Annotated in this window: 44 protein-coding genes, 4 pseudogenes and 2 riboswitches (1 of these 50 running past the window's edge); of the genes and pseudogenes, 22 read left to right on the top strand and 26 right to left on the bottom strand. The window is 63.5% G+C overall.

Annotation, left to right across the window (positions count from 1 at the left end; translation table 11 throughout):
- Positions 1 to 1,097, top strand: the 3' portion of a protein-coding gene (locus tag U5S82_13725; GenBank protein ID MDZ7752688.1) for an integrase arm-type DNA-binding domain-containing protein. Its footprint begins 97 nt before the window's first position; only the last 1,097 of its 1,194 coding nucleotides appear in the window; its start codon lies beyond the left edge, outside the window; its stop codon occupies positions 1,095 to 1,097.
- A gap of 308 nt (positions 1,098 to 1,405) precedes the next feature.
- Here U5S82_13725 and U5S82_13720 read toward each other — a convergent pair whose 3' ends face one another.
- The 3 genes and pseudogenes from U5S82_13720 to U5S82_13710 all read right to left on the bottom strand — a co-directional run bounded on the left by U5S82_13720 (position 1,406) and on the right by U5S82_13710 (position 4,102).
- Complete coding sequence (locus U5S82_13720; protein ID MDZ7752687.1) at positions 1,406 to 1,801, bottom strand: hypothetical protein; 396 nt, start codon at positions 1,799 to 1,801, stop codon at positions 1,406 to 1,408.
- Between the two features lie 155 nt (positions 1,802 to 1,956).
- Positions 1,957 to 3,356, bottom strand: a pseudogene (locus tag U5S82_13715) (transposase).
- Between the two features lie 56 nt (positions 3,357 to 3,412).
- A complete protein-coding gene (locus U5S82_13710) occupies positions 3,413 to 4,102 on the bottom strand; it encodes a DNA methylase (protein ID MDZ7752686.1) in 690 nt (229 codons plus the stop codon).
- Positions 4,103 to 4,234: 132 nt separating this feature from the next.
- Here U5S82_13710 and U5S82_13705 point away from each other — a divergent pair, with 132 nt between their 5' ends.
- The 8 genes from U5S82_13705 (at position 4,235) to U5S82_13670 (ending at position 13,764) form a co-directional block, all read left to right on the top strand.
- Positions 4,235 to 4,588, top strand: a complete 354-nt coding sequence (locus U5S82_13705; GenBank protein ID MDZ7752685.1) for a hypothetical protein — start codon at positions 4,235 to 4,237, stop codon at positions 4,586 to 4,588.
- Positions 4,589 to 5,125: 537 nt separating this feature from the next.
- A complete protein-coding gene (locus tag U5S82_13700) occupies positions 5,126 to 7,198 on the top strand; it encodes a 3'-5' exonuclease (GenBank protein MDZ7752684.1) in 2,073 nt (690 codons plus the stop codon).
- A gap of 49 nt (positions 7,199 to 7,247) precedes the next feature.
- Positions 7,248 to 9,128, top strand: a complete 1,881-nt coding sequence (locus U5S82_13695) for a 3'-5' exonuclease (protein ID MDZ7752683.1) — start codon at positions 7,248 to 7,250, stop codon at positions 9,126 to 9,128.
- 294 nt (positions 9,129 to 9,422) lie between these two features.
- Positions 9,423 to 9,501: riboswitch (SAM riboswitch) on the top strand.
- A 150-nt stretch (positions 9,502 to 9,651) separates the two neighbouring features.
- Positions 9,652 to 9,876 carry a hypothetical protein gene (locus U5S82_13690; GenBank protein MDZ7752682.1) on the top strand — a complete coding sequence of 75 codons (225 nt, stop codon included), beginning with the start codon at positions 9,652 to 9,654 and terminating at the stop codon, positions 9,874 to 9,876.
- Positions 9,877 to 9,887: 11 nt separating this feature from the next.
- Complete coding sequence (locus U5S82_13685; protein MDZ7752681.1) at positions 9,888 to 10,940, top strand: hypothetical protein; 1,053 nt, start codon at positions 9,888 to 9,890, stop codon at positions 10,938 to 10,940.
- A 111-nt stretch (positions 10,941 to 11,051) separates the two neighbouring features.
- Positions 11,052 to 11,795: a hypothetical protein gene (locus tag U5S82_13680; GenBank protein MDZ7752680.1), complete on the top strand. Its 744-nt coding sequence runs from the start codon at positions 11,052 to 11,054 to the stop codon at positions 11,793 to 11,795.
- A 343-nt stretch (positions 11,796 to 12,138) separates the two neighbouring features.
- Complete coding sequence (locus U5S82_13675) at positions 12,139 to 12,576, top strand: hypothetical protein (GenBank protein MDZ7752679.1); 438 nt, start codon at positions 12,139 to 12,141, stop codon at positions 12,574 to 12,576.
- A 9-nt stretch (positions 12,577 to 12,585) separates the two neighbouring features.
- Positions 12,586 to 13,764, top strand: coding sequence for a hypothetical protein (locus tag U5S82_13670; protein MDZ7752678.1), 1,179 nt, complete (start codon positions 12,586 to 12,588; stop codon positions 13,762 to 13,764).
- 651 nt (positions 13,765 to 14,415) lie between these two features.
- Here U5S82_13670 and U5S82_13665 read toward each other — a convergent pair.
- Positions 14,416 to 14,916, bottom strand: a complete 501-nt coding sequence (locus U5S82_13665; GenBank protein MDZ7752677.1) for a heme-binding protein — start codon at positions 14,914 to 14,916, stop codon at positions 14,416 to 14,418.
- A 694-nt stretch (positions 14,917 to 15,610) separates the two neighbouring features.
- On the opposite strand from U5S82_13665, the gene U5S82_13660 reads away from it, so the two are divergent.
- The 3 genes and pseudogenes from U5S82_13660 to U5S82_13650 all read left to right on the top strand — a co-directional run bounded on the left by U5S82_13660 (position 15,611) and on the right by U5S82_13650 (position 18,319).
- Positions 15,611 to 16,300: an SOS response-associated peptidase gene (locus tag U5S82_13660; protein ID MDZ7752676.1), complete on the top strand. Its 690-nt coding sequence runs from the start codon at positions 15,611 to 15,613 to the stop codon at positions 16,298 to 16,300.
- Positions 16,301 to 16,418: 118 nt separating this feature from the next.
- Positions 16,419 to 17,193 (top strand): annotated as a pseudogene (locus U5S82_13655) (tyrosine-type recombinase/integrase).
- A complete protein-coding gene (locus tag U5S82_13650; GenBank protein MDZ7752675.1) occupies positions 17,186 to 18,319 on the top strand; it encodes an IS91 family transposase in 1,134 nt (377 codons plus the stop codon). The pseudogene U5S82_13655 and the gene U5S82_13650 overlap by 8 nt, the downstream one beginning before the upstream one ends.
- 379 nt (positions 18,320 to 18,698) lie before the next feature.
- On the opposite strand, the gene U5S82_13645 is transcribed toward U5S82_13650, so the two are convergent.
- Positions 18,699 to 19,052, bottom strand: coding sequence for a hypothetical protein (locus U5S82_13645; GenBank protein ID MDZ7752674.1), 354 nt, complete (start codon positions 19,050 to 19,052; stop codon positions 18,699 to 18,701).
- A 131-nt stretch (positions 19,053 to 19,183) separates the two neighbouring features.
- Between U5S82_13645 and U5S82_13640 the strand changes: the two genes are divergently transcribed.
- From U5S82_13640 to U5S82_13625, 4 genes are read left to right on the top strand one after another with little or no spacing between them, the layout of a single operon-like run.
- A complete protein-coding gene (locus U5S82_13640) occupies positions 19,184 to 19,873 on the top strand; it encodes a DNA methylase (GenBank protein MDZ7752673.1) in 690 nt (229 codons plus the stop codon).
- Between the two features lie 56 nt (positions 19,874 to 19,929).
- Positions 19,930 to 21,330: a transposase gene (locus tag U5S82_13635; protein MDZ7752672.1), complete on the top strand. Its 1,401-nt coding sequence runs from the start codon at positions 19,930 to 19,932 to the stop codon at positions 21,328 to 21,330.
- 16 nt (positions 21,331 to 21,346) lie between these two features.
- Positions 21,347 to 24,019 carry a Zn-binding domain-containing protein gene (locus U5S82_13630; protein ID MDZ7752671.1) on the top strand — a complete coding sequence of 891 codons (2,673 nt, stop codon included), beginning with the start codon at positions 21,347 to 21,349 and terminating at the stop codon, positions 24,017 to 24,019.
- A 42-nt stretch (positions 24,020 to 24,061) separates the two neighbouring features.
- Positions 24,062 to 25,222, top strand: coding sequence for an IS4 family transposase (locus tag U5S82_13625; GenBank protein MDZ7752670.1), 1,161 nt, complete (start codon positions 24,062 to 24,064; stop codon positions 25,220 to 25,222).
- A 212-nt stretch (positions 25,223 to 25,434) separates the two neighbouring features.
- Here the strand turns inward: U5S82_13625 and U5S82_13620 are convergent, their stop codons facing one another.
- Entirely contained in the window at positions 25,435 to 26,835 is a 1,401-nt protein-coding gene (locus U5S82_13620; protein ID MDZ7752669.1) for a transposase, read from the bottom strand.
- Positions 26,836 to 26,891: 56 nt separating this feature from the next.
- Positions 26,892 to 27,581, bottom strand: a complete 690-nt coding sequence (locus tag U5S82_13615; GenBank protein MDZ7752668.1) for a DNA methylase — start codon at positions 27,579 to 27,581, stop codon at positions 26,892 to 26,894.
- Between the two features lie 132 nt (positions 27,582 to 27,713).
- Here U5S82_13615 and U5S82_13610 point away from each other — a divergent pair, with 132 nt between their 5' ends.
- On the top strand, positions 27,714 to 28,067 hold the full coding sequence (locus tag U5S82_13610; GenBank protein ID MDZ7752667.1) for a hypothetical protein: 354 nt from the start codon (positions 27,714 to 27,716) through the stop codon (positions 28,065 to 28,067).
- Here the strand turns inward: U5S82_13610 and U5S82_13605 are convergent.
- The 5 genes from U5S82_13605 to U5S82_13585 all read right to left on the bottom strand — a co-directional run bounded on the left by U5S82_13605 (position 28,018) and on the right by U5S82_13585 (position 34,179).
- The gene (locus U5S82_13605) at positions 28,018 to 31,158 is read right to left on the bottom strand and encodes an STY4851/ECs_5259 family protein (protein ID MDZ7752666.1); all 3,141 of its coding nucleotides are present in this window, start codon (positions 31,156 to 31,158) and stop codon (positions 28,018 to 28,020) included. The genes U5S82_13610 and U5S82_13605 overlap by 50 nt on opposite strands.
- Before the next feature lie 77 nt (positions 31,159 to 31,235).
- Positions 31,236 to 31,424, bottom strand: coding sequence for a hypothetical protein (locus tag U5S82_13600; protein MDZ7752665.1), 189 nt, complete (start codon positions 31,422 to 31,424; stop codon positions 31,236 to 31,238).
- A 1-nt stretch (position 31,425) separates the two neighbouring features.
- Complete coding sequence (locus U5S82_13595; GenBank protein MDZ7752664.1) at positions 31,426 to 32,274, bottom strand: ATP-binding protein; 849 nt, start codon at positions 32,272 to 32,274, stop codon at positions 31,426 to 31,428.
- 6 nt (positions 32,275 to 32,280) lie between these two features.
- The gene (locus U5S82_13590; protein MDZ7752663.1) at positions 32,281 to 33,711 is read right to left on the bottom strand and encodes a DDE-type integrase/transposase/recombinase; all 1,431 of its coding nucleotides are present in this window, start codon (positions 33,709 to 33,711) and stop codon (positions 32,281 to 32,283) included.
- A 99-nt stretch (positions 33,712 to 33,810) separates the two neighbouring features.
- Positions 33,811 to 34,179 (bottom strand): hypothetical protein, encoded by a 369-nt coding sequence (locus tag U5S82_13585; GenBank protein ID MDZ7752662.1) that lies wholly within the window; start codon positions 34,177 to 34,179, stop codon positions 33,811 to 33,813.
- A 1,083-nt stretch (positions 34,180 to 35,262) separates the two neighbouring features.
- Here U5S82_13585 and istA point away from each other — a divergent pair.
- From istA to U5S82_13570, 3 genes and pseudogenes are all read left to right on the top strand, one after another.
- Positions 35,263 to 36,790, top strand: a pseudogene (gene istA / locus U5S82_13580) (IS21 family transposase).
- Complete coding sequence (istB, locus tag U5S82_13575) at positions 36,787 to 37,554, top strand: IS21-like element helper ATPase IstB (GenBank protein MDZ7752661.1); 768 nt, start codon at positions 36,787 to 36,789, stop codon at positions 37,552 to 37,554. Before istA ends, istB begins: the two are co-directional and overlap by 4 nt.
- A gap of 2 nt (positions 37,555 to 37,556) precedes the next feature.
- Entirely contained in the window at positions 37,557 to 37,733 is a 177-nt protein-coding gene (locus U5S82_13570) for a hypothetical protein (protein MDZ7752660.1), read from the top strand.
- A gap of 311 nt (positions 37,734 to 38,044) precedes the next feature.
- On the opposite strand, the pseudogene U5S82_13565 reads toward U5S82_13570, so the two are convergent.
- The 14 genes and pseudogenes from U5S82_13565 to U5S82_13500 all read right to left on the bottom strand — a co-directional run bounded on the left by U5S82_13565 (position 38,045) and on the right by U5S82_13500 (position 56,312).
- A pseudogene (locus tag U5S82_13565) lies at positions 38,045 to 41,019 on the bottom strand (site-specific DNA-methyltransferase).
- A gap of 30 nt (positions 41,020 to 41,049) precedes the next feature.
- Entirely contained in the window at positions 41,050 to 41,409 is a 360-nt protein-coding gene (locus tag U5S82_13560) for a DUF86 domain-containing protein (protein MDZ7752659.1), read from the bottom strand.
- Complete coding sequence (locus U5S82_13555; GenBank protein MDZ7752658.1) at positions 41,402 to 41,692, bottom strand: nucleotidyltransferase family protein; 291 nt, start codon at positions 41,690 to 41,692, stop codon at positions 41,402 to 41,404. The genes U5S82_13560 and U5S82_13555 overlap by 8 nt, the downstream gene beginning before the upstream one ends.
- Positions 41,689 to 44,772 carry a DEAD/DEAH box helicase family protein gene (locus U5S82_13550; protein ID MDZ7752657.1) on the bottom strand — a complete coding sequence of 1,028 codons (3,084 nt, stop codon included), beginning with the start codon at positions 44,770 to 44,772 and terminating at the stop codon, positions 41,689 to 41,691. Before U5S82_13550 ends, U5S82_13555 begins: the two co-directional genes overlap by 4 nt.
- A 323-nt stretch (positions 44,773 to 45,095) precedes the next feature.
- Entirely contained in the window at positions 45,096 to 46,403 is a 1,308-nt protein-coding gene (locus tag U5S82_13545) for a helicase-related protein (GenBank protein MDZ7752656.1), read from the bottom strand.
- A gap of 31 nt (positions 46,404 to 46,434) precedes the next feature.
- Complete coding sequence (locus U5S82_13540) at positions 46,435 to 48,258, bottom strand: hypothetical protein (protein MDZ7752655.1); 1,824 nt, start codon at positions 48,256 to 48,258, stop codon at positions 46,435 to 46,437.
- Positions 48,255 to 50,045, bottom strand: coding sequence for a phospholipase D family protein (locus U5S82_13535; protein ID MDZ7752654.1), 1,791 nt, complete (start codon positions 50,043 to 50,045; stop codon positions 48,255 to 48,257). Before U5S82_13535 ends, U5S82_13540 begins: the two co-directional genes overlap by 4 nt.
- Complete coding sequence (locus U5S82_13530) at positions 50,045 to 51,259, bottom strand: DUF6361 family protein (GenBank protein MDZ7752653.1); 1,215 nt, start codon at positions 51,257 to 51,259, stop codon at positions 50,045 to 50,047. The genes U5S82_13535 and U5S82_13530 overlap by 1 nt, the downstream gene beginning before the upstream one ends.
- A 29-nt stretch (positions 51,260 to 51,288) precedes the next feature.
- The gene (locus U5S82_13525) at positions 51,289 to 51,843 is read right to left on the bottom strand and encodes a cyclin-dependent kinase inhibitor 3 family protein (GenBank protein ID MDZ7752652.1); all 555 of its coding nucleotides are present in this window, start codon (positions 51,841 to 51,843) and stop codon (positions 51,289 to 51,291) included.
- A gap of 10 nt (positions 51,844 to 51,853) precedes the next feature.
- Entirely contained in the window at positions 51,854 to 52,504 is a 651-nt protein-coding gene (locus U5S82_13520; GenBank protein ID MDZ7752651.1) for a tetratricopeptide repeat protein, read from the bottom strand.
- Positions 52,501 to 53,499, bottom strand: coding sequence for an ADP-ribosylglycohydrolase family protein (locus U5S82_13515; protein MDZ7752650.1), 999 nt, complete (start codon positions 53,497 to 53,499; stop codon positions 52,501 to 52,503). The genes U5S82_13520 and U5S82_13515 overlap by 4 nt, the downstream gene beginning before the upstream one ends.
- Entirely contained in the window at positions 53,486 to 54,265 is a 780-nt protein-coding gene (locus U5S82_13510) for a hypothetical protein (GenBank protein MDZ7752649.1), read from the bottom strand. Before U5S82_13510 ends, U5S82_13515 begins: the two co-directional genes overlap by 14 nt.
- Entirely contained in the window at positions 54,262 to 55,257 is a 996-nt protein-coding gene (locus U5S82_13505) for a DUF6569 family protein (protein MDZ7752648.1), read from the bottom strand. Before U5S82_13505 ends, U5S82_13510 begins: the two co-directional genes overlap by 4 nt.
- Before the next feature lie 80 nt (positions 55,258 to 55,337).
- Positions 55,338 to 56,312, bottom strand: coding sequence for a WYL domain-containing protein (locus U5S82_13500; GenBank protein ID MDZ7752647.1), 975 nt, complete (start codon positions 56,310 to 56,312; stop codon positions 55,338 to 55,340).
- 46 nt (positions 56,313 to 56,358) lie between these two features.
- A riboswitch (SAM riboswitch) is annotated at positions 56,359 to 56,437 on the top strand.
- A 154-nt stretch (positions 56,438 to 56,591) separates the two neighbouring features.
- On the opposite strand from U5S82_13500, the gene U5S82_13495 reads away from it, so the two are divergent.
- Entirely contained in the window at positions 56,592 to 56,888 is a 297-nt protein-coding gene (locus tag U5S82_13495; GenBank protein ID MDZ7752646.1) for a hypothetical protein, read from the top strand.
- Between the two features lie 79 nt (positions 56,889 to 56,967).
- On the top strand, positions 56,968 to 57,498 hold the full coding sequence (locus U5S82_13490; protein ID MDZ7752645.1) for an HD domain-containing protein: 531 nt from the start codon (positions 56,968 to 56,970) through the stop codon (positions 57,496 to 57,498).
- Positions 57,499 to 57,671: the final 173 nt, after the last annotated feature.

Raw genomic sequence — 57,671 nt, 5'->3', positions numbered from 1 at the left:
GGCTCTATCTGGTGGTCCAGCCCTCCGGCACCAAGAGTTGGACCCTGCGCTACATGTTGAACGGCAGGCGCCGGGACATGGGGCTCGGCCCCTACCCCACCATCGACCTCGCCACGGCCCGCAAGAAGGCCGAAGAGCAGCGGGCCCTCCTGGTGGATCAGGTTGACCCCCTGGAGGCCAGAGGAAAGCACAGGGCACGGAAGCGGGCCACCGTCCTCGCCGCAGCAACCGCGCTCATCGAATCAAAGCAGCACGGCTGGCGCAACGCCAAGCACGCCGCCCAGTGGACCTCGACCCTGGAGCGCTACGCCTTTCCCACCCTCGGTGACCTGGACGTCTCCCAGGTGGACACGGACGCCGTCGTCAATGTCCTGAATCCCATCTGGACAGAGAAGCCGGAGACGGCCTCACGGGTCCGACAGCGCATCGAGGCGGTGCTGGACTATGCCATCGCCCTGGAGCAGCGCACGGGCCCCAATCCGGCCCGCTGGCGGGGCCACCTGGACCATCTGCTCCCCAAGGTAAGCAAGGTGAAACGGGTGAAACACTTCCCCGCCCTGCCCTGGGCCGAGATGGCCGACTTCATGGCCCTGCTCCGCACCCAGGACGGCCTCGGAACCCAGGCCCTGGAGTTCACCATCCTGACCGCTTGCCGCTCAGGCGAGGTACTTGGCGCCCGGTGGGACGAGGTCGACCTCGTCCAGAAAGTCTGGACCATCCCGGCCGAGCGCATGAAGGCCAACCGCCCTCACCGGGTGCCACTGCCCGAGGATGCCGTGACGCTCCTGGAGGGCCTGCCCCGTATTGAAGAGGAGCCCTACGTCTTCCCCGGCCAGAAGCGCGGCAGGCCGCTCAGCAACATGACCCTGACGAGCGTCCTGCGCCGCCTGGGACGCACCGACATCACCGTCCACGGCTTCCGGTCCACCTTCCGCGACTGGGCCGCCGAGCACACCAACTACCCCCGGGAACTCGCCGAGGCGGCGCTGGCCCACGTGCTGGACAGCAAGACCGAGGCGGCCTACCAGCGCGGGGACCTCTTGGAGCGCCGCCGGGAGTTGATGAAGGCGTGGGCGGGATGGTGCACGGCCGCTTGAAAGCGTCCCCGTCCACTGTACTTGGGTAACTCCGTAGCCAGCGCGTTGAGAGAATACTTTCATTCCCAAACGCTTTCGCTTTTGGGAAAAGCGAAACACGGAAACGCTGCCCGCCATCGGTCTTCAGCAGCTACTCCGACGGTGAGCAAATATCGTGTCTGACCCTGTGGGATCCCGCACACGGCTTTCCGATACTTTTCATGCCGAGGCATGCACCGAGCGCCAGCCCCGCTACAGGAGCCTGGTATAACCCTTAGCGCCCATAAAGGTCTGCAGTCCGGAAACGTATGCGTACCCAGCCGCTTCGTCTATCCTTCATCTCGTGGCGCTTCCTTTACAAAAGCAGGCAGCTGTTCACCTTCAATTCCACACTGTTTATCACCGGCAATTATAAGAAGATGATTGTATCGTTGCCGGTAGGCGTTAACCTCCATTTGTTCCGCTTGGCTTAGGTCCATAAAGAAAAGAGGCACGATAAACAAAGCCCCGGTCACGCCCAAAGCGACGTTTTTCCCTGTTTTATCAGTCTGCGGTATTAGCCGTTGCATCTCGCCCTGTATAAAAGCCATTTCCCATTCAAGAGCCTGACAAGACTTTTTGTCATCACCATACTGATGAACCATCACGGGATTCGCTGCTCGTCCAGCGCAGCCAGCCAGGAATGACGCCACGACAACACCTGCCACTATTACTCTAAGATCCAAGCTCTCTCTCCTTGCTAAGTTGTGTCGATAAAGCTCTATTTTAACAGTCCCGTAAATAATGGAGGCTGCGTGAACCGTAAGCCGCGCCGGGAGTCGGATTAGCTTCCTTACCTTTGGCGGCACGTACCCTCCAACTCGTGAGTCCCGACTTCTCGTCAGGACGCGAGTCGGAACATGCTGATTCTTTCAGTGTCCTGCCGTTCGGTGATGAATTTTGCCAGGGAATGGGTTTTGGCGGAACTCAAGAGAAATTCCGGCAGCGTGTTGCGTAGCGCATGAGTGACGACGAGTTCCGACGGGGGAATACCGGGTCGGATCGTCCGCAGCCACGAGCCGAAGGATTTCCAGATGAGCTGCGGGAAAACCACCGACAGATACTGAAGCAAGCCTTGAGCGACGACGCCGGCCTGCATGAAGACGTGGTAGGCGTGGATCTTGCGTTTGACGTTCTCGCGATACCTGCGCGTTTCCCGGTGCAGGTATTGATTGCCCTTGCGGCGTTTGAGCGGCTTCATGTCCTGCATCCAGAAGTGATAGGCGAAGGTGCCGATCTGTCGGACGGCCTGCTTGAAGCTGTGCTCGATCTTGAAGCGCAGGCCGTAGAGGCGAATGATCTCGACGGCGTCCAGGGCGACGTCGGTGCACATCAGCAGGGAAGAGCCTCTGGTCGGGTGGATGACGGCGACGAAGCGCACGAGCTGTCCGGCGGGCCGCCAGAGCAGGTCTCGGACCTGGTACCGAATCGTGACGTTGTCCTCGCCGTAGACGGGGCTTGGCGCGGATTGGAAGTCGTTCGTGTCGTTCAGCAGTGACCTGAGCTTGAGCTTCTTCCCGTAGCGTCTCGGCCGGCCTCTTTTCCTCGGGCCGCGCTGGTGATAGGGGGTGTAAGCGACGGCATTGGATCGGACGCGGGTGACGAGATGGTTGCCCTCGGCGATGAGGCCGCGAACCATCTTGCCGGCGGCGTAGTAGGCATCGGCAACGTAGTAGAAGGGTTCCGTGATCGCCACGGTCTGAATCAGGGCGAGCATCTTGTCGAGCAGGGTGCGCCGGTCGCGATTGGAGAAGACGAGGCCCTCGTGGATGCGCACGGCGAGGGGGACAGCGAAGACGCTTTGGTCGGCCTCAACCAGCAGGCTCACCGCCTGAAGGGAGTGTCCCATGATGTATTCGGGCTTGGTGTTGGCGTCGGACTGCTGATGCAATAGCTTCACGGCGGGCATCTTCTTGCCGCGCTTGGGACTTTGATCCCGTCCCCGACCATGACGCGGCGGCCGTTGACGAGCAGCGGCGCGGGAAAGAGCCGCAGCACGGCCTGGGTCCACAGCGCCGCGAGCCGCTCGAGCTTGATGGCGCGGCTGTGGAACGAATCCAGCAGGTTGTCGTAGAAGCGGGGCTTGAGGGCGAGCGCCCGCACGAGGCTGGTCACGCCTAAAAGATCGCCTCGCACGGTGAGACCGGCCACGGCGGTGGCGAACCACAGGAAGGTGCGCAGGCGCGAGAACGCCGGACGCAGCAGCCAGATTGCTTTCCACCAGGACTCCCATAGCGACATCGTCCACCTCCCATGAAGTGAATGAAACGGTGATTTGGCCCACCGCGCGGGGCCGGTTATGGAGAAGGCGTGCCGGGCTCGGGCTCCTGGACTTCCACGGCCATCACGGCCGAGAGCACCGCCAGGCGCTCGGCGGGCGGCATGGCCTCGTAGCGGCGGGCCCAGCTCACCGCCTTGCGCTTGATGCGTTGGCGGTCCGTGAAGTTCTTGCCCGCATAGCGCGCCCAGTGCAGGCGCTCGACGCTGAAGTTGAACCACAGCTTCTCGGTGACGACGCCCGCCTGGTTCATCACCTGAAGCTCGAGGCTGCGCCACCCGGCCAGCCGCTCGTCGTAGAGCGCCGAGGGGTAGCCGGAGAGGATCACGTGACAGGGCAGGCGCTTGAGCAGCTCGAGCAACGCCACGTGGTCGTGCTCTTCGTAGTCGAAACGGTATCGGCGCTCGCCGCGGCGGGTCGGCTGCAGATAGGGCGGGTCGCAGTAGATGAGCTCTCGCCCCCGATACGCATACTCGGCCAGGAATCGGTGCGCGCAACCATGCACCAGCTCGACCGGATAGGGGCATTCGAACTTCGCGAGTGCTCGCCGATTGCGGTCGATGCCGATGTTGACGAGCGCCGGCGGCTTGCGTTGCATGATCGCCCCGCCGCCGAGGTGGCTCTCGATGTAGGTGTCGTGGGGCGGCATCAGGGCGATGATCGCCTGGCACAAACCCGACGTCGCCTTCGATCCGAAGTAGCTGCCCATCGCTGCCGATCCGTGTCCGTGACGACCAGCAGACTAGCTTCATTCAGCTAGGGTGTCAAACGACATCGATGACTCGGCGGCAGCGCCTTGCGTACCTGATGATCGAACGTCCGCCAGTGTTATGCTATCGACATGAGTGAGAAGCATCCCTTCGCCGGCGGGCTACTCGACTACATGGGCTCGTCCCAGGGCCAACGCTCCATCGAAGTTTCAGACGCTCTCTGGGCGCTCATGGACGACGTGCAGCTCGATCCCGGACGACGCGAGATCATCTGGCCCGAGGCCCAACGCCTCAGCTTCGATCAGTCCATCGAATGCATACAGAAGGCGTATCCGGACTTCCCTCGTGAGCGTATTACGAGCTTCCTGATCTCCTGGCTCGAGCACTACGCCCCGGAAGATTACTCCCGGGAACAACTAGACGAACTCGATGCGCTCACCGAAGACTGGCTCGACGAGCTCGAGGGTCAGTACGGGGAGCAATAACCGCCGAGAACTCGGGACTCTTGAGGATCTAGTCGGCATCGAGTATCAGGATCGATACCTGTTCACTCCAATATCGCTGGCTCTATTGGGGGAAATCATAGTCGCCCTGCGGGATCGCATTGGACTGGGACGGTGGTCCGTAGATGAGTTCAAAATCCTAACTACGCATAAACGGGCTGGGGGAGACAACAGAACGCGGGGGACGTTGTGGTCTGATTGGCCAAACATGGGTACGCGTGACCGTACGGCAGAGGCGATGTTCGACTACGTCGGTATTAGTGCGTCGATTGAGGCCGCAGATACTTCAAAGGTGGGACATAGCCGGTTGCTTAATACACGATGGTCATCGGGAAGGACTCTAGCCATACGACTTGACCAAGGTATTTCATATTGGCGCGTAGCCACCTTAAATGATCGGAGGGCCAGCGCCTTCAACCTGATGGGAGAAGACGTTGATGAGAAAGGTGCTCGTTTAGCGGAGCTGTCGGTGCCGATTGAAGGAGGGCGGTTGCCTACTCAAATATTCCTGAAGGTTCGATGAATTTTCGAATTGCAGACACCTTTACCGACAGCCTTTCCAAGTTGGCTGGGGAGGAACAGAAGGCCGTCAAGACAACGGCTTTCGATCTCCAGCTGAACCCCGCCAACCCGGGGATGAAGTTCCACAAACTGAGCGGGGCCAGGGATCCGAACTTCTGGTCGGTGCGGGTCAGCAGGGATCTCCGCGTTATCGTTCACCGCGCGCCCGATAGCCTGCTGCTGTGCTACGTCGATCACCATGACAAGGCCTACCAGTGGGCAGAGCGCCGTCGTCTGGAGACCCATCCCAAGACGGGGGCGGCGCAGCTCGTGGAGGTACGTGAGACCTTCGAGGAGATCAAGGTACCCAAGTACGTCGCCAGCGAAGAGGTGGTGGCATCCAAGCCGGCGCTGTTCGGCCACGTCTCCGATGAGGATCTCCTCGGTTACGGCGTGCCCGCTGATTGGCTGGAGGACATCCGCCAAGTTGACGAGGACGGCCTCCTTGCGCTCGCCGACCATCTCCCAGCCGAGGCCTCGGAGGCGTTGCTTGAGCTGGCCACCGGGAGTGTGCCGCAAACGATCGGCTTCCCCACTCAATCCATTGATCCTTTCGAGCATCCTGACGCCAGGCGGCGCTTTCGTGTCATGGCCGATGCCGACGAGCTGGCCCGGGCGCTTGATTATCCCTGGGAGAAATGGACCGTCTTTCTGCACCCAGCCCAGCGGGCAATGGTGGAGAAGGACTACAATGGCCCTGCGCGGGTATCGGGAACTGCAGGTACGGGTAAGACCATCGTGGCTCTGCACCGGGCGGTTCATCTCGCTCGGAACTCTCCTGACGCCAGGGTCCTGCTGACCACATTCTCCGGTCCCTTGGCCAACCTGCTCAGGATCAAACTGCGTCGTTTGATAGACCACGAGCCTCGCCTTAGTGAGCGTATCGAGGTCGAAGCCATAGACCGGGTCGGCGAGCGTCTCTACGCGTCACAGGTTGGGGCACTCAGGCTCGCCACCCGGGAGACGATTATTGAGATACTACGCGATGCCGTCGACACAGGGTCGGGTGCCGGGTTCAGCATGCGTTTTCTCCTTGGCGAATGGGAGGACGTTGTGGACGCCTGGCAGCTATCTTCCTGGGAGGCCTACCGCGATGTGCGCCGCCTTGGGCGCAAGACCCGTCTTCCCGAGCAGCAGCGTGCCGAGCTCTGGTCAATGTTCGAGCAGGTCTCCAAAAGGCTGGAATCGGCGGGACTGGTCACGCGAGCCAAGATGTTCAGCAGGCTGGCCGAGCACCTGGCCCGCCGCCGCCACCCCCTGTACGACTTTGCTGTGGTCGACGAGGCACAGGACATTGGCGTTCAACAGCTCCGGTTCCTTGCGGCCTTGGCCGGGGAGCGTGCCAACGGCTTATTCTTCGCGGGTGACCTCGGACAGCGCATCTTCCGTACGCCGTTTTCATGGAAGTCGCTGGGCGTGGAGATCCGTGGCCGCTCCCACGCCCTGCGAGTGAACTACCGCACCTCCCACCAGATTAGGGCCCAGGCCGACCGGCTTCTTGGCCCAGAGGTCGCAGACGTAGATGGCAACACCGACAATCGGCGGGACACCGTGTCGGTCTTCAACGGACCGCAACCCACGGTTCAAGTATTCAACAGCAGCGAGGAGGAGCAGGAGGCCGTCGCCACCTGGCTGAGTCTCCGGGTTGCCGAGGGCGTATTACCCCATGAGATTGGTGTTTTCGTTCGTTCCGGCGCCCAGCTTGGACACGCAAAGGCGGCCGTGGCCCGGGCGGGGATTTCCCACAACGTTCTGGATGAACGCCTGGCGGTCACCAATAGCCGCGCATCCATCGGCACGATGCACTTGGCAAAGGGGCTGGAATTTCGCGCCGTCGCAGTGATGGCCTGCGACGATGAGGTCCTGCCACTGCAGGAGCGCATTGAGTCCGTAGCCGATGATGCGGATCTGGAGGAGGTGTATGACACGGAACGGCATCTGCTCTACGTTGCCTGTACGCGTGCCAGGGATCAGCTCCTGGTAACGGCTGTCGAGCCGGCCTCTGAGTTCCTTGACGATCTCACTTACTGACTGGCCGGTGACGGCCTAAGCCTGTCTTCACTGGTAGCGACGATCAGCGATGGCCACCCTTATACCCACGCTCAACAGTTGCGTCGGCCGCATGCAGGCTGGCGAGAAGCGTTTTGCGTGGCGTCTGGGCAGCCACCTCGAGGATGACTACCTGTGCTGGTACGAGATACCGGTTGGCAAGCGGCAGCGCTACTCGGATTTCATCATCCTGCATCCCGCCCGCGGCCTGCTGTTGCTGGAGGTCAAGGACTGGAAGCTCGACACCATACATCGAATCGACTCCGCGACAGCCACTATCACCACCTCCAGCGGTCTGAAGACCGTCAGTAATCCCCTGCAGCAGGTTCGCCAGTGCGCCTACCTTCTCGTACAGCGGCTGGAGAGAGACCCGCAGCTGGTGGTCCAGGCGGGTCGGTATCAAGGTCGTCTCGCCTTCCCCTACGGCTATGGTGTGGTACTGAGCAACATCACCCGCCGTCAGTTCGAGTCCAGCGATCTTGGGGAGGTGCTGCCCGAGCATCAGACCCTCTGTCGGGATGAGATGACGGAGAGCGTCGATCCCGAGGCGTTCCAGACCCGCTTGTGGAACATGTTCAGCGTGCAGTTCCCGACGCCACTCACGCTGCCTCAGATCGACCGCATTCGTTGGCACCTGTTCCCCGAGGTACGAATCGACGGGGACGCGCAGGGCAACCTCTTTCCCAGCGAGCCCGGCACCGAGAGCGTTGAGGCGCTGGTGCCCGACATCGTCAAGGTGATGGACATGCAGCAGGAGCTGCTTTCCCGCAGTCTGGGGGAGGGGCACCGGGTGATACACGGGGTCTCGGGTTCGGGCAAGACACTGATCCTGGCCTACCGCTGCCTCTACCTCGCCAAGCTGATGCACAAGCCCATCCTGGTGCTCTGCTTCAACATCACCCTGGCGGCGCGCCTCCGGGACCTGATGGACGAGCGTGGGGTGGCCAACCGGGTCAACGTGTATCACTTTCATGACTGGTGCGGCGCGCAGCTACGGACCTATCACGTGGCCCGGCCAGCCCCCCGAGGGGACTACGTGGAAGAGCTGGTCCAGCGTGTTATCGCGGCGGTGGAGCGCGGCGCCATTCCGAGCGGGCAGTACGGCGCGGTTCTCATCGACGAAGGCCATGACTTCGAGCCCGACTGGCTGAAGCTCGCCACCGGGATGGTGGACCCTGAGACCAACTCGTTGCTGCTCCTGTACGACGACGCCCAGTCCATCTACTCGAAACGGTCACGCCTGGACTTCAGCCTGTCCAGCGTAGGCATCCACGCCCGTGGCCGCACCACGGTGCTCAAGCTCAACTACCGGAACACCGAGGAGATACTGCGTTTCGCCTACCACTTCGCCTGTCGCTACCTCAACCCTGGGGATGCCGACGACGACCATGTTCCGCTGGTCACCCCGGAGTCCGCGGGTCGCCACGGCCCCGCGCCTGTGGTCAGGGTATTCGAGAGCTTCGAGGCCGAGGCCCGCTATATCGCCAGTCTGTTCCGCCGTATTCGTGACGAGCAGGACTTACCCTGGTCGTCCATGTGCATCACCTACCGCAAGACCTGGATGGGCAAGGTACTGTCAGAGGCCCTGGCCAAGGCCGGGGTGCCCGTCCAGTGGCTGGGCTCCTCACAGGACAGGAAGCGCTTTCGTCCGCGGCAGGAGGACGTGAAGCTGATGACCATGCACAGCAGCAAGGGCCTGGAGTTCCCGCTCGTGGCCGTGGCGGGTGTCGGCTACATGTCGGATGAGGGAGAGGACGCGGCGGTAGAGGCCAAGCTCCTCTACGTGGCGATGACCCGCGCCATGGACAAGCTGCTGGTTACCAGCCACAGGGAAACGGAGTTTCTGCGGCAGCTGGTGAACGCCGAGGAGCCCGGGGCGGCACCGAAGGCGGAGGTTACGAATCCCACTTGAGGCATTGCTCAGGGATACAGCCATCTGGTGCACCAACCCGCTCAAACGGCCTAAACGAACACAAATGCCAGGTGGCCAACAGCCCAATAAAGTACTGTTTGTAGGGAGCTTCGTATTCCTGCGTTTGTGCCTGCTTCAGCCCAAGGGAGACTTCAAAGCCGGAGATTGACATCACCTTGAGCGTATAGCTCTCGCGCGAGCAATGGCGTGAAGCCCGAACAGTTCTTGAAGAGCTTCCAGCGTGAACCAGATTGTGAACGCCGTCTCTTGTTTCCCTGACCCCACCTTGCTAACATTCCTATCAGCGCCGATTTGAGCCGACAGCTTGCGGGCGCTTTATAAATGCAGCTAAAGCGGAAGACACCCGTTCTGGCTGCGCCGAACGGGTTTTTTTGTGCCGCCGATTTGAAGCGACAGCTTGCAGGGGCGGGATAACAAGTACTTGCTAAAGCGTCAGCGGTCCGACTTCTCCCCCGGGCCCGCTTGCGCGGGTATCTGACCGGGGAGTCCAAGGAGTCGAACCATGCCTGAGTTTGCCGTCGGTGACCTCGTCATCCTCCAATACCCCGACCATTACTTCCGTTACGACGGCGTCCACGCCCACGTTATAGCGCTCCTTGACCACGGCGCGGAGTACTGGGTCCATGTGTTGGGCGGGCCGATGTTCCGCTGTGAGCCCCACCAGTTGCGCCGGCCGGACTTCGATGAGGAGGAGACCTCATGCGACGTGGCGATGGTGAGCGCGTGAGAGAGAAAGCCATGTCCAGTCAATTCGATGTCATCGACCACGCCATCATCAGCGATTACCTGGAGGTGGCGCGCCCGCCGGGGGCCGCGGACATCGACCTCGGGTTGCACCTTTTCTCTCGGACCGAGCGTCGGAGCGACCTGCTGGGTGGCGAGGAGAATCCGCTGGAGTGGAGGTTCGATGACTTGAGCATCAGCAACGCCGTCGCCCGCCTCGTTCTCGCGCCGGTGGTGGACCAGGTGCAGGCGGTGGTGCCATACGAGAGACGTGTGGAACGGATGCGCCCGTCGCCAGTGGTCTCGCAGTTCCTGTTGGCGGTGCGTTGGCATGACAGCGGTCCCAATCCCTCGCTGGAGGGCTACACCCTGGGCTACCTGCCGGAGTACGAACAGTACGTCCTGGTGGCCTCCCACGAGGGGGGCTTCTGGTACGGGTACAGTGACCGAGCGGTGGCCGCCATGCCGGCGGACCGGCCGGCCCCCGAGGCGGCCGAGGCCCTACTGGTCGAGTGGTGGACGGTCCGGGTGAAGGATCAGCCATGGGAGGCGTTCTGGGCAGCCGGCACCGTCGATGAGGTCCAGGCGCTGGCTTGGGCATCCCGGGTGTGGGGACCCGAGCTGGTTGAGGCTGTCACCCGGGACCCGCGCCAACCCGGGCCCCGGCCGGACCGGGAGCGCAGCGTGGCGGACAACGTCACGCCCCTCCCGGGCGCCGGAAGATACCGAGTCTTCAAGGGCACCGCCGCGTTTGCCAGTACCTGCTTCATGGAACTTCGCCCCGGGCGCGGAGACGGGACCTACTGGCACGAGAGCGCCCTTTACGTCGCCGAGGAGGACTTTCACATTGCCGACTTCGCCGTGAGGCGGCACCTGCGGAGCTACGACGAGTACAACACGGACAACAACCTGCCCAAGGTCCTGGGCCTGCGCGTGGCGGCCGACTGGGAGGCCGCGGCAGGGGCGCTGGAGGAGGGCTCGGCCGTGGCCCGGATGTACCGCGACCTGGCCGCCGGGCTACGGGAGATGTACGAAGACGAAGAGTGGATCTGCATCATCGGGATTTGACTTTCTACAAGGAGGAACGCAATGGAAATCATGTTTCCAGAATCGGATATCCATGGGCTCGGGACGTCGCTTGGAGATTGGCGGTTCGCCATACCACCTTCCGATGTCCCCGTGGACACTGAACTTGATTACTGGCTGGGGCAGTCCCAGGACGGCCGCGTCTGGGGCTTGGCCGCCACACCAAGCGGTGTAGAGGAGGGCGATTATCCACAGCCGGAGGTGCTGCTCCTGCTGCTTGACCCACCGAAGCACCAGCCGGGGGCCATCTCCAGCATTCTGTTCAGGGTGTGCTTCGCGGGGAAGGAGGAGTCCGTGGAGGACATCCTCTGCAGCGCGCCGTTCAAGTCGTACCGTTCGGTCCGGGATTTTCTCCCGGGCCTGCCGGCGTCCTGGCTGGATTTGCCCGCGACCTTGTCCATCCGGTTCGAGGTGTCGGAAAACGGTGGGGTCGGCCCCGATACCTTCGAGGAGTACTACCGCAATTCATTGGCGGGGGCCATGCGTGTGCTGACCGAGGAGCGGTTATGGGGCGTCCTGGTCGGCTACTCCCTGTCGGTGCAGGAGGTGGTGCCGTTTATGGGCTGGAACGTGGACTGGCCCCTCTCCCGGAGGGGCAGGGACAGGCCGACTCGCCGGGAGAAGGAACAGGGAGTGGCACCCTGGGAGCGCGAGGACAACAGCACGCTGTTCACCGTCTACCAGGTTACGCGCCGCGTCGGTTATGGGCTTCAACCGCACTGCTGCGCCGACACCTCGCTGCGTCTTGAGGTGGGCGGGCGCACGCCTGAGGAGGCCATCGAGAACTGGCACCAGTGCGCACGGCTGCTGAGGCGAGTGAAGAGGGGGCTCGGGTAAAAGAATTGGTTGCAATTCTCTATTAGATCTTAATAGGGAATTGATCCCTATTCGGGCTGCCCCAGCGAGGCGATCTGACATGCATGACCCACGGATAACATGAGTTAAGCGCCGCCGTTCAAGCTACGCTCGAGCGGGCCGATATGTCGGGATACATCAAGGAGGGCGCTTGGCGCCCAGGGAGATAACAGTGATTCGTTATGGCGCAGTCGCGCTTGTCATGCTTGCCACGCCGGTTAGCGGAGCGGTCTTCAAGTGTCAGGGCCCTGATGGCGCCCTGACCTTCTCAGACAGACCCTGCCCGACAGCGGCAGCCTCCGAGTCCGTCGATGTGCGCCCCAACGTGATTGATAACTCCGGGCTACGCCGGGAGTCCGCGGCCATTGAGCGACGGGAAGCTGTGGAACGCTACAAGGTCGGCACGAGAGCAAAGTCCACCTCGCCCACCTCACCACCTGCGAAGTCCCTGGCCTGCGAGCAGGCGGTGAGGAGCTATGATCTCCAGCAGCGCTCACTCAAGCGCGATCCAGGACGTATCAGGGCGAAGCGGGAGGCGATGCACGCGCTGTGCGGCACCCCTCTCGTGGTTGGCCCAACGAAGAGCGCCAAGCCATCCATGAGCCAGCCGGCAGCACCACAGAATCTGCACGACCCTCATACTGGTAAGATCATGCCCCGTACCGGTTCCGGTTACACCGACCCGGCGACCGGCACCTTCTATCAGGGGGTGGCTGGTGGTGTCGTCAACACCCGGACCGGGCGGTTCATTCCGACGAACTGAATCTTACCCATGAACTCCAATAGCATCTACGTGGTCTCCCCGACCGGCCTGCAGCGCCTGACCCAGGCCCCGTTCGCTTCTGAGGATGACTTCCAGGCCCTCCTCGAGCGGTACCCCGACCTCCTCCCCGGCGACCAGATCTCGCCGGACAAGCCCTGCAAGTGGCTGCTCGTCGCCCGTGAGGCGGGTATCGCCGACAGCGGAGAGGGCGGCGACCGGTGGTCCGTCGACCATCTCTTCGTGGACCAGGAAGGGATACCCACCTTCGTCGAGGTCAAGCGCGGCACGGACACCCGCGTACGACGCGAGGTCGTAGGCCAGATCCTCGAGTATGCCGCCAACGCCACTGCCTACTGGCCGGAAGCTACGCTCTCCGATGCGTTCGCAGAGACGGCAAGTGCTGGAGGGGACGACCCGGACAGGGTCCTTGCTGAGTTCCTCGGCGAGAAAGAGTCGGCTGAGGCCTTCTGGGACCGTGTCTGGACCAATCTCCGTGCGGGCAAGGTTCGCCTGCTCATCGTTGCTGACCGGGTGCCGGACAACCTCCAGGTCATCGTGGAGTTTCTGAACAACCAGATGTCACCCGCGGAGGTGCTCGCGGTGGAGCTGCAGCACTTCTCCGGAAATGAGATCCGCACGCTGGTGCCGCGAGTGGTGGGCAGGACGGCCCAGGCGGAGGCCAAGAAGAAGCCGCGGCCGCGGGGGAGGGCATGGGACCGGGAGAGCCTGCTGGAGGTTCTGACCAAGCGCCGCCCCGACCAGGTGAGTATCGCCACCGAGGTGCTGGACTGGGCCGAGGTGCATCCACGTATCACCCTCCGCTTTGGTCGGGGTGCTACCACGCCGACCATCAGCTTCGACGTCCACGCCGGGGAGGCGCGCTGCGCCGCGCTCTATGTTGCGGTCGCCGATGACGGCTTGGCTGGGAATATCCAGTTTGGATTACTCAAGACGTTTCCACCCTTCCAGTCAGTGGAGGAAAGGCGGGCAGTGGCCGAGCGGTTTCTCGAAATTTATCCCGGGCTGGATACCAGCAACCTCGACCGCTACCCCATTCTGAGACTCGAGGGGCTCGCGGAGCCTGGTGTAATGGCTATCCTTAAGGAGACGATGGAGTGGATTGCGGAGAAGTTGAACGACCCAGTCGACCCGACGGAACCCGATTCTCGGGAACAAACACGACCATGAGGAGGTTTGAGGAAATGGCAAAGTCACTAACACCGCGGGCGGCAAACGGTCCGCAGGATTGGAAGAGAATGCCGGGATACCTTTTTGACTCCCCAGGCGCAACCGGGAACAGACCACGGTTTTTGTACGATTAATGCATAACCGGACCGGTGCCCGGGTGCGGCGAAGGCCCAGACGCGGGCGTTCAGGTGCGCACGGCTGAAAGCATCCGGCTGGGAGTCAGGACCAAAAGGGGAAGTACCTTCGAGCAACGGTGGACAGCCGAGACAGGAGAAACCGTGGTCTGTCCTCTATTTACCCACTTGCGGGGTGTGCCGGCTGGGATTGGGGCAACTCCCTGTCGAAATAGTACCCGAGCCGGATCTTCGCGCTGACGTGGCGGGCCAGTTGGCCCCGGCGCGACTTCCTGGAGAGGAAGAGTTCGCCTACCGTTGGTGGCCGAGATTCGTCCAGGAGGCTCTTCGCGGAATCCTGTGGGTGAAAAACCGTGGTCTTGCGGCATTTCACCCCTATAATTCCAGTGTTTCCCCACTTTATGGCGGGTTCGGAAACCTGCTCCGTTTTGATTGGTCGAGTCTCCAAGACCGCGGCGGCGGGTTCGACGCCGTCGGAGAGCCGGGCCCAACCCAACGGAAGGGCCCGGCGTCGGCGTTACAGCAGGTCGTCGCGGATCGCCTCGATGCCGGCTGCGGCGCACTCGTCGTCGATCGTGCCGCTGGGGGCGCCGGAGATCCCGATGCCGCCCACGATGCGGCCTGCGGCCATGATCTTCTTGCCACCGCCGAGGATGCTGACTCCGGGCAGGTGCTGGATACCGTAGCCAGGTTCGCCGGGTTGCGTCATATCGCGCAACTCCAAGGTATCGGTGCGGAAACTGACGGCAGTCCACGCCTTGCTGGTGGCGGTATCGATCGAGTGCGGCCCGGCAAAGCGATCGCGCTTCAGCGCCTGAGTGGTGCCGTTGCGATCGACGACGACTGCCGTGACCTGCGCCTCGCGATCGCGACAGGCATCCACGGCTGCCTGCACGGCCTTGACAGCGACCTCGGGGAGGAGCGTCGGGGTGTTGAAGGTGCCATCGGTAGCCTGTACGGGATTCACGGTCAGCGCCAACGCTGAACCGACGAAAAGGGCCTTGAAAGTGGTTTTCATCGTAATCTCCAGATGGTCGAGGACTGTACGGTTCCTGATATGGAGCGCATCGCAACGATCTGTGCCAAACGGTTTTCTTTTTGGCGCAGATATTGGCCGAAGACGAAGATCCCATGGACCGCGTCGCGATCCATGGGATCTATAGACCACGGCCTTTCCGTAAGCAAGTCAAACAGGCGATGGGACGCCTGGCGGTCGCGGGCGCTATCACCGGAAGCCCCATGGCCGGTCGGAAGGTCTCGTCGGCTGCCGACGGGTGGGCGCTCTTGCGATGGGCGCGGCAGAAGGCCGGCCGCACCGGCGCATTGAGGTGGGCACGGGCGCTCGATGAATGGACTTCCTGCTGCCGGCAAGATTGGGCCAGGCCGTACCCGAGATCATCGCGCGACAGGCCGCGTCGCGTTCGGGACAGGGACCCTGTCAGGCCCTGCACTGGTGGCTGCGTACGTTGACGCGGTTATTGGCGAGTATGACGCCGAATCCCAACTGCGCGGCCAGCAGCTCCGTGATGGGGTGTAGATGGCTAACGAATAAGGATAGATCGCGCGTAGCCGCGATCTTATCCTGGTGTTGGACGAGCCCGCGGTTTGAGCGCTGCAGCACTTTATACAAACCAAATTTCTAGATTTTGCGGCAGGTAAGGGCTTCGACGATGAGCGTGCGAATGCCTCATGTCCGATGGTAGTCTGACTCCATGTGCACCCGCTACATCACGCCGAACCAAAGAGCGATTGAGAGCTACCTCTCGCACGTGCTGCCGTGGTGGCGACAGAGCTTCGATATCCGGATCACCAACTTGGTTCCAGTGGTGCGGGCCGCTGCGGACGGTGAGCGGGCCCTTGAGCAGATGTACTGGACGCTCCTGCCGCCGAAGTCTGACAAGAAGACGTGGCGCATGCCGACGTGGAATCTGAGGGGCGAACGGCTCGAGGAGAGCCGGATGTACGCTGCGCCCTTTAAGTCGAGGCGCTGCGTGTTGCCGGCAGCCGGATTCTACGAGTGGCCCGAGGTCAACGGCGAGAAGCAGCGGCACTGCATTCGCGCGGCGGACGGCGGCATGTTCCTCTTCGCAGGTCTGTGGAACCCATGGGCATCGAAGGACGGGACCGACGAAGGCGCCACCGTGGGCATCATCACGACCGACGCCAACGAGTTCATGAGGCCGCTCCACAACACAGGTAAGAACCCGTATCGCATGCCGGTTATCCTCGACCCGCAGTTGGGGGACACTTGGATGTTCGGCGAGGTTGAGGATGCCAGAGAACTCGTTGGGCCGTGTCCGAACGAGTGGCTGCAGGCCTACCCCGTACCGCGCAATCTGGGGAACGAGCCTGCGCAGATGAAGCGAGTCGGAGATGTGCTTCGTCCCGGAAGGAGTGCGTAGAAACTACGTTGAACTAAACCGCTCTGCGGTAGCTCCCCTTCGATAGACGCCGGCGGTTCTTCCGTCGTCAACACTCTCAGTTGACCCGATGTGGGTCTGACGGAGAGGAGAGACGACGATGACACGCTTGCGGCAGCAGATGATTGATGCCATGCGTCAACGTGGCTTTTCAGTGCGTACCCATCAGAGTTACCTGGCAGCGGTTACCGCCCTGGCGCGGTACTACGGGCGTTCGCCGAGTCAGTTGAGCGCCGAAGAGCTGGAGGCCTGGTTCAGGTATCTGGCCGTCGTTCGATGTGTCCTTCGTGGTGCCGAAGCGGGCCCAACGGATCCCCGAGTTGCTGAACCGCGATGAGGTAGGGCGGATCCTGAACGCCTGTACCAACCCCAAGCACCGGATGCTGCTTCAGACCTGCTACGGCTGCGGCCTGCGGGTGAGCGAGGTGGTGCGAGTGCGGGTGCGTGATATCGATGGCGAACGCGGGCTGCTGCGCATCGAGCAGGGCAAGGGGGCGAAGGACCGGCTGGTCACCCTTTCGCCCGGCCTGCTTCACGCGCTGCGCCGTTACTGGGCGGTTTACCGCCCCCCCACGTGGCTCTTTCCCAGCGGAAGCGATACGACGACCCCTCTCAGTATCGCCAGCGCCCAGCGGGTGTTCCGTCGCGCCAAGAACCGGGCCAGAGTGGAGAAGATCGGCGGCATCCACAGCCTGCGTCACGCCTATGCGACCCATCAACTGGAGAGCGGCCTGCCGGTGCATCGGCTGCAACGCCTGCTCGGCCACGGCAACCTGCAATCGACGATGCGCTACGTGCATTGGGTACCCGAGCAGCGCGGCGCTGCGCAGGGGGTGTCCGATCTGATCGCGGGACTGGGGGTGGGTCATGACTGAGGCGGCCACTGTGCAAGGGATTCTGAACCGCTTCCTGCGCGCTGACACGCTGGATTACCAGCGGCGCAAGGTCTGTGGCCATCTGCAGGCCTGCCGAACCGAGGCGATGGGCGGGGTGCGGCTGCGCTGCGGCGCGTGCGGTGACGAAGAGGTTTGGTATCACGGTTGCCGCGACCGGCACTGCCCGCAGTGCCAGGGACGGGCGACCCGCCAATGGGCCGCGCGTCAGCAGGGGCACATCCTGCCGGTGACCTATTACCATCTGGTCTTCACCCTGCCACATACCCTCAACGGCTGGGTGGCACTGCACCCGGAGGTGATCTACCGCCTGCTCTTTCAGGCGGCCTGGTCCACCCTCAAGGCGTTCGGCCAGGATCCCAAGCGTCTGGGCGGTGAGATGGGCATGAGCGCAGTACTGCACACCTGGGGCCAGAACCTGAGCCGCCATGTGCACCTGCATTGCCTGGTGCCCGGCGGAGCCCTGGGTAGCGACGGCCAGTGGCGGGCGGCGAAGAGCACCTACCTGTTTCCCGTCAAGGCGCTCTCGCGGCACTTCCGAGGGCGGATGGTGACACAGTTGCGCCAGGCCGCGACCCAGGGCGAACTGCACCGTGTCACGCGCGACGGCGAGGTCGATGCCGTACTCGACGCCTTGATGGCCGTTGACTGGGTGGTCTACACCAAGCACTGTCTCGACCATACCGCCACCGTCGTCGACTACTTGGCCCGTTACACCCACCGCATCGCGATCACCCCAGCGCGGATCCTCGCGGTCGACGACGAACGGGTGACCATCCCCTACAAGGATTACCGCGACCGTGACCGGCATAAGACATTGTCTCTGGAGGGCGAAGAGTTCGTGCGCCGCTTCCTGATGCATGTCCTGCCGAAAGGGCTGATGCGCATTCGCCACTTCGGTTTTCTGGCCAACCGCGGCCGCAGGGAGAAGCTCGCCCGGATCCGTGAGGCCCTGGCCGCCCCCGTCCCACCGGAGAAGGACGATGGCACCGCACACCACGACGGTGTCGACTATGCCTGCCCGCAGTGCCGGACCGGGCGACTGCACGTGATCGCGCAGATTGCGCCCGGTCGGTCCCTCTGGAGACCGCCCGACACGCAACACTGAGGCCGTAGAACAGGATAAAGGCCTGCGGTCTTAACCGAGGTGGGACGGCCCCGCAGCGGGGCCGCGGTTGCGCTCGTCCGGACATTGGATTTTGCCGAGAAATGGCGAGAGAATGACCACCAATCGCACGTCGCAGGGACCGAAGACATGGATGGATGAAGACACCTCACCGGGCACGACCACCGCTCCCATCCGCGCCACCCCCGCGCAATACATTTCCCAATAGATCATTCCGTGCCGGTCTGGTGGGCGGCTTGTCCCAGCAGACATCTCTCCGCCATGCCAAAGATGGCGGAGAAACGCCCGTAAGTTACGGGACTGAATGTGGAAGCCTTGGAGGGTACGTGCCGCCAACTCAAGAGTCCCGAGTTCTCGGCGGTTATTGCTCCCCGTGCTGACCCTCGAGCTCGTCGAGCCAGTCTTCGGTGAGCGCATCGAGCTCGTCTAGTTGTTCCTGGGAGTAATCTTCCGGGGCGTAGTGCTCGAGCCAGGAGATCAGGAAGCTCGTAATACGCTCACGAGGGAAGTCCGGATACGCCTTCTGTATGCATTCGATGGACTGATCGAAGCTGAGGCGTTGGGCCTCGGGCCAGATGATCTCGCGTCGTCCGGGATCGAGCTGCACGCCGTCCATGAGCGCCCAGAGAGCGTCTGAGACTTCGATGGAGCGCTGGCCCTGGGGCGAGCCCATGTAGTCGAGTAGCCCGCCGACGAAGGGATGCTTCTCACTCATGTCGATAGCATAACACTGGCGGACGTTCGATCATCAGGTACGCAAGGCGCTGCCCCGAGTCATCGACGTCGTTTGACACCCTAGCTGAATGAGGCTAGTCTGCTGGTCGTCACGGACACGGATCGGCAGCGATGGGTAGCTACTTCGGATCGAAGGCGACGTCGGGCTTGTGCCAGGCGATCATCGCCCTGATGCCGCCCCACGACACCTACATCGAGAGCCACCTCGGCGGCGGGGCGATCATGCAGCGCAAGCTGCCGGCGCTCGTCAACATCGGCATCGACCGCAATCGGCGAGCGCTCGCGAAGTTCGAGTGCCCCTATCCGGTCGAGCTGGTGCATGGCTGCGCGCACCGATTCCTGGCCGAGTATGCGTATCGGGGGCGAGAGCTCATCTACAGCGACCCGCCCTATCTGCAGCCGACCCGCCGCGGCGAGCGCCGATACCGTTTCGACTACGAAGAGCACGACCACGTGGCGTTGCTCGAGCTGCTCAAGCGCCTGCCCTGTCACGTGATCCTCTCCGGCTACCCCTCGGCGCTCTACGACGAGCGGCTGGCCGGGTGGCGCAGCCTCGAGCTTCAGGTGATGAACCAGGCGGGCGTCGTCACCGAGAAGCTGTGGTTCAACTTCAGCGTCGATCGCCTGCACTGGGCGCGCTATGCGGGCAAGAACTTCACGGACCGCCAACGCATCAAGCGTAAGGCGGTGAGCTGGGCCCGCCGCTACGAGGCCATGCCGCCCGCCGAGCGCCTGGCGGTGCTCGCGGCCGTGATGGCCGTGGAAGTCCAGGAGCCCGAGCCCGGCATGCCTTCTCCATAACCGGCCCCGCGCGGCGGGCCAAATCACCGTTTCATTCTCTTCATGGGAGGTGGACGATGTCGCTATGGGAGTCCTGGTGGAAAGCAATCTGGCTGCTGCGTCCGGCGTTCTCGCGCCTGCGCACCTTCCTGTGGTTCGCCACCGCCGTGGCCGGTCTCACCGTGCGAGGCGATCTTTTAGGCGTGACCAGCCTCGTGCGGGCGCTCGCCCTCAAGCCCCGCTTCTACGACAACCTGCTGGATTCGTTCCACAGCCGCGCCATCAAGCTCGAGCGGCTCGCGGCGCTGTGGACCCAAGCCGTGCTGCGGCTCTTTCCCGCGCCGCTGCTCGTCAACGGCCGCCGCGTCATGGTCGGGGACGGAATCAAAGTCCCCAAGCGCGGCAAGAAGATGCCCGCCGTGAAGCTATTGCATCAGCAGTCCGACGCCAACACCAAGCCCGAATACATCATGGGACACTCCCTTCAGGCGGTGAGCCTGCTGGTTGAGGCCGACCAAAGCGTCTTCGCTGTCCCCCTCGCCGTGCGCATCCACGAGGGCCTCGTCTTCTCCAATCGCGACCGGCGCACCCTGCTCGACAAGATGCTCGCCCTGATTCAGACCGTGGCGATCACGGAACCCTTCTACTACGTTGCCGATGCCTACTACGCCGCCGGCAAGATGGTTCGCGGCCTCATCGCCGAGGGCAACCATCTCGTCACCCGCGTCCGATCCAATGCCGTCGCTTACACCCCCTATCGCCAGCGCGGCCCGAGGAAAAGAGGCCGGCCGAGACGCTACGGGAAGAAGCTCAAGCTCAGGTCACTGCTGAACGACACGAACGACTTCCAATCCGGGCCAAGCCCCGTCTACGGCGAGGACAACGTCACGATTCGGTACCAGGTCCGAGACCTGCTCTGGCGGCCCGCCGGACAGCTCGTGCGCTTCGTCGCCGTCATCCACCCGACCAGAGGCTCTTGCCTGCTGATGTGCACCGACGTCGCCCTGGACGCCGTCGAGATCATTCGCCTCTACGGCCTGCGCTTCAAGATCGAGCACAGCTTCAAGCAGGCCGTCCGACAGATCGGCACCTTCGCCTATCACTTCTGGATGCAGGACATGAAGCCGCTCAAACGCCGCAACGGCAATCAATACCTGCACCGGGAAACGCTCAGGTATCGCGAGAACGTCAAACGCAAGATCCACGCCTACCACGTCTTCATGCAGGCCGGCGTCGTCGCTCAAGGCTTGCTTCAGTATCTGTCGGTGGTTTTCCCGCAGCTCATCTGGCAATCCTTCGGCTCGTGGCTGCGGACGATCCGACCCGGTATTCCCCCGTCGGAGCTCGTCGTCACTCATGCGCTACGCAACACGCTGCCGGAATTTCTCTTGAGTTCCGCCAAAACCCATTCCCTGGCAAAATTCATCACCGAACGGCAGGACACTGAAAGAATCAGCATGTTCCGCCTCGCGTCCTGACGAGAAGTCGGGACTCATGAGCGTTGTAGATATCCCCCTGTATGACAATCCCTTTGGGGGTGTTACAGATGACCTTGACCGTATCCGTCGCGGCCGTGAATGGCTGGCCGCACAGATTGCAATTGAAGAGTTGAGGGAGGAAGGGCTTTGGTCAGACCTGAATGATCGCGCGATCGAGCTGGCGCCCTATTTCACGGCGGCAGAGCACTCAGCCCAACAGGACTCGCGTACCCTTCAACGCTATGAGAAGGCTTTTAAGCTGGGTGATCTTAATCTACTGTCCTGCTCGACCACTATGGAGATGGGTATTGATATCGGCGGCATTAGCCAAGTCGCAATGAACAATGTGCCGCCGCACCCGGCAAATTATCTACAAAGGGTGGGGCGTGCGGGAAGGAGAAATGAAGCCCGTTCTGTCTCAATGACGCTTTGCAAGTCGAACCCCCATGACCAGGCGGTATTTTCCAACAGCAGGTGGGCCTTCGACACATCTCTGGCCGTACCTGGCGTTTCGCTTGACAGCTCCGCCATTGTTCAGCGGCATGCGCAGTCTATGATGTTATCCCATTTCCTTTCGAAGATTCTCGTGGCGAGTGGTCAAGAGCAAACGAGCCTGACATGTGGGATGTTTTACCTTGGAGAAGATCCCTTGGCAGTCCGATTCTCGTCCTGGTGCCGGGGGTTCTCTCGCAAGACCCATGCGAGCCTCGCCGATGGTCTGGAGAGGCTAGTGAAGAGCACAATCTACGAAGGTTGGGATCTTTCTCGGATAACCAACGAAGCCGCCAGAAGGATGGATGAACTTGCGCAACGTTGGCGTTTAGAATGGCAGCATCTCGACAAGACAGAGGGGGAGGTGCTGCAATCGCTCGGCGAGAAATCTCCAGCGGCTCGTGCGGTGGCTTTTCACAAGGCTCGCATGACAGGGGAGTATTTGCTACGTGAAGCCGCGAGCCACGGTTTTTTACCGGGTTATGGATTTCCCACTCATATCGCTCATTTTGACAATCTGACCCGTGGTCAGTTTGTGCGTAGTGTCCAAAGGGAAGGTCAAGGGCGTGAGGATAATCGGTATCGGCGTCGCGAAATGGCGAACCGCGACTTGACGACGGCGCTCCGGGATTATGCTCCTGGCTCCGAGGTCGTGATGGATGGTCTGGTCTACCGCTCCGCGGGCGTGACCCTGAACTGGCATATTCCTGCTGATAATATGGAGGCGCGGGAAGTCCAGGATATTCGCCACGCTTGGCGTTGCAAATATTGTGGCGCAAGCGGCTCAACGCATAGCTGGGCGGCAGCCCACCAGTGCGCGGAATGTGGTGCGGCGATTGCCGTAGAAAATATCCGCGAGTTTCTTGAGCCTGCCGGATTCGCCGTGGACTTCCATAAGGAGCCAAGCAATGACATTAGCACTCAACATTTCGTACCCGTCGAACGGCCCTGGATAGATGCGGATGGCAATTGGATCTACCTAGCCAACCCCGATAGAGGACGTTTTAGGGTTTCAGCACGGGGTCATATCTTTCATCAATCCCGTGGCGTAAATGGAACTGGATATGCCCTTTGCCTGGAATGTGGCCGTGCGGAACCTATGTCTGCGGAAGGGAAGCTTCCCGCGATTTTTACCAAAGCACATCATAAGCTTAGGAGGACCCGAAAGGATAATTACTACTGTCCTGGGAGCGATAACGACTGGAAAGCTAGAACGGGCATCACACTTGGTCACGAAGTATGGACAGATGTTCTGGAACTGCAGTTCAAGACGATATATGGCACTTGGCTAAACGACGAAACGGTTGCCCTAACGCTGTCTGTCGCTGTCCGGGGTGCGCTAGCCGATTTGTTGGGTGTTCAAGCCTCTGAGCTTGACTGTGACATCAAGCCCGCCCGTCCAGAACCGGGGGCGCATTGCCAGTCGATTCTGGTTTTTGATCGGTATGCGGCCGGATACGCCGCGAGCGCTGAAAAGCACTTGGATAGCTTGTTCCACATTGCTCGTCGGCGACTCGACTGTCCTGCTCACTGTGATAGTGCCTGCCCGCACTGCATCCTGGACTTCGATCAGCGCTTTGCCGCTGATCGCCTCAACCGACATGCTGCGCTGGAACTGCTGACAGACGAGTGGCTGACCAGCCTTCAACTCCCGGAGCGGCTGGCGTATTTCGGAGCGGCGTCCCAAGCGGACTGCCAGCGTCTACCAGAAGCGCTCTGGAGCACAGTCGCAAGGCAGGGTGTTCGTGGTCTTCGAGTGTTTACGGGCGGCTGTCCTGAGGCGTGGGATATCGGGCCATCGCCATTGAGGGAGATGATATACAGGCTGGCGGCGCAGGAGATAGCCGTAGAGATAATGATCCCAGGTAATTTGATTGGAGATATAGAAGAGGCCGACCGGTATTTGCTGGCGAGTCTTGCAGATCATCCGCGCGTGACGTTAAAAAAGGTACCGGCAGTGCCAAGGGCGGGGGATGGATGGCTCGTAGCCGAAGTCTTTGGGAAAAGTCCAATGACATGGGCGTTTGAAAAAGAAGAAGCGCTAGTTTTTGGCCCCGCATGGGGTACCTTTGAAGGTGTGCTGGTGAAGGCCGCCATCCCCGCGCCTGTCGCGCATCCGGATAAGGAATTCTCTCCAGAGGCTCAGGGATCCCCTCATTTTTTAATCTCAAAAATGACTTGCAACTTATTGATCTGAAGATCATTGTTTGAGTCCTCACAATCACCATGAGGACCGACGATGAAGGCAGCACAGGCGCTTCGGCAGGATGACATCATCGAGTTCATTGATACGCTTTTCGACGGCGACTTGCACGCCAAGCGCGTGTTGTCGCTGGCGAACGCGGCCTGGGGGGTGCTGACCAGCGCTTCGCTGGCAGTGCACGCCATCGGTCAGGGTTTGGCGCATGCCCAGGGGACGCTGAGCAAGCATGGTGTGAAGCAGGTGGACCGGCTGCTGAGCAATCGCGGCATCAAACTCGCTAGGTTCTTTGCGTGCTGGGTGCCCTATGTTATCGGCGCACGTACCAAGGTGGTGGTGGCGCTGGACTGGACGAGCTTTGCCAATGACGGGCACGAGACGCTGGTGCTGTCGATGCTGACCCGTCATGGTCGTGCCACACCGCTGCTGTGGCAGACGGTGGAGGCCGCCACCCTCAAGGGCCGGCAGACGGATTACGAGGATGCGCTGCTGTGTCGGCTCTATGAGGTACTGCCCGCGGGGGTGGCGGTGACGATCGTGGCCGACCGGGGCTTTGCGGACTGCAAGTTGTTGAAGCTGCTGAGCGAGGAGTTGGGTTTCGGCTATGTGGTGCGGTTGCGCAGTCAGTATTACATCACCAACGCCAAGGGCGAGCGGCGTAAAGCAGCGAAGTGGGTGGGTACCCATGGCCGGGCGCGCACGTTGCGCGATGCGACGCTGACCGACTCCCAGGCTCTGCCCGTGGCCACGGTCGTGTGTGTGCAGGCCAAGGACATGAAGGAGCCGTGGTGCCTGGCTGCCAGTGACCGCGAGGCGAAGGCGAAGACGCTCATCGGCTACTACGCCAAGCGCTGGGGGATTGAGACGAGCTTCCGCGACATCAAGGATCTGCGCTTCGGCATGGGGATGTCCTCGCTGCGGATCAGTCGCCCGGAGCGCCGCGACCGGTTGTTGCTGATCAGTGCACTGGCCATCGCCTTGCTGTCGCTGCTCGGTGCCGCGGGAGAGGCGTTGGGCTACGATCGCTGGCTGAAGGCAAATACCGTCAAGCGGCGCACCCACTCGCTGTTTCGCCAGGGACTGATGCTCTACGAACATATTCCGAATTGGCCTGAGGAGCGATTGCGCCCGTTATTCGAGAAGTTCACCGAACTCCTCCACGAACAACGCGTGTTCCGCGATGCCTTCGGCATTATTTGAGTTAAAAATGAGGGGATGCCTAAGCTCCAGAGGAGATTCGTCCGCCGACATTGAGCGAGGGTGATAAGGAGATCGAAGTTCACCACGAGCTGGATGGCCCATTGCAGGGATTGGGCGAACGTTTCTGGACACGCCTGTCCGCTGATCACCAAGCGAGCCAGATTCTGTTAAATGATGAGGAACAGGATCTACTCGTGAGTCCCGACTTCTCGTCAGGACGCGAGTCGGAACATGCTGATTCTTTCAGTGTCCTGCCGTTCGGTGATGAATTTTGCCAGGGAATGGGTTTTGGCGGAACTCAAGAGAAATTCCGGCAGCGTGTTGCGTAGCGCATGAGTGACGACGAGTTCCGACGGGGGAATACCGGGTCGGATCGTCCGCAGCCACGAGCCGAAGGATTTCCAGATGAGCTGCGGGAAAACCACCGACAGATACTGAAGCAAGCCTTGAGCGACGACGCCGGCCTGCATGAAGACGTGGTAGGCGTGGATCTTGCGTTTGACGTTCTCGCGATACCTGCGCGTTTCCCGGTGCAGGTATTGATTGCCCTTGCGGCGTTTGAGCGGCTTCATGTCCTGCATCCAGAAGTGATAGGCGAAGGTGCCGATCTGTCGGACGGCCTGCTTGAAGCTGTGCTCGATCTTGAAGCGCAGGCCGTAGAGGCGAATGATCTCGACGGCGTCCAGGGCGACGTCGGTGCACATCAGCAGGGAAGAGCCTCTGGTCGGGTGGATGACGGCGACGAAGCGCACGAGCTGTCCGGCGGGCCGCCAGAGCAGGTCTCGGACCTGGTACCGAATCGTGACGTTGTCCTCGCCGTAGACGGGGCTTGGCGCGGATTGGAAGTCGTTCGTGTCGTTCAGCAGTGACCTGAGCTTGAGCTTCTTCCCGTAGCGTCTCGGCCGGCCTCTTTTCCTCGGGCCGCGCTGGTGATAGGGGGTGTAAGCGACGGCATTGGATCGGACGCGGGTGACGAGATGGTTGCCCTCGGCGATGAGGCCGCGAACCATCTTGCCGGCGGCGTAGTAGGCATCGGCAACGTAGTAGAAGGGTTCCGTGATCGCCACGGTCTGAATCAGGGCGAGCATCTTGTCGAGCAGGGTGCGCCGGTCGCGATTGGAGAAGACGAGGCCCTCGTGGATGCGCACGGCGAGGGGGACAGCGAAGACGCTTTGGTCGGCCTCAACCAGCAGGCTCACCGCCTGAAGGGAGTGTCCCATGATGTATTCGGGCTTGGTGTTGGCGTCGGACTGCTGATGCAATAGCTTCACGGCGGGCATCTTCTTGCCGCGCTTGGGGACTTTGATCCCGTCCCCGACCATGACGCGGCGGCCGTTGACGAGCAGCGGCGCGGGAAAGAGCCGCAGCACGGCCTGGGTCCACAGCGCCGCGAGCCGCTCGAGCTTGATGGCGCGGCTGTGGAACGAATCCAGCAGGTTGTCGTAGAAGCGGGGCTTGAGGGCGAGCGCCCGCACGAGGCTGGTCACGCCTAAAAGATCGCCTCGCACGGTGAGACCGGCCACGGCGGTGGCGAACCACAGGAAGGTGCGCAGGCGCGAGAACGCCGGACGCAGCAGCCAGATTGCTTTCCACCAGGACTCCCATAGCGACATCGTCCACCTCCCATGAAGTGAATGAAACGGTGATTTGGCCCACCGCGCGGGGCCGGTTATGGAGAAGGCGTGCCGGGCTCGGGCTCCTGGACTTCCACGGCCATCACGGCCGAGAGCACCGCCAGGCGCTCGGCGGGCGGCATGGCCTCGTAGCGGCGGGCCCAGCTCACCGCCTTGCGCTTGATGCGTTGGCGGTCCGTGAAGTTCTTGCCCGCATAGCGCGCCCAGTGCAGGCGCTCGACGCTGAAGTTGAACCACAGCTTCTCGGTGACGACGCCCGCCTGGTTCATCACCTGAAGCTCGAGGCTGCGCCACCCGGCCAGCCGCTCGTCGTAGAGCGCCGAGGGGTAGCCGGAGAGGATCACGTGACAGGGCAGGCACTTGAGCAGCTCGAGCAACGCCACGTGGTCGTGCTCTTCGTAGTCGAAACGGTATCGGCGCTCGCCGCGGCGGGTCGGCTGCAGATAGGGCGGGTCGCAGTAGATGAGCTCTCGCCCCCGATACGCATACTCGGCCAGGAATCGGTGCGCGCAACCATGCACCAGCTCGACCGGATAGGGGCATTCGAACTTCGCGAGTGCTCGCCGATTGCGGTCGATGCCGATGTTGACGAGCGCCGGCGGCTTGCGTTGCATGATCGCCCCGCCGCCGAGGTGGCTCTCGATGTAGGTGTCGTGGGGCGGCATCAGGGCGATGATCGCCTGGCACAAACCCGACGTCGCCTTCGATCCGAAGTAGCTGCCCATCGCTGCCGATCCGTGTCCGTGACGACCAGCAGACTAGCTTCATTCAGCTAGGGTGTCAAACGACATCGATGACTCGGCGGCAGCGCCTTGCGTACCTGATGATCGAACGTCCGCCAGTGTTATGCTATCGACATGAGTGAGAAGCATCCCTTCGCCGGCGGGCTACTCGACTACATGGGCTCGTCCCAGGGCCAACGCTCCATCGAAGTTTCAGACGCTCTCTGGGCGCTCATGGACGACGTGCAGCTCGATCCCGGACGACGCGAGATCATCTGGCCCGAGGCCCAACGCCTCAGCTTCGATCAGTCCATCGAATGCATACAGAAGGCGTATCCGGACTTCCCTCGTGAGCGTATTACGAGCTTCCTGATCTCCTGGCTCGAGCACTACGCCCCGGAAGATTACTCCCGGGAACAACTAGACGAACTCGATGCGCTCACCGAAGACTGGCTCGACGAGCTCGAGGGTCAGTACGGGGAGCAATAACCGCCGAGAACTCGGGACTCTTGAGAACCCAATTGAAGTCCTCTGGCCATTCATCATCCGCATGGATCTGTTGAAGTCGCATCAGATCGCTGTCTTTCTCTTCAAAAAAGGTTTTAGCTGTCTGCTCAGCTGTTATACGGAGGAGTTCCTTTTGTTGTCTGGCATCAGCGTCAAACTCCGCCTTGACGATGCCAAGGAGGAAGGCCAGGGCCCCATGGATGGCAGTGATGTCCTTGATTCTTGAATCCAGATGGATTTGAAACAGGGAGGCACCAGCGTCTTCCCCGAAGCTGTTCCTGCACTGCCTTTGGAGGCCTCTCGCGGCGTCGCGCCACGCTTCGAAGGGCACGGCCTCCCACGCGAACGGGAGCTCCTGGTCGAATCGATCAACAAATCCATCGGGAAGGCTGCTAAACCGCAGCGCCAGGGCGGCCATGGCCCTCGGTTGACGGGCGAAGCGTCGCCACAAGTCCAGTGTCGAGAGAGGCAGGTGAGCCGTCTGCCCAGCGAGTTGTTCCACTTCTATCCAGCATGGGTCCACCAGGTCCAACGTCATCTGGGTGAGCACCTCATCCAGCATGGTTTCCCGCTCGTCCTGATCACTGATTCCAATCGCTTGAGCTAAGGCGCTCTCCGCCGTGGTTTTACCACCTATAGGCCAAAGGGTGGCGTGAAAAGGGAAGGTGGAACTGGAGTCAGGAAAGAGCAACCACGATCCCGGCTCTCGGGTTTCTGGGAGGAATTCCCAGCAGCCACTGGCCACGTCCTCAGAGAAATGTCCATCCAATGCAACTGGTTCGTCGCCCGGACGCTCTAGCATCAAGGCGCTCACACCCAGTGCCCCAAGCGCATCGGGACCGAGCTGCCGGCTAGCCGATGGTTCCAGGCAGACCCTGGAGCCATCCTTACGGAGGGTGGCAGCATACCTCGCGACGTTGAGGCGGAACTCTTCGATGCCACCGAGCCGCAACACGACCTGTGCCGTCGCATAGGCACTGTCATTCATGGACAGCATGTGGTTGATATCTGCCGCGTGGTCCTGGAGGCGTATCTCGATGCCTGCCGAGTCCGGCGAGGGTTTCAGGTCATGCATACGCGCTACCGTTCCATGGTCAGCACCAATCTCAAGGATCATGCGTGTCGCCTGCTTACCACCCAGGACCAGAAGGCGTGTGCCTGGTATCTGTCCGCTGGCAATCAGGGCACCGGAGGTTATCTCCTCTCCGTTTGCACGGAAGGCTCTTGCCCCTCTTGTAGGAAATGGCATAGTAAGGCGTGCTGGTTTGGAACTGTGTGGCCATAACGCCTCGATCTCCACACGTTCAGGAACGCGGTCACTATTCCGGGCATTTAGGGACAGTATCAAGTCGTTCCCGTCTCTTTTGGTCACGGCGTGAACATTCGCAGTGAGAACGCGAGCGTCGACGGCATTCCAGCCAACTAACTTTAGAACGCCCGAAGAAGCATCATGGGGCTCCATCCTCACACTTGCAGTCGCCGGGAGAACCACCATGCGGGCCCGGCGCTCGATGGCACCGAATTCCGGCCACCTCACAATAACGGGCCCGAGGGGCCGCTCGAGCGCGGAGGCCCCGGGCGCGTTCCAACTCAAGCGGCCTTCCGCCTTGCGCCTGTTTCCCTCCTCGTCCACCCTGTAGAGTTCAGGCAGGCCACGGAAGGCAGTCCCCGGATTGCGGAAGTCCAGCCAGAACCGATCACCCACCCACTCGAAGCTTTCCTCCTGAGATGCCGCATGCCCAGTGCGGATCCGGTATACACTGCCCGCTCCGTCATCGGCCTCTACAACACCCCGGATGTGGAAGATCTCCCTCGCCGGTGAGTGCATTTGCCCCAGCGATTTCGCATCTGCCTCTGGTCTCGGTAAAAGACGCCAACCTGGGGGTACCGCCACATATCCCTCGGCCCCCGTGATTCCACCACTGCCCTGTCGTGCGAAACGGATCCCGGCATCCTCAGCCGAGAAAACCCATGGGAGCTCGTCCTCCAATGGCTCCCCTCTCGCAGCAGTGCCCACCCAGGTGCATCCATCTCCCGCTGTCAGCCTGAGAACATGTTCACTGGCCGCACAGGCGGCGGATGCGCCCCAGGGCTTGCGCTCCACGCGATAGGACGCGTGACCCGCCAACCGACGCAACGTCGTGCCCTGTCGTTGTTCGCCCGCACTAAGCGAGAGTTCTCCAGTGCGAGGCAGTGCATCCTGGGTAGCCCCAAGGAGCGTTGCGAGGGAATCAAAATCAAGGGTGTCCGAAAGGAAAACCTGGGACCGTAGCACCCACCCCTCCCCCGGAGCGCCCTCGAGAAATCGTTCCACCGGCAGGCAAACGGCCTTGCGCTCGGTCTTGACGTTGGCGGCATCCCGCACCAGCTGGTTCAGAAGCCCTTGGGCATGGGCGTCGTCAATGGCGAGCGGGAGCCGGTCCCGCCAGCCTGCAATATTCTTATCCAGGGTGGCGATGGCATCGCCGCCAGGCCGAAGGCCCGCCTGCTTCTTGAGAAGCAGCACCGTCCATGCCACGTCAGCCAGGAGGGTAAAGATAGTCGCCTGGCGATAGCTCTTCGGGAGCACGTGGCCGAGGCTCTCCACCCACGTCTGGATATCTCCCTGCGTGCTCTGCCCCTTGCCCGCGAGGTGCAGGACACGGCTCAGTACTTCCCAGGTCCGCCCGCGCGCCTCCGATACCAGGCGCAGGGGCAGGCCACCCTGGACGGCCACACTGCCAAGAAACCGCAACGCACCCGAGGAACGGGGCTTCAGCCCCCACTCCCTGAAGCCCTCCACGACGCAATCACTGCGTTGACTCGGACTCCAGTCCTCGGGATCGGCTCCCAGATCCTCGAGGAGGGGCTCCCAGGAGAACCCCGAGCCGTCGTAGCGCCGTCGCCACCACTCGGCGCCGTACAGCACGAACAGGGCGGAAAAGGCGTCCAGGCGGGTCAGTTGCGCCAGGCTGAACTGGTCCAGCAGCTTGCCGAGCCAGCACCGCAGCAATTCCTCGAGCTCTTCAAACTCGGTTGATGATAATCGGTACAGGTAAAGCGGCCGCCCGTGAGAGCGGTCACCCGATTTGATGGACTGATTTTCACGATTGGTGATGGTTCCATCGACAGTGGTGAGGGCGGCGTTGCCGCCGCGGTCACACGCACAGATCAGGACGAGGGGTCGAAGGGCAGGGTCAGTTGGTTATCGTGGGGGCGCTGGTCGTGGTACCAGCGGTGTATTTGTATGAAGTAGTGGTTTTGGAAGGCGGTATAGAAGTCTTCGAGGAACTCATTGAGTGCAACGACGGCTTCGTCGGGCAGTTCGGGGAAGGCGAAGCGATCGGCATCGTCGTGCATGTCAGCGGACTCCAGCGGCGCTGCGTCGAGGCGGTTGCGTTGCGGGTGCAGCGAAGACCTGCAGATAGAGTTTTTCGTCGAGCACGGTGATGTCGCGCTGCGCGGCGGCCATGAGCAGTTCGGCGGCCATACTGATGAAGATGCGGTAGTTGCCTGCGGCGTGATCGGCGAGCGTGTGACGCAGTTCCTGGGTCATGAGGCCGGCGTTGCCGGCGGTGGTGAGCAGGTGTTCGAGGCAGGCGAGGAGCTCTTCACGGGTTGCGACGCCGGTGGCGAGGCGTGTGCGAATGCGCGAGCCCAAGGGGATGAGTTCCTCGCGGCGCAGCTTGTCGAGCAGGCGAGCATCGCCAGAGAGCACCACGCACAGGAGCGATTGGGAATCGAAGCGTGCGCTGGCCAGCAGGCGCAGCTCACTCAAGACCATGGGGGTCATTTCCTGGGCTTCGTCGATGAGGATGACGGGGCGTCGATTGGCGGAGCCGAGATGGTCGAGCCAGCGGGCGCGCAGCGCCTTGAAGCCACCCCAGCGGTTGCTCATGCGCATGGCGATCCCGAAGATGTCACCGAGCTCGCGGTAGAAGTCGCTCAAGTTGCTTTGCGGATGGTGGATGACGCCGACCGACAAGTCCGTCAGGCGTGAGAGGCGCTCGGCAAGCAGTCGCATGACGACGCTTTTGCCGGAGCCGGGATCACCATGGACAAGCGCGAAGCCGCCCTCGCGCAGGTGCGCCTGCTCGATACGCCAGCAGAAGTTCTCGATCTGGGGCGGCACATAGAGCGCTTCGGTCGGCACGTCGGGGGTAAAGGGGTTCCATTTGAGGCCATAGAGCGCCAGGAGTTTCTGGTTCATGCGGGGTCAATCCTTCTCGTTGGTGGGTAAATAGGCCGGCGGCAGGCCGGTGGCGGCGTAGTCGGCGATCATTTGTTTCATCAGCGGTGCGATGCCGGTGTTGGTCGCGGCGCTCGGCGCTGGGTGGGTCGGCTCGACGCGCCGGCGCAGGGCGTCGGCGTTGGCCGTTTTATCGAGCGGGCGCACCGGGCAGAGGATGGTGCCCGTGCGCGCATCGACCAGGTCGACGCGGCTCAAGTCCCAGCGGGCATAGCGCAGGTGCACCTCGCTCAGATGACGATAGCGCGACGGCAGCTCGAAGCGCTGGCCGTCGAGACTGACGGTGCCGTCAGAGCGGCGTTGCTTGCGCTTGACCTCGAGGCGGAAGGCGGCGCGCAAGTCGTCGCTACCGGGGCACTCGCGCGCGACGTTGGGGCCGGCGAGTAAGCGATCGAGCGGTGTCTCGCCGAGCTCGCTGTGCACGGTGCAATGATATTCCCGGGTAATCCAGGCTTGGGTCGCCACGTTGAGCTGCTCGAGTGTGAGGTTCGGTTCGCCCTCGAGCATGGCGAGCAGGCGCCCTTCGACGCGGCCCCAGAGGTTCTCCTGCTTACCATTCACATGCGGCGAATACGGCAACGTTGGCAGGTGCACAATACCCAGGTGATGAAGCCCCGCGGTGAACTCGGCCGAGATCATCGCCGCGCCGCGGTCGGTCATCAGCGAGCGCGGCAACCCGACCTTTTGCAAGGCCTGGCACAGGCCGTGGACCAGCTCCTCGGTGCGCTCGTTCGTGTACCACTGGGCATGGCACAAGAACCGTGAGCGATCGTCGATGAAGCCGACCAGCAGCGGTTTGACGTACTCGCCACGGCGGGTCAGGACCTTGCGCGAGCCGTGATGGAAGTCCAGATGCATGAGCTGCAGCACATGCGCGACTTCGTAGCTGCGCACTTCGCGCTGTTCGAGCCAGTCGCGGGCGGCCATCGCCCCGTCAGTGGCGCGCTTGGGCGTTCGTTGGCGCACGAGTCCCTGGGCTTTCAGATAGCGCCGCACGCTCGGATACGAGGGCGACTTCGCGTCGGCGAGGGTCACGCGTAAGTTGTCATGGTGTAACTGGGCGGTCCAGCCCGGGTGTTCGCGGTACTGGGTCGTCAGCGCCTGCACGGCCTCGGCTGACAGGCTCGGAAAGCGGCCGATGTCGCGCCGCACCTGATTGCGCAGCGCCCGCACTGGATCGGCGGCATGCCTGGCGGCGTAGAACCAACGCTCGAGCGTCGAGGCGGCGAACCGCATCTCCAGCCCCGTGAACGGATGACGCCAGGTCTTCGCAGCCAAGTCCTTCAGCGCGGCGCGCAACTGGCCCGGGGCCGGCGGCGCGGCGAGCAGCGGTCCGATGATCGCAAAGCGCAGTCGCGCCCAACGATCGCGTTGCGGTAGATCGTCCTCGTTGCTCATGCTCGCTCCCATCGTGGCCTTGTTGATGGGAACGCAGGCTACAAAGTGCCTGATCGGCAGTCTATCGACATCCTCTGCGGGTAGCGGGCAACCCGCGAATTACCTGACCATGGCACGGGTGCTCAGGGGCGCAATGAAGCGCAGCGCTTGCACCAGACGATCGCTCAGCGCGCTCGCCTCGAAGCGTTGCAACAGGCTCTGCGGCAACTGGTGAATCGCCACCGGTGGCATGAAGTGCTGGCAGGTCGATCGCCAGAACGGTGTCGCGGGAAAAGTGGTGCACCACCACGCCCGCCAGCGCTTCAGCGTGACCGCCGCGATGCGCAACCGAGCGCACACGGTTCGAGCCGAAGCGCTGCCCGGCGGCGAGAGCAACATAAACACCACCGCCAGATACACACGACGGCCCGCAAACCGCACCGACGGCGGCGTCGTGCGGTGATCACAGCGACCGCAGGTGAAGCTCAAACGCCGGGAATAAGCCTCCTGTAGCGCCGCCGGACAGCCACGTGGTTTACGCGGATAGTCCGCCACATGCAGTGGCCCCCCGCACGCCCGGCAACCCTGCAGCCGCGTCGTCGCGGCGAGTTCTTGGTCGATGGAGATAAGGAGATGAAAAAAAGCGGGATCTTGCAGTAGGACGTGGCACACTTACAGGGTCTCCTGGCTTGGTAACCGGAGACTCCCCGGAGGGGATCTTCTAGTCAAGATCCCCGATGGGGATCCCCCTCAAACCATCACCAAACTAGACCTCAGAAAGCGAAATCACCATCAAAATAGGTGGCGCTACTCACCCGTCTGTAGATGGCTGTAAAAACCCGCGCATATCTGGCGAAGGATTGATTGGTAGGCCAACCAGTCGCTGAACCGGCTGGCGGGCGGCCGCGAGCAACCGGTGACAGGAGTGCCGGAATCGGGTAGATGAAGAGGGGCCGTTGAGACAGGTGCGATACCGGGTGTAATTGACTTGGCCGTCGACCCCGGTATCGCACCCCGGGCCGTGCAGAGCACGAGCCCGCACACTATTTCTCGTTTTCCCCTGACAATCAAGTCCTCATCGGCCTGGGTCGCCGATGGAGAACTCTGCACGCCTGTACAACTGCGCTCGCTGTCACCGGCAGGTGATGATCTGCAGCCGCTGTGACCGCGGCAACATCTATTGCCCTGAAGGGTGTGCGCAGGTGGCACGAAGCGCGTCTCTGCGGGCCGCCGGCTGGCGCTACCAGCAGAGCCGCAATGGCCGGCACAAGCATGCCGAGCGGCAACGCCGCTACCGGGCGAGAAGGCAGAAAGTGACGCATCAGGGTTCCCCGGCCCCGTCCCCTCATGATCCACTATCCCCCGTTCCGGCGAGGCCGGCTGGCCGCCGCGGTACGGATGGCGCGCCGATGATGGCGTCCATTCGCTGCCACTTCTGCGGCCGTGAGTGCGGGCCCTTCCTGCGTACCGGCCCGCTTCATCGCACCACCGCCGCCGCTGCGCTCGGAACACTCACCCGACAGGGGCCGCCGGGCGCCCGGGCTCAGCCCCCTTGAGCCGCCCGGCCACGAGATGAGGAGAAACGCATTGGCCATCAGCAAAGAACAAGAGGCGCAGATCCTGCGCTATCACTACGTCGAGAAGTGGCGGGTGGGCACCATTGCCAGTCAGTTGGGCGTGCACCACAACGTCGTCAATCGGGTGCTCTCCCAGGCCGGCATGCCGAAGGTCGAGCGGGCTGCGCAGCCGTCGATGATCGATCCTTATCTGCCGTTCATCACCGACACCCTGGCCCAGTTCCCCAGGCTCACCGCCAGCCGCCTCTACGGCATGGTGCGTGAACGGGGCTACCCCGGTGGCCCCGACCACTTCCGCCACCAGCTCGCCTGTTACCGGCCACGCCCCCAGCCCGAGGCCTTTCTGCGCCTGAAGACCCTGCCCGGCGAACAGGGACAGATCGACTGGGGCCATTTCGGCAAGCTCACCATCGGCCGCGCAACCCATGCCCTGATGGCCTTTGTCATGGTGCTCAGCTACTCCCGGCGCATTTTTGCGCTTCTTCCTCGGTGCCAAGATGGCCAACTTCCTGCGGGGCCACGAGGCGGCCTTCACTGCCTCGAACGGCCTGCCCAAGGTCCTGCTCTACGACAACCTGAAAAGCGCCGTGCTGGAGCGCCAGGGTGAGGCCATCCGCTTCCATCCCACCTTGCTCGAGTTCGCCGCCCACTACCGCTTTGAGCCCCGTCCGGTGGCGGTGGCCCGGGGCAACGAGAAGGGGCGGGTGGAGCGCGCCATCCGCACGATACGCGATAATTTCTGGCCGGCCCGCCAATGGACCGACATCGATGATCTCAACGCCCAGGCCGAGGCCTGGTGCAACGGCTGGGCCATGGACCGGCCCTGCCCGGAGGACCGTGCCCTCTCGGTGCGCCAGGCCTTCGAGCAGGAGCCCCTGCTGGCGCTGCCCGATAACCCCTATCCCACCGACGAGCGGGTCGAGGTCCACATCGGCAAGACCCCTTACGCGCGCTTCGAGGGCAACGACTACAGCGTGCCCCACACCCATGTGCGCCGCACCCTCACCGTCTCGGCCTCACCCACCGAGGTGCGGATCCTCGACGGCGGAGACGTCATCGCCCGCCACCCGCGCAGCTACGACAAGGGCCGGCAGATCGAACAGCCGGAACACATCGAGGCACTGGTCCAGATCAAACGCCAGGCCCGGCATCATCGCGGCCAGGACCACCTGGCCCAAGCCGCACCGGCCAGCCGGCAATTGGCTGTCCAGGCCGCCGAGCGCGGCGACAACCTCGGCGCCATCACCGCAGCCCTGCTGCGCCTCCTCGATGCCTACGGCGCCCCCGAGCTGGAGGCGGCCATCCAGGAGAGCCTGGCCCACGGGGTGGCTCACCCCAATGGCGTGCGCATCGCCCTGCAGCGTAGGCGCGAGGCGAGAAACCAGCCGCCCCGGGTGGGGGTGCGCATCGACCACGCGCGCGCCAGGGGGCTGGTGGTACGCACCCATGATCTGGGCGGCTACGACGCCTTGCAGTCCACCCCGCCCGAAACCGAAGACGACGCCCAGGAGGAGCCCCAATGATCCCTAACGCATCCCTGAAAGAACGGGCCACGGCCCTCAAGCTCCATGGCCTGCTGAGCCATTGGGAGGAGAGCGCCGACGCTGGCTGGGTCGAGTCCCTGATCCAGTGGGAAGAGGAGGAACGCGCCCACCGCAGCCTCGAGCGGCGCATGAAAGGGGCGCGGCTGGGCCGCTTCAAACCCCTGGCCGACTTCGACTGGGGCTGGCCCAGCCGCTGCGACCGGGAACTGGTCAGTGAGCTGATGCGCCTCGACTTCCTCACCGAGGCGGTCAATATCATCCTGGTGGGACCCAACGGGGTCGGCAAATCCACCCTGGCCCGCAACATCGCCCATCAAGCGGTGCTGGCCGGCCACAGCGTCCTCTTTACCAGCGCCGGCCAGATGCTCAATGACTTGGCCGCCCAGGATGGCGACAGCGCCCTCAAGCGGCGCCTCGCCCGCTACGCCCGCCCTCAACTGCTAGCGGTCGACGAGGTGGGGTATCTCGCCTACTCCAATCGCCATGCCGATCTGCTGTTCGAGATCGTCTCCCGCCGCTACGAGGAGAAATCCACCCTGGTCACCACCAATCGGCCCTTCGCCGAATGGGGTGAAGTCTTTCCCAACGCCTCCTGCGTGGTCTCCCTCGTGGACCGGCTGGTACACCGCTCAGAGATCCTCACCATCGAAGGCGAATCCTACCGGCTCAAGGAGGCCAAGGAGCGACAGCAGCAACAGGCACAGCGGCGCCGAGCCGCCGCCAAATCCAACAAAGGAGCCTAACCATGACCCATCCCCCGATACCGGACGACTGGACACCAGAGCAGGCATTGGCAGTCTATGACTTTATCGACGAACTTCGCGATGCCATCTGGAGCCGATACGATCGGCAGCTGGTCGAACTCATGCAACAAGACCGCATAACGACCTTTGAAGTCGACGACGATGACTTGATCTTCTGAGCCGACCCTTAAACCCAAATCGGCGGCGTGACCTGGCTTGAGTCGAGGCGACCTATCCGCGCTGAGGCCGAGTCACGCCGCCTGAACCTGCGACTGCGACCTTCGCCATTTATGCGCGGATTTACTCAGCCGCTAACACCCGTCCGGGCGGTGCAGCTCGTGCCTGGCCAATAGCTTTCGTTTCCAGTCCCCGAAACGCTTAAATGCCATGCTACCCCTCCCTTCGCTTCCTCGTGTCTCTGGACATATCAGGGAAAACGTCCAGCCAGACGCGGGTTGCCGCCCTTGCCAGTGCTACTGCGCGGCGTCGTTCAAGTTCTGAACACCTTCATGACCTCGTCGCCAAGATGGTTGATCACCTTTACTGCGATCCGCCCCGAGGCCGGCCGTAGGAAGGGTCGGGAGATGTCGCTGTGGAGAGTGGCCCAGGCGTCTTCGTCGATCTCGGCCTTGAGGGTGGTCTTGAGGGCCTTGTAGGGGTCGTTGGCGCCGAGGAAGTAGGCGTGGCGGACGAAGAAGCTTTCTTCGTTGTAGTCGGTGTCGATGAGCCAGCAGGCGATACCCTCGGGGCCGTCGGAGCGGACCTCGCCGCTGCTGGGGTGAAAGACGTCCACGCCGTTGACCTTCACCTGGATGAGGTCGCCCGTGGTGGGGATGATGTCGATGTCGGGCTCGCCGAATATGACGAACAGGTTGCCCTTGCCGGTGTTCTTGAGGTCCTCGGCCATGTGGAGGTCAGCGTTCATGCGGGCCTTGAGCACGGGCACGCGACCGAGCTTGTTGAGCTCTGTGGAGTGGGCGTCGTAGTTGAAGGCGCAGGCGATGAGCACGTCGAAATCGGCCTCGGCGGCCTCTTTGGCAGCCTCCACCAAGTCGGGGCGGGAGACGGTGCCGAACTCGGGTCCGACGAAGATGGCGGCACGCTTCTCCGGCCCTGCGCTTTCATCTTCCCCATCTACGCCGCCTTCCACGTAGCGTCCCTCGGCGCAGATGAGGTCGCCGGGCCAGGGAGCGAGGGTGGTGAAGCTGATGCGGTCCTCCTTGTGGGCCTGCTGGACACCGGCGGTGCGCAGGTTCTCCAGGATCATCTGGACGAAGTCCTGCTCCTTGTAGTCGCCGCCCTCCCCGTCCGCAACGCCGTCCATGAGCTCGTCATTCTCGTCAACGCCCAATACGCGGTGGGGCGACAAGCTCTCCACGGTGAAGGGGCCGGCCACCCTGACGGTCTTCCTGTCCTCGTAGGGCTTGTCGTAGAGGTACTCGGAGTCGGCCTTAGGCCACTGACGAGAATTAGCTTGTCACTCTGATAGCCGCATCGAGCTTATCCGTAGTAGTCGCCAGATCGAAAGATGGCAAGTTAATTTCGATCAGACTCCTTAGCGGCGATGGAGGCATCGATCTCCTCCTGGCGGGCGATGCGCTGCAGCCAGAACTCCTCATGCAGGGGCCGCGCCGCGTCGGGCCAGTCCTCCGGAAATTCGCGGAGGACCTCCCATTCCTGGATAGCCTCGGGCAGCTCTACGTCGTACTTCTGCTTGGCCCGGTAGTCGGATAGCCATTGGGCCGGGATGGCTGCGGTTAGTTGCTCGCGGAGGGGTTTGAGCGTTTCCTCAAAGCGCTCCCAGATGACGTCGATCTCGGCGTTGTTGGCGATGGACTTCAGGGTGATGTGGGGCACCCGCTGGTAGGCGAAGCCGTGGCGGATGTCGCCACGCGTGGGCTGGCTGGAGGGCTCGCTGCGGGTGATCTCCGCCTCCTTTTGCTGACCCTTAGGGCTGTCGGCTAGGAGGTAGTAAGGATAACGTGCGCCCATGATGCGGGCCCGGGCCAAGGCGAGGGCGACGCGGGAAGTATCGATAGTGATCCAGCGGCGACCCCATTGCTCGGCAACGTAAGCGGTCGTACCGGACCCGCATGTCGGATCGAGCACAAGATCACCCGGGTCAGTCGCCATAAGAAGGCAGCGTTGAACGACCTTTTCGGTAGTTTGAACAACATAAACCTTGTTCAACCCGCTTCCGGTCGCGGTGTCGGTCCAGAGGTTGGATAATGGAGTGGATGACGAATCCTCGAGAAAACGAATGTAGCTGAGCGAAGTCTTTCCGGCGGCCACACGGTTTGCCTTAATAGCTCGATCCATTCCGATCTCTTGAATACCCCACCAACGCAACTTGCTAGTAAATTTGCTTCCGTTGAGTATGACCTCGTATTTCGCGCCAGGCCCTGGTTTGGTCAGATTGTCATAGCGAAATACTCTAAAGCCTTGGGGTACAGCACTGTGCCCGGATTGCTCTTCCTTGCTTAGCCGTCGCATGGCTAAATCCGGGGTCATACCGTGCATGTAGGCGTCTGCGCTTGCTTCACCCAGAATTTTTTCCAAACGGAGCGCCCGAACTTTTAATGCACCGGCCGACTTTGCATACCAAAGAATAAAGTCATTCTGCCGAGGGATCGTAGTACTACCGAGCCCTGATGACTTCACCACTATTATCTCTGTAACGAAGTTATCTTCTCCAAACACTTCATCCAGTGTTACCCGAACGCGATGCACGTTCTCGTCACCTATTTGGATAAAAATAGATCCTGACTCCGTCAGTAGATCCCGCGCAACAGTCAACCTGTCCCGTAAGTATGTTAGGTATGAATGAATGCCATCTCGCCAGGTATCACGAAATGCCTTCACTTGCTCTGGCTCTCGAGTGATGTGCTCGACATTCCCATCCTTAACATCTCGACTCGTCGTCGACCACTGAAAGTTCGAATTGAACTTGATGCCATAGGGCGGATCGATATAGATACACTGCACCTGCCCCCGCAATCCCTCCCGCTCCGCCAGTGAGGCCATCACCTGCAGGCTGTCGCCCAGGATCATGCGGTTGGTCCAGTTGGCGTCGTGCCGGTAGAACTCGGTGCGGGCATGGTCGTCGGGCAGGCCGTTGAAGTCGGCGAAGAGGTCGGGCTGGTCGCCACCGCCCCCGGGGGCAGATGGAGACTTTGAGTGGCGGAGCAGGTCGTCGATAAGGACCTTGGGGTGGACCTTCTCCTGGATGTAGAGGGGCGGGGCGTGGACCACAAGGTCCGACCAGTCCTGCTCGTCCTTGCCGCGCCACACCAACTGGGGGTCCAGGTCCCGGTTGCGGCGCTCGTAGGCTACCCGCAGGGGTTCCTGCTCCTCCTTGTGCAGCACCGACTGGTACTCGGCGGTGGGGATGTTCCTGCGCGTGGCCTCGTGGTGGGTGATGGCCTCGACGGGCCTGGGGCCCTGCTTGCTCTTTCGTCCTGCCATTTCGACGTCCGGTTCCTTGCTGATGGCGGCTCAGTGCCCTGCCTGTATCAGGCTTTCGAGGGCCTCGGCGAGCCGCGGGATGTCGTCCCTCACGATGCTCCAGAGGGTGTCGTCATCAGTGCCGAGGTAGGCGTGGATGAGCCTGTTGCGGGTGGCGATGATCTGGCGCCACGGGATCTCCGGGTGCGCGGCGCGAACATCCTGCGGGATATGGGTGGCGGCCTCGCCGATGAGCTCCAGGTTGCGCAGCGTGGCGTCGTAGGTGCGGGGGTCGGCGACGAAGCCCTGCTGGTCCAGGCCCTCCGTATACGCCAACACCTTGCGCGCGAAGGCACACATGTCGTCCAGATAGAAGCGCCATTCACGGCTTGGCGCTCCTGGCTCAGACATGGACGGCCTCGACCTCGATGAACGGCCGCAGCTCCGGACGCAGCGCCTTGTGAGTGACCAGGTCCACCGGGCTGCCCAGCAGGTCCTCCAGGTAGAACTGTACACCGAAGTAGCGCGCGGAGGTGGCGGGGCCGTCGAAGCGCACGAGAATGTCCACGTCGCTGGATGCCCTGCCCTCGCCCCGCGCCCGGGAGCCGAACAGGGCGAGGTCCGTGACGCCGAAGCGCCGCGACAGCTCCGGTTTGGCGGACTTGAGCCGGCTCAGGGTCTCTGCTCTGGTCACTTGACTCCACCCGCTGGTGCCTGCTCTGTGGGCATCTTGACCACACCGGCGATCATCTTATCGAACTCCGCGGCCACCTTGGCCTCGAAATCGGACTGCATCTCCCACACGTCGGTGAATTCGGCGAAGGCCCAGCGACCATATCTGCCATGGTTGTTCACACCCGGCACCCAATAGGTGTCCATGGTGGTCTTCTTGTCCTTGGCGTCCTCGCCCCGGTAGCCCTTGATCTCCACCACCAGGTGCAGGAGGTCGTCGTCGCCGTGGCCATCGTCCACCAGCACGATGAAGTCCGGACGGTAGGTACGAGTCTCGGAGCCGTAGCGGTAGGGTACCTCGAAGCCGAGGTTGTGGTTCTTCACGTAGGCCTTCACCCGTGCATGGGCCTCGGCGACGCGACAGAACTCGGCCTCCCAGTCGCTGTCCAGGATCACCCAGTTGACGTGGCAGCGGCTGGAGTCAGTCTGATAACGCTCGGTCTTGGAGGTGTTGAAGTTGACATGGGTGGTGGACCCCACGGGGTTGTAGGGGTCGAGCACCGCCTTCACGGGCCTGGTCTCGATGCCGGCCAGGGTGATGGCGGCCGTGATGCGCTCGCAGGCCATGTCGGCCAGCTCCTGGTACATGAGCTGGGCGGGATAGGTGCCCCCCTTGCAGACCAGGTGGTTGTCCAGCCACTGCTTGGTGAGACGCTTCAGCTGGCCAAACAGATAGAGCTTGGGCTCCTCGCCCGGGTCACGCCATTTGGTGTAGAGGAGACGCTGGGTGAGGTGGAACAGCAGGGTGGAGCGTCGCAAGTCCCCGGTGTGCACCAGGTTGAGGTCGACGCCCTCGCCGATGATGCCCTGGTTGCGGGTGATGGAGGGCCCCACCAGGCCCGGTGTGAGCTCGAGAGTGGAATCGTCGGTGAACTTCGCCACCAGGCGCTCGTCGGGTAGATCCACCCGGTAGCCGGCGACCCGGGGAAAACGGACCTCCAGGGCATCGCGCTCGGGGCGCACGGCCTTCACCTGGATGGTCTGGTGCGGCGGCTGGGGCGGTGCCACCACCGGCTTGGCCGTGAAGTCGAAGGGGATGCCGAGCACGTCGGCGTACTCCACGTTGAACAGCCCCTGCTCGTTGAGGTCGTAGGACTGCCGGCGCAGGGCGCGGCCGATGACCTGCTCGCACAGCAGCTGGGTGCCGAAGGCCCGCACGCCCAGCACGTGGGTGACGGTGTTGGCGTCCCAGCCTTCGGTGAGCATGGAGACGGAGACCACGCAGCGGATGGAGTCCCCCAGCCGGCCGGGCTTGCCCACGGTGTTCATCACCTCCCGCAGCAGGTCCTGGTCGGTGATGTTCTCTGCCTGGCGTCGGTCCCCCGTGCGGTCGATGATCTCGCGCCGGAAGCGCTCGATCTCATCGCCGGCCAGGGTGCGGAAGTTCTTGTCCAGGGCATCACCGGATTCCAGCTGCTCGCTGTCGATGAGCAGCGTGCGGGGGCGTGGGTGCTGGTTGCCGTGCTCGTCGTAGTTGCGAAAGAGCGGCAGTCGCCCGTTCTCCAGGGTGGTGGTGCCGTCGTCGTTCTCCCGCAGGAAGCCCGAGATGTAGTCGTAGACCAGCTTCGAGGTGGAGGTGTTGTTGCAGACGATGATGAAACAGGGCGGCACGCCGACACCCGCCTGCTCCCAGAGCTCATAGGTCTTCTGATAGTGGCCGTAGAGGGCATCCAGGGCCGTCTGTAGGCGCACCGGTAATGCCAGTGGATCCAGGGACTTCGCCTTGCCCCGGCCCTTCTTGGGCATGTCCTTGGCGATGTGCTTCCACAGCTCGCGGAACATGGGCATCTCTTCGCCGGGAAGATTCTGCGCCACGGGCACCCGCGGCAGCTTGACGATGCCGCACTCGATGGCGTCCATGAGCGAGAAGTCGCTCATGGTCCAGGGGAACAGGGTGCCCTCGGCATACCCCGAGCCGCTGAGGAAGAACGGCGTGGCGGAAAGGTCAATCACCCGGGCCACTCCAAGCTTGCGTTTGACGCCCTCCAGACCGGTGATCCACAGACGGGCCGCCTCCTTGTTCTTCTCGGCCTCCTTGCGCTCGTCGCCCTTGAGGTTGCCCTCTTCGTCCTCTTCCGGCGGCTTTTCCCGGTAGCAATGATGGGCCTCGTCGTTCAGCACCATGACGTTGCGCATGCCCATCAGCCCGGGCATGACCCGCTGCATCATCTGGCCCTCGGTCTCCAGGGTCTCCAGCGCCTCGCCGCGGCCCTGGAGCAAGGACCGCCCGCCTTTCGAGAGCTCCATGCGCTCGCGCAGCTTGAAGGCGTGGTAGTTGGTGATGACGATCTTGGCCCGCTCCAGGTCGCCCAGCATGTCGCTGGGCACCAGCTCGCGGCTCTGGTAATAGCTGTCCGGGTCGTTGGGCTGGAGCACCCGCAAGCGGTCGCGGATGGTGAGCCCCGGGGCCACCACCAGAAATCCGCGGGTGAAGCGCTTGCTCTGGGGATGGCGCACGGCGTTGATGGTCTGCCAGGCGATGATCATGGCCATCACCGTGGTCTTGCCCGCCCCCGTGGCCAGCTTGAGGGCGAGGCGCATCAGCTCGGGGTTGGCCTCGCGGTTGGCGTTTTCAAGGTGTTCCAGGAACCGTCCACCGGCCTTGCCCACATGGGGCGCCACCTCGGTGAGCCAGATGGCCGTCTCCACCGCCTCCACCTGGCAGAAGAAGGGCCGGATGCCATTGAACGGGTGGTGCCGCCAGTGCTCGAGCAGTCGTGCCGTCTCGGGAGTCACCCGCCACTGGCTTGCGGGCAGTCCGCGCCAGCGGTCTACTTCCTGGCGGACGCCGTTAATGATGGCCGTGTGGGCATACTGCTGGTCGCCCCTGGTCAGCCCCTTCCCTTCGTCGAACAGCAGCGTAGCCTGCTTCGCCACCCCCTTCTGCTTCTTGGGCTTCGGGATAGGAGTGATGAACTCCGCCGGGCGGCGGCTTTCCAGTACCTTCTGGGTCGGCTGGCCCGACTCGTCCAGCTCCCAGTGTCGTTTGGGATATTCGTAAGGGGAGTTGAGGACGGGGTGATTGAAGAAGGGGTTATCCACCGACCCACTCCTTGCCGCGCGCCGGCCATTTGTCGTTGACTATAGGGGAAGGTACAGCCGGACTATTGCATTTGCCTTCCGGCAGTCGCCCCTCCAATGACCTCACCCTCTCCAAGTGCACCATCTCCCTCTTCTTTCCCCAATGCGTGCGGGGCCAGCTCAAGTAACGAGTCACGCGGCAAGCCGAATCTTTCCTGATTATTGATTTGTGCAGTAAATCTTCCCCATGAATCGTGCATCTCGAGGATCGCCGGGTCAAGCAGCCCGCCTAACGCCCGGGACTCCGGGCACTGCAGGGGGGCCTCTTTCACCGCCCTCCTGTCCTATGAACGGGGCGTGAGGTCCACCGCCCAGTCCCGCAGTAGTGCGGTGTCCAGGTCGGCGTTCTCCAGCAACGTCATCAGCTCCTCCTGGCGGGGCTGGCCGAAGACCACGCGGTAGGCGGCGAGTTGGCGCTTCAGGCGCTGGAAGACCGCAACCTCTTTTGAGAAAGGCAGCAGGGGCACATGGCGCTGGACACGCCAGTCGCCAGCGGCAAGCCAGTGGGGCACGAGGTCGCTGGCGCCAGCGGCCCGGGCCGCCCGATGTGCCAGGTCGAAGATGAGCTGCCAGGGATCGTCGCCTGGCCGCCACTGGCCCAGGGCCTCGGCGTGGTGGGCGGCGGCCACGTTCCGGCGCACGGCGTGTCCCTTGTAACGGTGGATCCGGCCCTCGCGCTGCTCCAGGTCCACAGGATTGCCCGGCAGGTCCCAGTGGATCAGTCGGTGGCACCAGGGATGGAAGTCGAGGCCCTCCTGGCCCACCGAGGTGGAGGTGAGCACGAAAGGGCGGAAGGGACTGTTGAAGGCCTCCCGCACCCGGTCCTGGGTGAAATTCCCGTCCTCGGTGCGGATGTCGCCGAAGCGCAGGGCGAAGGTGGTTCGAATTCGAAGCTCATCCCGTTCGATGGCGCCGACATCACTCGTCTTGTAGAAGTGCGCGTGCACCCGTGCGACGGGGGGCTGAACCTGCTCTGCAAGGTCTTTGGCGCACGCCTCGGCGAGTGCCGTGCGATCGGCCGTGTCCGACCACGCCCTCTGCTCCCACATGAGGTGCCAGCTCTCGTCCAGAACGGCCTGGAGATTGCCGGCGATGCAGTAACGCAGCACTTGGCGCCAGTAGAAACCCTCCTCCCGCGACGTGTCGGTCTCCCCGCGGGCAAGCTGATCCAGCAGCGAGATGACGGCGGGCCGGTTGAAAAGGCCCCAGAAGGCCTCCGCGAGGCGAACGCCCGCCCTGCGTCGTGCGTCATCTTCCAGCCCTGCGCTGCGCAGGGTCCGGGCCGCGAGCACGGCGGGCGAGCCGAGGGCGACCTCCGTCAGCAGCTCTTCGAGGTGATCGGGCCTCCGCCCGAGCGTACTGACATCCAGGTCGCGCAGATCGGCTATGTAGTCGGGGAACACCTCCGGGTTCGGCCTGGGAAGCTCGCCGTCGCCGTGCCAGGCCTCCAGGAACCCCCGCAGCCCGGGATCGACCAGCAATGGAGCGGCCCATTCCCAGCGGTCGTCCACCGGCCCTTCTGGCGGGTCCGGAAGCCCTGGACTGCTGAAGAGGGCCTCCACCTGCCCTCGCACCCACGCTTTCCGGTCCACGCCCGGGGGCGCCTCGAGGGGATGGGCTAGATCAGCCAGTGGGAGACAAGGCAACAGCAGCAGGAACAGCCGGTGACGTGACCGATTGCCGCCCGTGCTGTGGGTCAGGCGCAGGCGCGGTGACTGCTGACCGGCAGGGTCCTGGTAAGCCTCCAGTTGCCCGTCCATCATCCGGCGCTCGGCCTCGTAGCTGAGCACGCCGCTCACCACCTCCGGGACCACGTTCCATGCCGAGAACAGCAGGGTCTTGGTGCGGTCCTCCTGGCCCTCGAAGGGGCCTTCGAGCGGCCAGTAGGGGACCGTGGGCGGCATCCAGAGCAGGCGCCACAGCCCGCCGTCCAGGCAGGTCCCCGGCGAGAGCGCGCAGCTTGGCGTTGGCGGGCTCCAGAGGTGCCCACGCTTCGAGGCCCCGGGCCTGCAGGAATGACGACGCATGGTCGTGCAGCACGCGCGTCAGCTTATCAGAAGGTGGGTCCCGGGCTTCCTCCAGGCGCTCGTTGAACCGATAGTTGCGCATGAAGTGCAGCAGGTAGGGCGCGGACTTCCAGTAGGTGATGGGGTCCTGGTCACCGACGGCCCTGAAGAGGGCGTCGGCCGCCACGTATTGCCGCACGTCCTGGTGCAGCAGCGCGAGCCCCGTCCTGGCCTCCTCCACCATGCCGTCGAGGGATGCCGTAGCCCCCACCCGCTCGGTACGGGTCATGACGGCCAGGAGCGTCTCCTGCAGCGCCACCTTGGCGGGCGCGACCGCGCTTACGTCCCCGAAGGCCGCACGTTTCAAGGCAGCGCTGAAGGCTCCAATCTGTTTCTTGAGGCCCGCCACCCGAGCCTCGTCTTCCGCCATCAGGAACCGCGTCGTGGCCAGGAAGTCCGCGTAGTGGTCCTCCTGCTCGATCTCCGCATCCGCCGTGTAAAGCTTGTAGGGGGTGGCCGAGAGCAGCAGGGTACGGACGGGGTGCCCCTCGGGTGTCCGCGCCCGGAACAGGGCATGGGCCAGTTCGGCCGCAGGGTCGCTCTTCTCCGCATTGTTCTCCAGCAACGACTTGAAACGCTGAAACTCGTCGAGGATCACCAGGTCCGGCTCCAGGGCGTCTACGCAGATCCCGGCCAGCAGGTGGCGCAGTTCGCCGATGAGCCGGTTGCGCCGTTGTCGGGTCGGCTCCGGCCAGTGCTTGCGGTGGCGGGCGAACCATTCGTCAAGAAGCGCCTCGAGTTCGTTACTCACGTCCGGGCGACGTCCGTACTCGGCGACGAAGCGCTGCTGGATACCGGGCTCCAGGGGGATGTTTCTCTCACTCTCCTCCAGCATCCGCCGCCACCGGTCGGTGCGGGTGACGCCACCCTGCAACAGGTTCATAAGCGGGATGCGGCGGCTCACCAGGGGGGACAGCAGGCGGAAGAGCACCGCACGTTCTTTTGCCTGGCCACTGGAGTTCCCCATGTCGAATGAGGTGGAGGGCGTGAAGCTCACGAAGTTGAGCCGGCTCTCGGTGAGGCTGGCTCGCCCCTCCTTCGGGGCCAGATCGGTGGCAAGCATGGTGAGCCGTGTGGAGAGTGCGACGCTTTGCTCTTCGCCGGCACTTACCCGAAGCTTCTCGCGGTTTGCGCGCGCGATGCTGACGTTGCTGCAGATATAGATGATGTCGATCCGACCAACATCATCCCATAAAAGATCAATGGCGCGGGCGATGACGCCCCGGGCGACGAGGGTCTTGCCGAGACCCACCTCGTCGGCCACCAGGAAACGGCTGGTGCTGTCCCCGGCCTCGAACAGTCGGTGGAAGGCGTGGTCCACCGTGCGGCGCTGGAAGGGCTTCAAGGGTGCCAGGATGGCATTCAGATCCGGCCGCGTCATGAGGTCCCGCGCTCCCGGACGACGATATCTACCGCCTCCCATATCGCGTACAGGTCGTCGGGCACCAGGGGCGGGTCGGACTCCGTCTCGCGCAGGTCGTGGATGATCGACCGCAAGCGCTCCAGGCGTTCCGGGTCGCGGGACGCCACGCGCATCAGGTCCTCCAGCAGGGCGTCGCCGCCCGGCCCCATATGCCACGGAGAGGCTGCCGGCCCTGGGTTTGTTGTTTCGTCGACTATCACCAGGCTGTCGAGACCGCCGAGCAGTGCACGCAGGAATCGCAGGAGCTTCTCGGGGCTATCGATGAGGCTGCGAAGCACGTAGGCCAGCCGGTGCTCCGGGATCCCCTCCGCCGGCAGCTTGAGGGTCAGGGCGATGTCATCCACCCGCGCTTCAGGCGCATGGAGCCTGAAGGCCACGAAGGTACTCAGCTGTTCCACCGGCAGGTTCCAAGTGAGCGGCAGTTCCAGGGACCGGGCCTGGTCCGCACTCAACGATATCGGCCAGGCCCGCACCTCGATTCCTTCGGGTATGGCCAATTCGCCGACCAGAGCCCAGGACCAAGTCTCCCCGTTGTCGCTGCAGGTCACTTTCAATGTCTCGTCCTTGATGAGTGTGTCGCGCATGGCTTCCAGCCGCTCCCGGGCGTGGCGTTCGGCCTCGCCTTCGGTATCGGCCTCGCTGCGTCGATACGGCGCACAGAGGCCGCGGAAGCCCGCGTCCAGGAAGCGATCGATACCCATCCCTCGGGGGCCAGCCTTTCTTCCCTTGAGCTCGGCCATCACCTCAACGTTGCGGCCTTCGAAGGCCGCGGCAGTGAGGTTGGCGGAGCCCGTGAGCCAAGTCGCCTCGCGCCCCTGCTCCACGACGATGAGCTTCGCGTGTAGGCCGCTCAAGTGGTGCGAAGCCTCATCCTCCGGCTCGCTCTCTGCGGCATCCACCATGACATGTACCGACTCCCAGGGAGCGAGGTCCGCGGCCGAGAGCGCGTCCAGGGTGTCCTGGCGGCTCACCAGCTCGCAAGGGCCTGAGGTGAGGTCAGCCAGGTACTTGAGAGCCTTGCGGTTGGCGAAAGGCGCGATGGCGAGGGTGCGCCGGCCCGTCTCGAGCGGGCGCCAGCGCTGGGGTTTCGGGCCGATGCCGGTGACGTGGAAGACGATGTTGTCGCCAGCGCCTTCCGGTGCCGGGAAGAGGGTACGCTCCGCATCGGCGGCGAGTGTCTCGACAGCAGCGACAGCAGAATCTGGTGGGGCTTCAGTGGCCAGGCCCGGGAGTTCCCGCAGCAGGTTGCCAAGGGCACGGGTTGGGCGGCGCCTGCCTGGTCCCTGCGGTCCGCCCTCGCTGGTGAGGGCCACGTCCCAGGACCGGTCGAATGTGAGGTTGCGCGACATGACCGCCACCCGCAGCAGGGGCTGGTCCGTCGCGTCCAGGAAGCGTGCCACCCACACCTTGGGATGGAAGGCGCCGCCGTGAGGCGCGCGCACAGGGTGCACGCTGTCCTCCAGCAGGGCATAGAGCGGGCGCGCCGAGCGCGGAATGGCGATGCCCCCCTCGTCCACGAAGACCCGAATGCGCTCCGCCGCCTCACGCAGTGGCTCCACGAGGGCGAGCGGGTCCTCGAGAAGCTCCTCGATGCCGTCGTCGACCCGCTGGAGGGTGGCCAGTGGCAGGGCCAGGAGGGCCTCGAGGTCCAGACTGTAGGTGGTGATCACGGCGGTGTCGAAGCGATAGCCCGGTGGCGGGCGCAACAGGTCGACCGCGACGGCGCGGGTATCCGGCGAGAGCATCAGGCTGCCAGGCCCCGGTGCAGATCGGTCAGGAGCTGGCGGACGCGGAACCAGCGGAAGTCCATGCGCCCCACCCCCACCCGGCCGCGGCAGCTCCAGTCGAGCAACCGCCCGGCATTGGCCAGCCGTGCCCGCGGACCCTTGAGCTGGAGCTCGCGATGCTCGACGAGGTTCTTCAGGAACGCGTCGCTGGCCACCGCGGCGGGACCGATCGCGGTAACCCGCCTCGTCCAGCTCTCCACGAACCGCCGCTGAGGCTCGACCAGACGCCCGTCCTGCTCGGCCACGAACGTCCACAGGGCCCGTGGCCCGAACGGCGCTTCCGACCGCTCACGGGCGGCCCATTCGTCAAGCTCCGTTTGATAGTCACTGATCAATCCCTGATCGTCGCCATGCTGCCTCGCGTAGTGTTCGGCCAGTACCAGATTGTAGAGGAGCGGGATGCCCTCCACGTGCAGGGAGAAACGCCGCGCCAACTCAACCGTGGATGCAATCTTCCGATTCGCCCCGAGGGCTGCAGGGTCTTCCCAGAAGCTTTCGGCCGGGGTGGCACTCCCCGCTCGTGCCAGCCAGGCCAGCAGCGTCCCGCCGCACTGCTCCTCGAGCCGCCCTCTGATGAAGTCCGCCTCCTCGGCGGCCAGGTCGAATGAGGCCTTCCACGGGAACCCCTTTGGCGCTGGGGGCAGGCGCGGGTGCCAGATGGGCTGTCGGCTCCACACAATGCCCGGATCATCGGGCCGGCCGGTCTCCGAGATGCCGTGGGCCAAGCTCTCGAAGTGGGTATGGAGCCAGCTCTGGCTTTTCGAGTGAGAGAAGACTCGCCAGCGCACCATGGCGCCCCAATAGACCTCCGATGGCAGCCGGCTAAGCCGCGACCTCGCCATGGATCCGATGACGCCTTGTGTGTCGTCGCTATCCAGCAAGGGCCCGATCAACCCTGTTTCCGCATCCCGTGCCGCCCGGCTCACATCCATAATCTCCCCGCTGCGAACCCGCGGTGCCAGCCGCTGGTAGAGCCACGGGATGAACAGCACGTACCTCAGGCGAGTCTGGATTGAAGAGGTGCCAGGGAAAAGTGCATCGGACAGGGCATCGCGTAGGGTCCCGAGTCCCATCTCGTCCACGGTACCCTGCTCGCTGAAGAGGTCGAGCACTCGCTGCATCTTCTCACGGTCGCGCACCGTGAGGTCCAGCCATGTCAAAGCAGGTTCCATTGTCAGTTCTTGTTATTCCAAATTTCCACTTATACGTCGCGGACCCGGCACTTGTGAAGCACGAATTCCTCCTGCTCGGGTGTCTCTACCGCACCCGGTCGCGACTCACGCACCCGCCGCAGGGCCTTCTCTGGGCGCTCAGCCTGTTCTATGAGCAGCCGCGCGGCCACCAGGCCGGTGCGGCCGAGGCCACCGCGGCAGTGGATGACGATGCCCTCGCCTTCTTGGATGCGGCGGTGCAGGTCGGCACTGGCGGCGGGCCAGGCGGCCTCGAAGTCCTCGCCGGGTATCGACACGTCGGGGATGGGCAGCTGATGCCAGGTGAGGCCGTGGGCCTTGGCGCGGGTGCCAAGATCGGCGACCCGCAGGTAGATGAGCTCCGGGGTTTCCATGAGGGTCACCAGGGTGGTGGCGCCCCAGGCGGTGATGGCGGCGAGATCGGTGTCCAGGTCCCGCTCCCAGGGGCCGGTCATGGCGTGGGGGTCGTGCTTGCCGGGGCAGAACGTGAGGCCCAGCCGGCCGCCGCCGGGCAGTTTCAGGGTGGCGATTTCCAGGGGATGGGTGCTGCTTGTTCGGGGTTTCATGGGCATTCCCTTACGCATTCCCGTTAGCCGCCTCGGCGCGCCGACGACAGTGGTCCAGCCTCTGGTCGAAGTCCGCCACTTCGGCAGGTACCTCCGGGTGCTGCGCTACCAGTTCCACGAGGTGGCACAGCGCCCGGGGATCCCGGGGGTGTAGTTCGGCGGCCTTGAGGTACATCCCGGCAGCCGCTGCTGGCCGGCCCTGCCCTTCAAACGAGGCGCCCAGGTTCTTCCAGGCGTTGTGGCGGGCCGGGTCGATCTCGATGGCCTTGATACAGTATGCCTGTGCGGCCTCGTACTCCCCGAGCTGGTTGAGGGTGTAGCCGAGATTGTTGTTGAGCAGGTAGCGCACCCCGGCCTCGCCCGCGTCCAGCGTCAGGCCCCGCAGGTAGCTGTCCCGGGCATCCTGGAAGTCCTCCGTCTGCTCCTGAAGCTGGCCGAGGTTGAGCAAGTACCGGGCCTCGTCCGCCGGGTTCGCCGGGGTCCTGAGGAGTTCGCGCACCAGCTGCCTGGCCTCGGCGTGGTGTCCCGCGCGGCTGTAAAGGACCACCCGATCTAACGTGAGCGCCTCCCGGGTCGCACGGTCCTCGCACCGGGCGATCTGCCGGCGCAGGTGACCCTCGGCCTCCTCGAAGGTCAGTGGGATGTGTTCGTCGTCCGTCATGGTGCCGCCTTCTCCAGTCGGTCTTCGGTCCCTTTGGCCAGCCGGATGGACAATGCCAGCAGGCCGTCGGCCATGGCAGTGATGGTCTCGGCCCGGGCCAGGCGTTCGCGCCAGGAGCGGGGAATGGCATCGGCGCCATAGAAGGCCCCGGCCAGCTGGCCGTAGATGGCGCCGGTGGTATCGGCGTCGTCGCCGAGGTTGACGGCGGCCAGCGCACCGGTCTCGAAGTCGTCGGTGGTATGAAAGGCCCACAGGGCGGCCTCCAGGGCCTGGACCACGTAGCCGGTACCGCGGATGTCCGGGGGCTGCTTCGTCTTGAACGAGCCAGCGGCGACCTCATCGATGCGTGGCGCCAGGGGTTTGGCCTCCCAGAGTTCGGGTAGCGGGCTGTAACGGGGCGCCAGCAACGCCGCCTTGGGCACGCCGTTCAGGGCGCCGACCATGAGTCCGGCGTAGTAGCGGCAGGCATCCACGGGCTCGGGCGCGGCATGGGTGGTGCGGGACATGATCCCGGCCAGGCGCATGGCCTCGGCGGGGTCGTGGGCGAAGGCCAGGGGCACCGGAGCGAGACGCATCAGGGAGCCGTTGCCGCCATAGCGCGGGTCGGGATCGCCGGCCAGCGGGTTGCCTTGGGTCTCGAAGCGGCGCAGCGCCGCGGATACGGTGGCGCCGATGTCGAAGCAGGTGCCGGTGCTGCTAAGGTGACCCTCACGATACCAGCGCACGTAGCGGGCCATCTGGTCGAAGAGGTCGAATCCCTCGCACGCCAACAGGCTCTCCGCCAGGCACAGGGCCATGGACGTGTCGTCGGTCCACTGGCCGGGCTCCAGGTCGAATGGGCCGCCGCCCACCATGCCGGTGATGGGCGTGAAACCGCCCGGCGGGCTGAACTCCAGGGTGGTGCCGAGGGCGTCGCCCGCAGCGAGCCCCAGGAGTGCTCCCCGGTAGCGGTCGCGGCGATTCTCCCCATGACGCTGCGCCCTACCCCCTGTCATCTCGTCCTCCCGCATGCGCCCCGCCGTCAGTCCCGATTCGATAGTCCTGGAATCGTGGTGAATCGTCCTCTATCAAGTCAAACATCCGGTGGCGCAGGGCGGGATCGTGGATGTGCTTGGACGCCGTTTCCCAGAAGAAGCGCTTGTAGTCGTCCGGCCCGGCCGTCAAGCGCAGCGCCACCATGTGCATATAGTCCATGAGTTCCACCCTGTCCGGATCGGCGCCCGTGAGGTCCGCGTCGGTGTAGACCTGGTGGATAAAGCCCAGGGCGCCATTCTGGTCCACGTCGTCCAGGGTCTCCAGGCAGCGCCACACGTCCACCATGAGCTGATAACGAACGGGCGTGCTGGTCGGCGCCAGGTGGATGGCGGCGGTGAGCATGCGCGAGGCCAGCAGGGGGCCGTGGTCCTCCCGCACACGGTCGGCAGCGGCGAGGATCATCGCCTCTACGGAGGGCATCGCCAGGTCCTGGCGCAGGCGCTCCACCATGTCCTCGAGGAAGCAGTCGAGCGCCCGCTCGCGCCCCGCCATGAACTTGTCCGGCTCGAACCAGGAGATGAGGATCCCACACAGCAGGGCATAGCCCTTGAGCTGGACGCGCTCCTTGCGCTCCAGGCGCTCGTAGTCCTCCCCGTCCACGAAATAGGGCATGGCGCCCGGGGCCGGGGCCGCGGAGATGTCCTCGCCCCAACCCTCGGGCATGAACTTCCACACCACCGAGTAGCGGCCCCGGACTGGCGCAGGCATGAGGTGCTGTTCCTTCATGACCGTTCCCCCGTGTAGCCGTGGCGCCGCTGGTAGCTCCGGGCTAGCCGGCTGGTGCGCTGTGCGCGCTGGTTCTCGTCGGCAGCTACCCGGAACAAGCAGAGGTGGACCACCCGGGCGTCCTTCACCAGGGCGCCGCCCGCGAGGCCATCGGCCCGGACCCTCAAGTCCTCACCCTCGCCCAACGCCGGGAAGGTTTCCACCCTGGCCCGGGTGGCGGATTCGAGGAATGACTGGGGGTCGGAGGCCCCCGCCTCACGTTTATGGCTGTCGAGGGCATCCAGGGCATAGCTCTCCACCAGTTTCGGCTGCACCGCGGCCAGGGTGGCCGGGCTATCGAAGAGGTCGAGCCCCACCACATGCCCGTCGATGGCGAACAGCGCCCCGACCTGGCCCTCGAAGGGCACGAAGGCGGACTTGAATGCCTCCAGCGATTCCCGGTGGCGCTCGTAGAGGGCCTCGGCTGCGCCGGTGTCGGAATGGGCCTCCATGCGGGCCGACTTCTCTGCGATGTCCGACCACACCTCGCCCTGGTCACTCCGCCGCGAGCCGGATGAGCGCATTGAAGCACTCACCTGCGCCGCCTTGCGGGCGCGGCCGGCGGCGTAGTGGGCCCGTTTGGCACTGGTGAACTCCTCCGAGCGGCGATTCCAGCGCCCGGCCTCGACGCAGGACACCGGGATGACGATGGTGGCTTGGGCCGGGGCCAGCACGGTGAGATTGAGGATGCGGTTCTGCTTGGCGCCGATGAGTTCCTCGCCGTCCAGCAGCAGCACGGGCTTCCCGCAATCGTTGACGAACTTGAGTTCCGGCACGCTGCCGGACTCCGAGACCTCGGTCACGTGGGCGCAGCCGGAATCGAGGGCGGCGTCCAGCAGCAGGTAACCAGGCTCGGCCGGCCCTTCCGCGAGGAGCGGATAAAGGGTCAAGTTAAGATGAGTCCGGGGCGCCCCCAGGCGGACTTCGGACAGGCATTCGGCGATGACGGACATGGGGACCTCCCCCGGTGGTCAGCAGTGGAGGGTGCCATTATTACGGGGGTGGTGGCTCACCAGGTGAGCCTTCAACGCCGTCAGTCGCCGTAGACGGCGCCGGCCTGGGCCAGACGCTCACGTACCTTGTCTCGCAGGCCCGGAGGCGCCAGCACTTCCACCTCGGGGCCGTGGCGCAGGATGTCCATGATGATCTCGGTGTCCACCGAATAGGGCACCCTGAGCTCGTAGCGGCCGTCCGCGTCGAACTCGCCCTGCTGGCGCGGGTGCCAGACTTCCTTGGCCACCCAGCGGGCGTTGGTCGCGGAGAAGCGCAGCACCGCGGTGCTCGATGCCTGCCCGGAGAAGATCCCGTACCCTTCCTCGAAGAAGGCCTTCAATTTGGCCTCGGCGACGTTGCGGGCCTTTTTTCCCGTCGAGGAGACGTGGCCGATGGCGTCCATGCTGAAGCTCCTGAGACCCTTCCTGAGGTGGCACCAGGTGTCCAGATACCAGGTGTCGCGGTAGTAGACGATCCGCTGGGGTGAGACCTCCCGCTCGAGGGTTTCGTCGGTACTGCGGTTGTAGTGCTCGATGACGAGCCGGGTGCGGCCCAGGGTGGCCGAGGCGATGGCCTGGAACAGTTCCGGGCGCACCGGGCGCACCGCGGTGTGCAGGATCCGCACCCGGTTCTCGATGGCCTCGGCGGAGTGGTCGACGCTCTCCAGCAGCATGCGGATACGGGTCCGCAGGGGCTCGATATGCGCGCTCAGCAGGCCTGGCTGGAGGTCCGCCAGCAGCTGCTCCATGGTCAGCAGCGCATGGACCTCGGTGGCATTGAACCACAGGCCCGGCAGGACATAGCGGGGCGGGTCCTCGGAGTGGACCTCGTAGCGGTAACCCCGGTGCTCGCGGTCCCAGACGATGGGAGCATTCAGCCGATCCCGCAGGTACTCCAGGTCCCTTTTGACGGTAGCCCTGGACACCTCCAGGTCGTCGATGAGCGTCTCCATGGGGACCACCCGGCGCTCCTGCAGCAGCTGGTCCAGGCGGTAGAAACGTTCAGTTCGGTCCATATCCACGGCCCTCCAATTCCATGACAGCGCCGCCCGGTCAGCGTATACTAACTACTGCGCCGATTTGAGTACCAGCTTGCTGGGCGCGTTATAAATGCAGCTAAAGCGGGCGAGAACCCGCTTTGGCTGCGCCAGGCGGGTTTTTTCATGCCCGCGAGCCGCCGGATTTAAGCAACAACTTACCGGGGCGGCCTATAAATTCCGGCTAAAGCGTTGGCCGTCCGTTCACGCTCCCCACCGGACCCCGCGCTCTGAGCCCCGGGGAGCAGAAGAACAACCTTGAGCAGACACACCCCCGGTGGCCACCGTGGCCACATCGTCCCCTTTCCCCGATCCCCCGTCCCGCGACGGCCTACCACCGAAGCCCCCGGGAATGCCGCGGCGGAGGTGGTGGACCTGTCCTGGCAGCAGATGTTACGCGCCATCCATGAAGAGATGGAGCTCGGCCTCGTGCTCCAGTGCAGCTACGAGCCGTGGCGAGTCAACCGCTTCATCGAGCGTCGTCGGGCCCGCAACGCCCGCCGCGACGCCAGGCGAATGGCCCGGCTTGCGGATAAGCGGGATCAGGATGGCTGACGAATACGTACTCCACATGGACGACAACGCGGTCTCTCGCCGCCGCCCATGCCCCCCCCACGACGAAAGGAGATGCACCATGAAACACGAAGAGCTTTCGCAGCTCATGAAGGCCCTCGCTTTCGCGGCCCACAAACACCGCAACCTGAGGCGCAAGGACGCAGCCAAAACACCGTACATCAACCATCCGATTGCCCTAGCCAACATCCTGGTGAACGAGGGCGGCATTACCGACCTCGATGTCATCTGCGCCGCCCTGCTCCACGACACCATCGAAGACACGGAGACCACGGAGCAGGAGCTGAGGGAAGCCTTCGGAGTCGCTATCGCCGGAATGGTGGCGGAGGTCACCGACGACAAGCGCTTGGCCAAGGCCGAGCGCAAAGCCCGGCAGGTGGAGCATGCGCCCAGCCTCAGCACCGGCGCCAAGCTGGTGAAGCTGGCCGACAAGATCGCCAACCTCCGGGATATCCTGGAGGCGCCGCCGGACTGGCCGGATGAGCGCAAGCGTGAATACTTCGCCTGGGCGAACAAGGTGATCGATGGCCTGCGTGGCGTCCATGCCGAACTGGAACTCGTATTTGATCAGACCTATGAAAGGAGGTCTTGAAAGTGCGCCGCGCCGGAACGACATGGCGTCCCTCAACGTCTGTGCTGGGACCGAAGTTGGCATTAAGGTCAGGAACAGTCTGGCGTTTCGACCCTACAGATAGCCCCCTGCTCGATTCGCCTATGGTCTGTTTCCGGCCACCACCAAAAGCACGCGCCAGAAGCCAGGGGAAG

Source organism: Gammaproteobacteria bacterium, assembly GCA_034522055.1.
Classification (GTDB): Bacteria; Pseudomonadota; Gammaproteobacteria; order JAABTG01; family JAABTG01; genus JAABTG01.
This window is presented reverse-complemented; position numbering and strand designations above follow the sequence as displayed.

Excerpts from the sequence above, each read along its gene's own strand:
- U5S82_13710 (MDZ7752686.1), bottom strand. The coding sequence starts at position 4,102 with ATGGGCAGCTACTTCGGATCGAAGGCGACGTCGGGTTTGTGCCAGGCG.
- istB (MDZ7752661.1), top strand. The coding sequence starts at position 36,787 with ATGATCCCTAACGCATCCCTGAAAGAACGGGCCACGGCCCTCAAGCTC.
- U5S82_13625 (MDZ7752670.1), top strand. The coding sequence starts at position 24,062 with ATGAAGGCAGCACAGGCGCTTCGGCAGGATGACATCATCGAGTTCATT.
- U5S82_13695 (MDZ7752683.1), top strand. The coding sequence starts at position 7,248 with ATGGCCACCCTTATACCCACGCTCAACAGTTGCGTCGGCCGCATGCAG.
- U5S82_13520 (MDZ7752651.1), bottom strand. The coding sequence starts at position 52,504 with ATGACGGACGACGAACACATCCCACTGACCTTCGAGGAGGCCGAGGGT.
- U5S82_13690 (MDZ7752682.1), top strand. The coding sequence starts at position 9,652 with ATGCCTGAGTTTGCCGTCGGTGACCTCGTCATCCTCCAATACCCCGAC.
- U5S82_13610 (MDZ7752667.1), top strand. The coding sequence starts at position 27,714 with ATGAGTGAGAAGCATCCCTTCGCCGGCGGGCTACTCGACTACATGGGC.
- U5S82_13600 (MDZ7752665.1), bottom strand. The coding sequence starts at position 31,424 with ATGCACGACGATGCCGATCGCTTCGCCTTCCCCGAACTGCCCGACGAA.
- U5S82_13570 (MDZ7752660.1), top strand. The coding sequence starts at position 37,557 with ATGACCCATCCCCCGATACCGGACGACTGGACACCAGAGCAGGCATTG.
- U5S82_13630 (MDZ7752671.1), top strand. The coding sequence starts at position 21,347 with ATGAGCGTTGTAGATATCCCCCTGTATGACAATCCCTTTGGGGGTGTT.
- U5S82_13650 (MDZ7752675.1), top strand. The coding sequence starts at position 17,186 with ATGACTGAGGCGGCCACTGTGCAAGGGATTCTGAACCGCTTCCTGCGC.
- U5S82_13640 (MDZ7752673.1), top strand. The coding sequence starts at position 19,184 with ATGGGTAGCTACTTCGGATCGAAGGCGACGTCGGGCTTGTGCCAGGCG.
- U5S82_13615 (MDZ7752668.1), bottom strand. The coding sequence starts at position 27,581 with ATGGGCAGCTACTTCGGATCGAAGGCGACGTCGGGTTTGTGCCAGGCG.
- U5S82_13500 (MDZ7752647.1), bottom strand. The coding sequence starts at position 56,312 with ATGGACCGAACTGAACGTTTCTACCGCCTGGACCAGCTGCTGCAGGAG.
- U5S82_13525 (MDZ7752652.1), bottom strand. The coding sequence starts at position 51,843 with ATGAAACCCCGAACAAGCAGCACCCATCCCCTGGAAATCGCCACCCTG.
- U5S82_13620 (MDZ7752669.1), bottom strand. The coding sequence starts at position 26,835 with ATGTCGCTATGGGAGTCCTGGTGGAAAGCAATCTGGCTGCTGCGTCCG.
- U5S82_13645 (MDZ7752674.1), bottom strand. The coding sequence starts at position 19,052 with ATGAGTGAGAAGCATCCCTTCGTCGGCGGGCTACTCGACTACATGGGC.
- U5S82_13590 (MDZ7752663.1), bottom strand. The coding sequence starts at position 33,711 with ATGAGCAACGAGGACGATCTACCGCAACGCGATCGTTGGGCGCGACTG.
- U5S82_13510 (MDZ7752649.1), bottom strand. The coding sequence starts at position 54,265 with ATGAAGGAACAGCACCTCATGCCTGCGCCAGTCCGGGGCCGCTACTCG.
- U5S82_13685 (MDZ7752681.1), top strand. The coding sequence starts at position 9,888 with ATGTCCAGTCAATTCGATGTCATCGACCACGCCATCATCAGCGATTAC.
- U5S82_13660 (MDZ7752676.1), top strand. The coding sequence starts at position 15,611 with ATGTGCACCCGCTACATCACGCCGAACCAAAGAGCGATTGAGAGCTAC.
- U5S82_13560 (MDZ7752659.1), bottom strand. The coding sequence starts at position 41,409 with ATGTCTGAGCCAGGAGCGCCAAGCCGTGAATGGCGCTTCTATCTGGAC.
- U5S82_13515 (MDZ7752650.1), bottom strand. The coding sequence starts at position 53,499 with ATGACAGGGGGTAGGGCGCAGCGTCATGGGGAGAATCGCCGCGACCGC.
- U5S82_13705 (MDZ7752685.1), top strand. The coding sequence starts at position 4,235 with ATGAGTGAGAAGCATCCCTTCGCCGGCGGGCTACTCGACTACATGGGC.
- U5S82_13635 (MDZ7752672.1), top strand. The coding sequence starts at position 19,930 with ATGTCGCTATGGGAGTCCTGGTGGAAAGCAATCTGGCTGCTGCGTCCG.
- U5S82_13505 (MDZ7752648.1), bottom strand. The coding sequence starts at position 55,257 with ATGTCCGTCATCGCCGAATGCCTGTCCGAAGTCCGCCTGGGGGCGCCC.
- U5S82_13530 (MDZ7752653.1), bottom strand. The coding sequence starts at position 51,259 with ATGGAACCTGCTTTGACATGGCTGGACCTCACGGTGCGCGACCGTGAG.
- U5S82_13700 (MDZ7752684.1), top strand. The coding sequence starts at position 5,126 with ATGAATTTTCGAATTGCAGACACCTTTACCGACAGCCTTTCCAAGTTG.
- U5S82_13595 (MDZ7752664.1), bottom strand. The coding sequence starts at position 32,274 with ATGAACCAGAAACTCCTGGCGCTCTATGGCCTCAAATGGAACCCCTTT.
- U5S82_13540 (MDZ7752655.1), bottom strand. The coding sequence starts at position 48,258 with ATGACGCGGCCGGATCTGAATGCCATCCTGGCACCCTTGAAGCCCTTC.
- U5S82_13665 (MDZ7752677.1), bottom strand. The coding sequence starts at position 14,916 with ATGAAAACCACTTTCAAGGCCCTTTTCGTCGGTTCAGCGTTGGCGCTG.
- U5S82_13670 (MDZ7752678.1), top strand. The coding sequence starts at position 12,586 with ATGAACTCCAATAGCATCTACGTGGTCTCCCCGACCGGCCTGCAGCGC.
- U5S82_13535 (MDZ7752654.1), bottom strand. The coding sequence starts at position 50,045 with ATGCTCTCGCCGGATACCCGCGCCGTCGCGGTCGACCTGTTGCGCCCG.
- U5S82_13490 (MDZ7752645.1), top strand. The coding sequence starts at position 56,968 with ATGAAACACGAAGAGCTTTCGCAGCTCATGAAGGCCCTCGCTTTCGCG.